We start from the raw sequence: 56,087 nt of genomic DNA, 5'->3' as shown, positions 1-56,087 counted from the left end.
CCGGCGGAGGTTCCGCGGCCCGGCGCGTCGCGCAGGCGACACGGCACGGTACGCCCGGCTCAGGGAAAACGCCAGACCCCCCTGGTGCGCGTACCACGGCGGGCCTATAACCGCCGCTCGGAACAGCACCCGGCCCCCAGAGCCGCTGCGCGGCTCACCCAGGAGACACGCCATGAACCGACTTCGCGCGCGTTCGACCCGTTGGATTCCTTTGCTGGCCCTGTGGCCGGTGCTGGCCCTGGCCGACGGCGTGGCCGTGCGCTACGACGCCACCACGGCCCCCTTTCCCAGCAACCGCTGGACGGTGCCTGACTTCGGCAACGCCACGCTGCGCCGGGTGAACCTGCCCAAGCCCGACTGCGCCGCGCGGCCCAGCGACTGCGCCGACATCGACGTCATCAACACGCTGGACGGCTTTTCCACCCAGCCGCGTTTCACGGTGCCGTTCACGGGCGACATCGACCCGACGTCGGTGGGCAGCGACAGCATCTACCTGGTCAACCTGGGCGACGTGCTCACCCTGCGCGGCTTTGGCCAGAAGGTGGGCATCAACCGCGTGGTGTGGGACCCGCCGAGCAAGACCCTGGCGTTCGAATCCGACGAGCTGCTGCAGGAGCGCTCGCGCTACCTGCTGGTGATCACCAATGGCGTGCGCGACGCCAGCGGCAAGAAGCTCAAGCCGGCCAGCTTCCTGGACGGGCGCGACCCGCAGCAGCGCGAGCTGCGCGACGCGCTGCCGATGGCGCGCGGCGGCGGCCGCAACGTGGTGGCGGCCTCGCTGTTCACCACGCAGTCGGCCACCGGCGACCTGCTCAAGATCCAGCGGCGCATCAAGGCCAGCACGCCCGCGCCCATGAATTTCATGGTGGGCAACGGCGGCAGCGTGCGCGCGCTGTTCCCGGTGGCGGGGCTGCAGGGCATCCAGTTCAACCGCCAGACCGGCACGGCACCGGCGTTCACGCCCAGCTTCCTGCCCACGCCCGCCCTGCAGGTGGTGCCGGGCGCGGTGGGCCAAGTGGCCTACGGCCGCTTCGACTCGCCCTCGTACCAGAACGCCGCCAAGGTGATCCCCGCGACCGATACGCTGACCGGCGCGCCGCGCCTGCTGGGCAGCGAGACGCTGACGGCCCAGTTCTTCCTGCCCGCGGGACCCAAGCCGGCCCTGGGCTGGCCGGTGGCGATCTTCGGTCACGGCTTCACCGACAGCATGTACGGCGCGCCCTGGACGGTGGCCTCGGTGCTGGCCTCGCAGGGCATTGCCACGGTGTCGATCAACGTGGTGGGCCACGGCGGCGGCGCGCTGGGCACGCTCAACGCGCTGCCCACCGCGGGCGCGCCGGTGCAGATCCCCGCTGGCGGGCGCGGCATCGACCAGGACGGCAACGGCAGCATCGACAGCACCGAGGGCGTGAACGCCGCCGCGCCGCAGACCATCGTCAGCAGCCGCGACGGCCTGCGCCAGACGGTGGTTGACCTGATGCAGCTGGTGCGCCAGATCGAGGTCGGCGTCGACGCCGACGGCGATGGCGCGCCGGATCTCGACCCCGGCCGCATCTACTACGCGGGGCAGTCCTTCGGCGGCATCTACGGCACCATCCTGCTGGGCGTGGAGCGCAACATCAAGGCCGGCGTGCCCAACGTGCCGGGCGGCTCCATCACCGAGATCGCGCGCCTGAGCCCCGCTTTTCGCATCCTCACCGGCCTGAGCCTGGCCACGCGCCAGCCGGTGCTGCTGAACCTGCCGCCCACGCCCGAGCGGCCGGTGCCGCTGAACTTCGACGAGAACATCCCGCTGCGCGACCAGCCGCCGCTGATCAACACCGTGCCGGGCGCCATGGCCATTGCCGAGCTGCTGGACCGCAACCAATGGGTGCAGCAGTCGGGCAACCCGGTGTCCTACGCCGAGCTGATCCGCCGCGACCCGCCGGCGGGCCACGCGGCCAAGCCGGTGATCCTGCAATTCGCCAAGGGCGACCAGACCGTGCCCAACCCCACCACCAGCGCCATCGTGCGCGCGGGCGGGCTCAAAGACCGCGTCACCTACTACCGCAACGACCTGGCCTTCGCCGGCAACCCAGGCATCCCGAAGAACCCGCACACCTTCCTCACCAACATCGGCGTCGCGGCGGCCGCGCCGCTGGCGGTGGCGGCGCAGACGCAGATCGCCGTCTTCTTCGCCAGCCATGGCGCGACGGTCATCGACCCCGACGCCGGCGGGCCGCTGTTCGAGGTGCCTATCCAGGGCGATCTGCCCGAGGGGCTGAACTTCATCCCCTGAACCGGCCGCGCCCGGGGCGGCGGTACAGTCGCTGCCCCATGCCCCACGCCGTCTCCCGCCTGCGCGCCACGCGCCTGGCCGCCAGTTCCAAGCCCTTCGTCGCGCGCGGCTCCGCGCCCGGGCGCTGCGAGCGCTGCCGGCTCTTGGCCCCTTACTGCATCTGCGACCTGCGCCCGCGCGTGGACACCCGCGCCGGCGTCTGCCTGCTCATGGGCGATATCGAGGCGCTCAAGCCCAGCAACACCGGCTGGCTGATCGCCGACCTGGTGGCACACACCTGGGCCTTCGCCTGGTCGCGCACGGTCATCGATCCCGCGCTCATCGCCCTGCTGAACGACCCTCAGTGGCAGCCCTGCGTGGTGTTCCCCGGCGAATTCGTGGACCCGGCGCGCGTGATCGCGGCGCCGCCGCCGGCCGGGCCCGCCACGGCCGGCGCGCCCGCGCGGCGCCCGCTGTTCGTGCTGCTCGACGGCACCTGGTCCGAGGCGCGCAAGATGTTCAACAAGAGCCGCTACCTCGACCCCTTCCCGGTGCTGAGCCTGCACCCCGACCACCCCTCGAACTACCGCCTGCGCCGCGCCGCGCGCGCCGACCACTTCTGCACCGCCGAGGTGGCGGCCCTGTGCCTGGCCCTGGCGGGCGAGGCGCGCGCGGCCGAGGCCCTGGCCGCCTGGCTGGACGTGTTCAGCGAGCACTACCTCAAAGGCAAGCAGAACCGGCCGGTGGACCGGGACGGACCGGCGCACCAGCGGCTCAGGGCGCTGGCCCCGGGCGCGGCCGGCTAGCCGCAGCGCACCAGCGCGTGGCCGCCGGGCGCGGCCACGCCGTCGAGCCGTTCCAGCACCTCGGCGGGCGGGCCCGGGTCCTTCGATCCGGCTTCGGCGCCCGCGCGCAGGCGGACCACGTCGCCCGCCCGCAGCCGCAGCGCCTCGGGGGCGGTGGCCACCCAGACCGGGGCGTACCAGTCGCCGCCGTCCAACACCTTGAGCTGGCAGCCCAGGCGCAGCACGCGGCCGGCGGCCAGGTCGCTGTCGCGCAGGGCGTCCAGGCGGCGCAGGCCGGCCTGGGCGAAGTCGAAGGCCCAGGCCGGCGCCGGCCCGCGCAGCTTCACGCGCCACTGGCCGGGTGGCGCGTCCGGCGCCAGGCAGGGCGCACCGGGCCGGGGGGCCAGGGCGGAGGCCGTGGCCTCGCCTTGAGCGCTGGCGCTGCCCGCATAGACGCCGTGCCAGCGCGGTGCTGTGCCGCCGCCCACGGCCGGCCAGGCCGCGCGCAAGCCGCGCACGTCCACCGCGCTGCCGCTGGCCAGGCGCAGGCCGGCCGGGGCGAGCACCGTCACCGTGAGCCAGCGCATGCCCAAGGCCTGCGCGGCGTCGGGCAGTCCGCACTCGCCTTCGAACAGCCGGCCTTGCTCGAGCTCGCGCCGGGTCACGCCGGCGCGCAGGGCCGCGTACAGCTCGGGGTGGCCGTCGCGGACGTCGTGGCGGTCCTTCACCACGTCCAGCACCTGGGCGCGGGTCAGGCCGCCGGCACGGGGCGCGGTCTCGCAGCCGGCGAGGGCGGCGCAGGCCGCCAGCAGGGCGGCGGCGCGCGCGGCCGGCGCGGCGAGGGGGTGGGCGGGCGGTCTCATGTCCGGTGGCGCATCCATCGGTGGCGTTCCAGGAAGGGGCGGTAGCGCTGCGCCACGGTCAGCGGCGCCTCCATCATGGGCAAGTGTCCCAAACGGTCCAGCACCTGGATGTCCGCATCGGGACGTTGCCAGCGCAGCGTGCGCGCGCCCGACACGTGGAACACGCGGTCGCGCCGCCCCCACAGCACCAGCAGCGGCGCCGGCACCCGCGCGAGGCGCCGCTCCAGCAGGTAGCGGTCGGCCAGGTGTTCCTGCCACAGGCGAAGGTTCGAGGGGGCGCGGCGGATCGCGTCCTCGCGCGCCGCGCGCAGGATGGGCCAGGGCAGCCAGGGCCGCTGCCCGAACAGGCGTTCCAGCAGCGCGTCGAACGCCGCCGCGTCGTGCGCGATCAGCGGGGCCTGTCCGGCGTCGATCAGCCGGTCGGTCTCGCTGGGGCGCGGCGAGCGCAGGCCGTGCGGCGCGCCGATGAACGCCAGCGAGGCGACGCGGCCGGGGTATTCCCCGGCCAGCAGGGCCCCCAGCGTGCCGCCCATGGAGTTGCCGGCCACGTGCGCGCGCTGCACGCCGATGGCGTCCAGGAAGGCGCGCAGCCGCTCCACCTGCTCGGCGTAGCCGTAGCGCTGGTCCTCGTGCCGCTCGCTGGCGCCGAAGCCGGGCAGGTCGGGCACGACCACGCGGTGGTGCGGGGTCAGCCGGCGCGCCAGGTCCACCCAATGGTCCTTCTCGGCGAAGATGCCATGCAGCAGCAGCACGGGCTCGCCACGGCCGCCCTCCAGATAATGCAGGCCGTGCCCCGCCACCCGGACCTCGCGCGCCGCAAGGCCCGCGAGCCGGCGGTTCAGATTCACCAGAGGAGACTTGAGCACATGCGACAGCCCGCTCTTCGCGGTGTGGACGACGCCGGCCTGCGCGGCCAGGTTCAGCGCCCAGTGGTGGGCGGTGCGGATCGACAACTCGTTCTCCTGTGGTGCGGTGGGATGAAGCCGCCACGGTACGGGCGGGCGGCGCGCCTGTCTTGGAGGTTTGGGCTGTGTTGAGCGGCAACGCGCTCACCCTGTGCGCCGACAAGGCGCTCTACCTGGGCGAGATTCCCGCCACCGGCTGGCACCGCCACGCCGCGCCGGTGCTGCTGCTGGGGCTGTCGGGGCGGTTTCGCCTGCTGCTGCCGAAGGGGCGCGAGGAAAGCTGCCACAGCGCCTTGATCGACGCCGGCGTGGAGCATGTGTTCGATCCGCGGGGCGAGCGCGTGGCGCTGATGTACCTGGAGCCCGACGCGCCCGAGGTGCGCCGCCTGCGGCCGGTGTTCGCGTCCCAGGGGCCGGTGATCGGCGAGCCGGTGCCGCGCGCGCGCAGCCGCTGGCACACCGAGCAGCGCCTGCACAGCTTCGACCTGCCCACGCTGCTGGGGCCGGGCGGCCTGCCGCCCCTGGCCAGCGTGGACCCCCGCGTGCTGAGCAGCCTGCGGCGCCTGCGCGAAGCGGGCGAGGGCGTGCCCGACCGCGAGGCGCTGGCGCGCGCGGCGCACCTGTCGGCCTCGCGCTTCAACCACCTGTTCAGCGAGGAGCTGGGCGTGAGCTTTCGCAGCTACCGCATCTGGACGCAGGTGCGCCGCGCCATGGCCGCCTACCGGCCCGACGGCAGCCTGACCGAGGCCGCGCTGGACGGCGCGTTCGCCGATTCGGCCCACTTCAGCCGCATGTTCCGCCACACCTTCGGCATGACCCCCTCCAGCGTGCTGCGGCCGCTGCGCGCGGTGAACGTGCTGGACTGAAGCGGCGGGCCTCAGGGCACGAAGCGGTAGCCGATGCCCGTTTCGGTGAGCAGGTGCCGGGGCATGGCCGGGTGCTGCTCGATCTTCTTGCGCAGGTTGGCCATGTGCACGCGCACGTAGTGGGTGTCCTCACGGTGGCCGGGGCCCCAGACGGCCTGCAGCAGCTGGGCGTGCGTGACCACGCGTTCGGGCTGGCTGGCCAGGTGGGTGAGCAGCTTGTATTCGATCGGCGTGAGGCGCAGCGGCTCGCCCGCGCGCTGCACCTGGTGGCGCGCCAGGTCGATCTCCACCTCGCCGAAGCGCAGCACCGATTCGCCGGCCGGCGTCTGCGCCCGGTGGCGGCGCAGCTGCGCACGCACGCGCGCCATCAGCTCGCCCGAACCGAAGGGCTTGACGAGGTAGTCGTCGGCGCCCGCGTCCAGCGCCTCGATCTTGCTGGCCTCTGCGCTGCGCGCCGAAAGCACGATCACCGGCACCGCCGACCACTGGCGCAGGTCGCGGATCAGGTCCACGCCGTCGCCGTCGGGCAGCCCCAGGTCCAGCACCACCAGGTCGGGGCGTCGCGTGCCGGCCTCGATCAGGCCGCGCTGCAGCGTGGCGGCCTCGTGCACCTCATGGCCCTCGGCCTGCAGCGTGAGCCGCACGAAGCGGCGGATGTCGTTCTCGTCCTCGACGATCAGGATCTGCGGGGCGTGGGTGCTCATGGTGAAACCTTGGCGCGGCGCGCTGCGGTGCGGGCGCCTTCGGGCGGCCGGGCGTTGCTCATGCAGGCGGATTGTCGGCCGGCGGCGGCGCGCCGCGCGGCAGCGTGATCTCGATGCGCGCGCCTTCCACGCGGCCTTCGCGGGTGCGGTTGCGGCCCTCGATGCGCCCGCCGTGCGCCTCCACGATGGCGCGGCCGATGGCCAGGCCCAGGCCGACGCCGGGCGTGGCGCTTTCGCGCGCGCCGCGCTCGAACTTCTCGAACACGCGCGCCTCCTGCCCGCGCGGCAGGCCGGGGCCGTGGTCGTCCACGCACAGGCGCACCGCCTCGGCGTCGGCCTCGGCCCACAGGCGGATGGCCGAGCCGGGCGGCGTGTACTTGGCGGCGTTCTCCAGCAGGTTCACCAGCACCCGCTCCATCAGCACGGCGTCGAACTGCAGCAGCGGCAGGTCGGCCGGCAGGTCGACCTGGATCGCGCGGCCGTGCAGCGCGTCGCCGCAGGCGGCCAGGGCGCTGCCCACCACCTCTTCCAGCGGTTGCCAGGCGCGTTGCAGCGGCACGGCGCCGGCCTGCAGGCGCGCCATGTCCAGCAGGTTGTTCACCAGCGCGGCCATGCGCCGCGCCGACTGGGCCATGGCCTCGGCCAGCTCGGCCTGCGCGGGCGACAGCGACGGCGGCGTCAGGCGCAGCGCCTCGCCCAGGCCCACCAGCGAGGCCAGCGGCGTGCGCAGGTCGTGCGAGATGGCGGCGAGCAGCGAGTTGCGCAGCCGCTCCGATTCGATCTGCACCGTGCTGTGCTGCGCCACCTCGATGTAGTGGATGCGCTCCAGCGAGATGGCCAGCAGCGAGGCGCAGGCCGCCAGCGCCCGCCGCTGTTCGGTGTCCAGGGCGCGCGCGCCGCCGGGGTCGAGCACCAGCGCGCCGCGCACGCGCATGGGCGCTTTCAGCGGCACCACCAGCGTGGCGCTGGCGGGCAGGGTGTCGGTGCCGCGGCCGGCGGGCTCGCCGCGCTCGAAAGCCCACTGCGCCACCGCCATGTCGACCGGCGCCTGCCCGCCGGGCAAGGGCTGCAGCCGGTCGTTCAGGTCGGCCGCGAGCAAGGTGCTGGGCATGCCGAATTCGGCCCGCACGAAGCGCGCGCCGATGTCGGCCACCTGTTCGGGCAGCAGCGCGGCGGACAGGTCGCGCGACATGTCGTGCAACGCGCGCACGCGCCGCTCGCGCCGGGTGGCGGCGTCGGCCTGCTGGCGCAGCACGGCGGTGAGCTGGCCGATGGCCAGCGCCACCACCAGCATCACGCCGAAGGTGACGAGGTACTGCACGTCGCTCACGGCGAGCGTGAAGCGCGGCGGCACGAAGTAGAAGTCGAACAGCGCCACGCCCAGGAAGGCCGCCAGCACCGCCGGCCCGCGGCCGTAGCGCAGCGCGATGGCCACCACGATGAGCAGGAAGATCATCACGATGTTGCTGAGCTCCAGCAACGGGATCAGCGGCGTGGCCAGCACGGCGGTGAGCGCGCAGGCCACGCCCGCGGCGAGGTAGCCGGGCCAGCGCGGGCCGCTCGGCGGTTCGGCCGCGGGGGCGGCGCCCTCGCGTTGGCGCGCGCCGGGCGGCTCGGCCACCTGCAGCAGCTCCAGGTCGCCGGCCACCGCCGCGATGCGCTCGGCCAGCGGGCGCGACCAGGGCCGGCGCCGGCGCGCGCGGCCCAGCACCAGCCGGCTGAGGTTGTGCTCGCGCGCGTGGCGCACCAGCGCACCCGCGGGGTCGCGGTCGCTGAAGCTGCTCACGCTTGCGCCCAGCGACTCGGCCAGGTCCAGCGCCTTCTGCGTGGCGGCGCTGGGCTCGCGCGAGAGCGCCTGCACGTGCACCGCGTGCCAGGGCAGGTCCAGCTGCGCGGCCATGCGCGCGGCGCAGCGCACCACCTTGTCGGCGGCCGGGCCCGGGCCCACGCAGGCCAGCAGCGATTCGCGGTTGGGCCACACCGGGCGCACCGCGCCGGCCTGGCGGAAGGCGCGCACCTCGTCGTCCACGCGGTCGGCGGTGCGGCGCAGGGCCAGCTCGCGCAGGGCCAGCAGGTTGCCCTTGCGGAAGAAGTGGGCGGCGGCGCGCTCGGCGCGCTGGTCGTCGCCACCGCCTTCCCGGGTCGGCAGGTACACCTTGCCGCTGTGCAGGCGCTCCAGCAGCTCGTCGGGCGGCAGGTCGACGACGACGACCTCGTCGGCCTCGTCGAACAGGCGGTCGGGCACGGTCTCCCACACGCGCACGCCGGTGATGCCGCTGACCACGTCGTTCAGGCTGTCGAGGTGCTGCACGTTCATCGTGGTCCACACGTCGGTGCCGGTGGCCAGCAGCTCCTCGGCGTCCTGCCAGCGCTTGGGGTGGCGCGAGCCGGGCGCATTGCTGTGCGCGAACTCGTCGAGCAGCACCAGGCCGCCGGGGTGCCGGGCGCCGAAGGCCAGCGCGGCGTCGAGGTCGAACTCGCGCAGCGTGTGGCCCTTGTGCGCCACCTCGCGCAGGGGCAGGCGCGGCAGGCCCTGGGTGAGGGCCTGGGTCTCGGGCCGGCCGTGGGTTTCCACCACGCCGATGGTCACCGGCGTGCCCTCGGCCTGGGCAGCGCGCGCGGCCGACAGCATGGCGTAGGTCTTGCCCACGCCGGCCGAGGCGCCGAAGAAGATCTTCAGGCGCCCCCGCCGCGCCCGGTCTTCGCCGGCCCGCACCTGCGCGAGCAGGATGTCGGGGTCGGGTCGCAGCGGTGCGTCGTTCATCGGGACCGCATCATCGCACCGGCGCCGCGGCGGCTTCGAGCGCCAGGTTGAGCTCGAGCACGTTCACGCGCGGCTCGCCCAGGCCGGGGATCAGCGGGCGCTGCGCCTGGCGTTCCACCAGCGCCGCCACGGCGCTCGGCGCCAGGCCACGGGCGCGGGCCACGCGGGGCGCCTGGTACAGCGCGGCCGCCAGGCTGATGTGCGGGTCCAGCCCGCTGCCCGAGGCCGTGACCAGGTCCACCGGCACGGGCGCGGTGTTGTCGGGATCGGCCGCGCGCAGCGCCGCGATGCGCTCGCGCACGGCGTCGTTCAGCGGCTCGCTCGTGGGCCCCAGGTTGGAGCCGCCCGAGGCCGCGGCGTTGTACGGCGCGGGCGCGGTGGCCGAGGGCCGGCCCCAGAAGTAGCGCGGCTCGGTGAAGGCCTGGCCGATGAGGGCCGAGCCCACGGGGCGGCCGCCGCGCTCGATCAGGCTGCCGTTGGCCTGGCGCGGGAACAGCGCCTGGGCCGCGCCCGTGACCAGCAGCGGGTAGAGCAGGCCGGTGACGCCGCTGAGCAGCAGAAACAGCAGCACGGCGGCGCGCAGGGTGGTGCCCAGGCCTTCGCCGGCCGGGGCCTTGTCGGTGGAGGGGGATTCGGTGTTCATTGGGAACTCCTGTGGGATCAGGCCAGGCCCAGGCCGGCGATCAGCAGGTCGATGGCCTTGATGCCGATGAAGGGAACCACCACGCCGCCCAGCCCGTAGACCGCCAGGTTGCGCCGCAGCAGCGAGGCCGCGCCCACGGCGCGGTAGGGTACGCCTTTGAGCGCCACCGGGATCAGCGCCACGATGACCAGGGCGTTGAACACCACCGCCGAGACGATGGCCGAGGTCGGGCTGGCCAGTTGCATCACGTTGAGCGCCTGCAGCTGCGGGTAGGTGGTGACGAAGGCGGCCGGCACGATGGCGAAGTACTTGGCCACGTCGTTGGCGATGCTGAAGGTGGTCAGCGCGCCGCGTGTCATCAGCAGGCGCTTGCCGGTCTCCACGATCTCGATCAGCTTGGTGGGGTTGCTGTCGAGGTCCACCATGTTGCCGGCCTCCTTGGCGGCCTGGGTGCCGGTGTTCATGGCCACGGCCACGTCGGCCTGGGCCAGCGCGGGCGCATCGTTGGTGCCGTCACCGGTCATGGCCACCAGGCGCCCACGCGCCTGGTGCTCGCGGATGAGCGCGAGCTTGGCCTCGGGCGTGGCCTCGGCAAGGAAGTCGTCCACGCCGGCCTCGGCCGCGATGGCCGCCGCCGTGAGGCGGTTGTCGCCGGTGACCATCACGGTCTGGATGCCCATGCGGCGCAGCTCGGCGAAGCGCTCCTTGAGGCCGCCCTTGACGATGTCCTTGAGCTCCACCACGCCGAGGGCGCGCGCGCCCTCGGCCACCACCAGGGGCGTGCTGCCGCGCCGCGCCACGTCGTCCACCAGGGCCTGCACCGGGGCGGACCAGGCGCCGCCGAGCGATTCCACGTGCCGGCGGATGGCGTCGGCCGCGCCCTTGCGGATCTGGCGGCCGTCGGCCAGGTCCACGCCGCTCATGCGCGTCTGCGCGCTGAATGACACGAAGTGGGCGCCCATCGATTGCAGCTCGCGTTCGCGCAGCCCGTGCCGCTGCTTGGCCAGCACCGCGATGCTGCGGCCCTCGGGCGTTTCGTCGGCCAGCGAGGCGAGCTGCGCGGCGTCGGCCAGCGCGCCTTCGCTCGCGCCCGGCGCGGGCAGGAAGGCCGCGGCCTGCCGGTTGCCCAGGGTGATGGTGCCGGTCTTGTCGAGCAGCAGCACGTCCACGTCGCCCGCGGCTTCCACCGCCCGGCCCGAGGTGGCGATCACATTGGCCTGCATGAGCCGGCTCATGCCCGCCACGCCGATGGCCGAGAGCAGGCCCGCGATGGTGGTCGGGATCAGGCAGACCAGCAGGGCCACCAGCACCACCAGGCCGACCGGCTGGCCGGCGCCGCCCGAGGCCTGCGCGCTGAAAGTGGAGAACGGCAGCAGCGTCACCACCACGCCCAGGAAGACCAGGGTCAGCGCCACCAGCAGGATCGTCAGCGCGATCTCGTTCGGCGTGCGCTGGCGCCGCGCGTTCTCCACCATGGCGATCATGCGGTCGACGAAGGTCTCGCCGGGGTTGGTGCTCACGCGCACCACCACCGCGTCGGACAGCACGCGCGTGCCGCCGGTGACGGCCGAGAAGTCGCCGCCCGACTCGCGGATCACCGGCGCCGATTCGCCGGTGATGGCGCTCTCGTCCACCGAGGCCACGCCGTCGGTCACCTCGCCGTCGGCGGGCACGGTGTCGCCGGCCTCGATCAGCACCACGTCGCCCTTGCGCAGCGAGTCGGCCTCGATCGGCAGCCAGCGCATGGCACTTCGCGGCGTGCCGGCCTTGAAAGCGCCGTCGAGTTTCTTCGCCCAGGTCTTGCGCTTGAGCCCGCGCAGGCTCGCGGCTTGCGCCTGGCTGCGGCCTTCGGCCAGCGCTTCGGCGAAGTTGGCGAACAGCACCGTGAACCACAGCCACAGCGCCACGGCCAGCGTGAAGCCCTCGGGCCGCGCGAACCACAGGGCGGTGGTGAAGGCGCTGCCCACGTAGACCACGAACATCACGGGGTTGCGGATCTGCGCGCGCGGGTCGAGCTTGCGCAGCGCGCCGATCAGGGCCGGCCGCCACAGGGCCGGATCGAACAGGGTCAATGTCTTGCGTGTCATGGCGGGCGCCTCACTTCGTCCAAAGCATCAGGTGCTCCACCACCGGCCCCAGGGCCAGCGCGGGCACGTAGTTGAGCAAGCCCACCAGCAGCACCGTGCCCACCAGCAGGCCGACGAACAGCGGCCCGTGCGTGGGCAGGCTGCCGGTGGTGGCCTCGGCGCGCGGCTTGGCGGCAAAGGAACCCGCCAGGGCCAGCACCGGCAGGATCACGCCGAAGCGGCCCAGCGCCATGGCGATGGCCAGCAGCACGTTGTAGAAGGGGGTGTTGGCCGACAGGCCCGCGAAGGCGCTGCCGTTGTTGTTGGCGGCCGAGCTCAGCGCGTACAGCACCTCGGTGAAGCCGTGCGGCCCCGCGTCCTGGATGCCGGCGCGCCCGGCCTCGCTCATCAGCGCCACGGCCGTGCCCAACAGCACCAGCAGCGGCGTGACCAGGATGGCCGCCGACACCATCTGCATCTCGAAGGGCTCGATCTTCTTGCCCAGGTAGGCCGGTGTGCGCCCGATCATCAGGCCGGCCACGAAGACCGCCAGCAGCGCGAACACCAGCATGCCGTACAGGCCCGAGCCCACGCCGCCGAACACCACCTCGCCCAGCTGCATCAGCGCCGTGGGCACCAGGCCGCCCAGCGGGGTGAAGCTGTCGTGCATGGCGTTCACCGCGCCGCAGCTGGCGGCGGTGGTGACCACCGCGAACAGCGAGCTGGCGGCGATGCCGAAGCGCACCTCCTTGCCCTCCATGTTGCCGCCCGACTGCAGCGCGCTGGCGGCCTGGTCGGCGCCGAGCGCGGCCAGGGCCGGGTTGCCCTGCTGCTCGAAGCGGGTGGCGGCGATCGCGGCGAGCACGAAGATCAGCGCCATGGCGCCGAGCACGGCCCAGCCCTGGCGCCGGTCGCCCACCACGCGGCCAAAGGTGAAGCACAGGCCCGCCGGGATGGCGAAGATCGCCAGCATTTGCAGCGCGTTGCTCCACTCGCTGGGGTTCTCGAACGGGTGGGCCGAGTTGGCGTTGAAAAAGCCGCCACCGTTGGTGCCCAGCATCTTGATGGCGAGCTGCGAGGCCGTGGGGCCCATGGCCAGCGTCTGCTCGCCCAGGCCCGGCTGCAGCGGCGTGAGCGTGAGATAGGGCGAGAGGTTCTGGATCACGCCCGTGGCCACGAAGGCCAGCGCCAGCGCGGTGGCGATCGGCAGCAGCACCCACAGGGTGGCGCGCGACAGGTCCACCCACACGTTGCCGACCGCGCGCGCCGAGTGCCGGGCGAAGCCCCGCATCAGCGCCATCGCCACCACCAGGCCCGTGGCCGCCGACAGGAAGTTCTGCACCGTCAGCGCGAGCATCTGGGTCAGGTAGCTCATGGTGGTCTCGCCGCCATAGCCCTGCCAGTTGGTGTTGGTGACGAAGCTGACGGCGGTGTTGAAGGCGGAATCCACCGCCACCGCGTCAAAGCCTTGCGGGTTCAGCGGCAGCGCGCCCTGCAGCCGCTGCAGCGCGAACACAGCGAGAAAGCCCAGCGCGTTGAACAGCAGCAGGCCGCGCGCGTAGGGCCACCAGCCGGTTTCGGCCTCGGGCCGGATGCCCAGCAGACGCCACAGCGGCGCCTCCAGGCGCTGGCCCAGGGTGAAGCGGCCCTCCATGACCGTGTGCATCCAGCGGCCCAGTGGCCAGGCCAGGGCGAGCAGGGCCGCGAGGAAGAGCGCGAGCAGGCTCCAGGCGGCGCTCATGAGAAATCCTCCGGTCGCGCGAGCACGGCGACGAGGTAGGCAAACAGCCCGGCCGCCAACAGGGCGGCGAGCGTCACGAAGTCCATGGGAACTCCCGAAGTGAAGACCTCGGTGAGCGTAGGCAGGGGCCCGTCAAGGCGGGCGAAAGACTTCGGGTGTGGGCGTCAAGAACGCATCAAGACGCCCGCCGGGCGCTCAGATCCAGCGCCGTGTGCGCGCGCGGTAGCGCTGGTAGTCCTCACCGAACTTGAGGGCCAGCGCGCGCTCTTCCGGCGCGATCTGGAAGCGCGTGACGTAGGCGGCGAAGAACAGCGGGCCCAGCCACATCGGCGCGGCGTCGAGCCGGATGGCGTAGGCCACCAGCAGCATCAGCAGGCTCAGGTACAGCGGGTTGCGAGAGACGCGGTAGACGCCGCCCGTGACCAGGCTCGTGGCCTTCGCCGGCTGCAGCGGGTTGAGGGTGGTGCGGGCCCACCAGAGCCCCGCCACCGCCGCCAGCGCCAGGGCGGCGCTGAGCTGAGACAGGCCCACGCCCAGCTGCATGCGCAGCACGCTCGGGTCGATGGCGACGCCGGCCGCGCGCGCCGACCACTTCATGGCCGCGCCCACCAGGGCGGCGATGACGGGGGCGGGGAGCTTGGTCTCCAGGCACTGCACGGGCGGCATTCTGCCCCTTCGGCGCGGCGGCGGGGGGCGATGGTCTAGTCCCGGAACAAAGGCGTCGCGGCGATTCACCCAAGCGCACCTCCTCCGCCTCTTGTCGCTGCATGACCGCCCTGAACACCCTCGACGACGCCGCCCGGCTGCTGGCGCGGGCGGGCGAGCGCCTGCAGGAGCACCTGCGTTTCGCCGCCATCGAGTCGCACCGCTGGTACGTGCTGTTCAAGGACGGTGGGGCCTATGAGCTGGAGTGGTCAGACGACTGGGGCTGGCTGGTCTTGACCGCCGAACTGGGTCACCCGCCGCCCGAGGGCGAGCGCATCGCCCTGAACCTGGCGCTGTCCTACAACGCCTTGTGGCGCCAGCTGGGCAAGCTGCGCATGGCGCGCGACGGCGAAGACGGTGAGCTGCTGCTGATCGGCGAAGTGGGCCCCGAGGACGCGGATGTCGAGGGGTTTTGCGCGGCGCTGATTCATTTTGAAAGCTTGCGGCGCCATTGGATGGAAACCTTCGAGCGGGTGGGCCGTGAACCGGCCCACCCGCCCAGCCTGCCCAGCCAATGGCTGGAGCGCATTTGATTTCTGGTCTGTTTTGAACCAAGGGTGATGATCCATGGGACTTAAATTTCCCGGCACGGTGAGCAAGAAGGACAAATTCCTGACGACGCAGGATGTTGGCCGTGTGGCCAAGTTCGCCAATGACTTGCAAACCAGCTCGGACCCACGGGCGGCCCCCTTCAAGAAGAAGGGAATCCAACTGCTCGAGCACAAGGGCGCCGTGTACATCGTGCCGGCCAAGCCCGGCAGCAAAAGTGCCGCGCGACGGCATGAGAAGGCCTTGCTCTATTTCGCCGACCACTTTGGCAGCCAGGCCAATCAACGCACATACGGCCACTATGGCAAGGACGGCAAGAACTGCAACGCCATACGAGCGCAGGAGCAGCTTCTGGCTCAGAGGAACAAGGGCAGTCTCACGCTGGATGGGTTGTGCGACGCCCTGACGCCGGTGTCGAACGCGCAGCGCTGCGCCAATGCCCGCCAGGTGTCTGAGGTCGTCGTGGAGGAGGCCCGGCGCCTGGGTCACGAGAGCCGCGCGGCCGCGCCAGACCTCGACGTGCGGGTGGCCGGTGACTGGTTCGCTTCGGAGAGGCAGAGCGAGGAGCGCAAGCTGACGGACGAGTGGATCGGTCTGTTCCAGGACCTTTGTAAGGAACCATCGACGCGTCCCACGAAAGAGCGCAGGTTCCTGGGCAAGCGGTTCGAAGAGACACATCGCTTTGTGTCCTGCGTCTGGAGAACGATGGGGGTCGAACCTCACCGGGACAACGACATCACGCTGGACACGCTGGGCCACCAACTGCTGGTGGCACCAGAGCAGCGCATTCTCGAGTTGAAGTCCACCATCGAATATCTGCACAAGATGGCATGCGCCAATGACCAGCAGGAAGTCCATCGGCAAAAGCAGCTGATTCTCTTCAGCGCGGAATTGATGCGCACCGTCCGGGAGGCCGTGAGGCAGCGCGCGCTGGTCGGCAACTGGCTGGCCAATGAGCTGGCGCCAAGCCTGCCTGGGAGGATGGGGCAATCGGCGGCGGCCGCGGGCGTGAATGCGGTGAAGCTGGCCGCTCGCGATATGGAGCCCGACAGCCCATTCATGTCGGCCTATGAATGGGCCGCGCAGAACCTGCGAACGGCGCTCAATGAGCGGACCGCCCGCCAGACGAAGGCGCAATACGACGCCGTGCTGCCTCAAGTGCTCGGCCTGGTGAGCAAGGATTTGACAACCGGAGACCTCGGGCCGGCCCTGCCGCGGGTCACCGCCGACGCATCGGGTAAGGCGGCTGCCGCCTGTGACCAAGCCCTAGATAGAGCCGATGTGGCGACGCAGCGCGTCGAGGCCTGGATGTGGTTGCCGGCGCAGGCCCCGAATGCAGATCTGGCGGAGCAACTGGGCAACGGCCTGCAAGACGCCTGGGCGAACTTCGCCGATGACCATGGCTTGTCGTCGGACTGTGTTTTCCGTGGGCTCTTCAATGACCTTCCCGATCAACTGAATCGGCTCTCGCAGAAGCTGGATGGTCTCCGCACCGCCTATGAGGCCACGCCAACGGCTTGGCTCAATGAGCAAATCGTGCTGTGCAGCGAAGAGACGATGCGGCAGGCCTCCGTTTATGTGGGCGGTGTGGCCGCGATCGGCCACTTCCTGGTGAATGCGGCGCTGGACCCGCGCTGGCCGCGGCAGTGGCGCAACGATTGCATGGCCTGTGGCACCGCCTTGGTACAGCTGGCGCAAACCTTGGTGGCGCCCGCCAGCCATCTCATGCAGATCTACAACGGGGCACGCAACGCTTTCCTGACTGGAAGGAAGGGCAGCACCAGGCTGCCTCCCGAACGCCAGTACCTGGGGGCCGCCAACCGACGACCCGCCAAGGCCCAGAAAGTCGAAGGCGATGCGCAGCAGCGGCCCACGCCCTTGGCGCGGCGCGCCTCCATGGCCAGCCTCAGCCGCCTCGAGGCTGAGGCTGACGCCCTGCTGCAGAAGCCGGACGCAAGCCCGGCGCTGCGGAGGCCGCGTGCGGATTCGGCGCCGTCCGGCGGTGGGCGCGCTCTGCCCAGAAAACCCCGGCCACAGGTCCGGGCCAAGCGCATGGACGACCTGGTGGAGTCTCTCAAGTCGGTGGCGTCGCCTGGCGATGCCACCGAGGCCGAGCACGCCTCGCAGACCAGGCAGGCTCGTGGGCGCGTGCGCCCGGACCTTCCACCACTCGATGGGAAGGTGGACTATGGCGGGCTGATCAACATGAGCGATGAGGAATTCGATCGCTTCATCAGCGAGCCCGAGACGCCGCCGGCGAGCGCGGACCACGGCTCGCAGCCCACGCCGGGCACCCCCAGGCCTTTGGAGGGCCGCGCCTTGGCAGACCGGCGCCGAAGGGGGGCGTCGGCACGCCCCGGGGCCTCCGGCGCGGCACCGGCGTTCGAGCTGCCCACGGCCCCGCTGAATTCCCGCCGTTACCGCAGCCCGACACCGGAGACCAGCAAGGCGGAACTGGACCGGTACCTGCTGGAGAGGGATAGGCCGCAAGATGGCGCACCCGTGCCGCGGTTGGGTGTCGATGGTGTGCTGCAGGACCCGACGACGAGGAAAGACGTGGAGACGCGGGTGTCCCAGTCCGTGCCGGTCGGCGCCGCCGTGGTGCCTCCTGTGGCCAAGAGCTTGGAGGACAGGGAGCAAGCGCTGGCGGCCGATCCTTTTGGCGAGTGGGATGAAGTGCTCAGGGATTTGGCCAATGCCGCACGGACGCCGAGCGACCTGAGCGACGCGGAGCGCAAGCTGCAGGCCAAGTGGGACAAGCAGGACGCTGATCTCAAGTTCCGCTTGGCTGCGCAGGACCGCGCCGCGGGCATCAAGCCGAAGAAAAAAGGCCTGTTCGGTCTTTGGTGAGATCCCGCGCTGGCCCCGGCCTCAGCGCCGCCCGGCCCCCAGCTTGCGGTAAATCGTCGCCCGGCTGATGCCCAGGGCCCGCGCGGCCTCCTGCACGTTGCCGCGCGCGTCGTCCACCGCCTTGCGGATGGCGGCGGTTTCCAGGTCTTTCAGCGGCACGGCCTGGGCCACGGCGGCGCTGCGCGCGGCGGGGCGGTCCAGCTGGGCCAGCACCTGCAGCCGCAGGCCCGACCACAGCGGCAGTTCCAGCGCGCCGCCGTGCGCGGCGGCGGTGTCGAACAGCGATTCGACCGGCGCCGCGAAATGCAGGCTGGCGTGCCCGGCCGGCGCGCCGGGTGCCACGCCCAGCATGTCGGCCGCGGGCCGGTTCAGGCCGGTGATGTGGCCGTCCGCGTCCAGGCCGATCAGGCCGTCGCTGTCGTCACCCAGCACGCGGCCCGGCCAGTTCAGGCGCAGCAGCAGGTGGTGCGGGCGCGCCAGCGTCAGCGCGTTCTCGATGCTGCGCGCCGACTGCGAGACCAGGTGCTTGAGCGCGGGCTGCTCGGCCACGTTCACGCCGGTCAGGTCCAGCATGCCCACGCACTGGCCGTCCGGGTCCCAGATGGGCGCGCCGGCGCAGCTGTAGACGCTGGTGGCGTCGAAGAAGTGCTCGCCCCGGTGCAGCCACACGGGCTGCAGGTCGGTCAGCGCCATGCCGATGGCGGTGGTGCCCACGGCGCGCTCCGACAGGTCCACGCCCACGCGCGCGATGCGGCCCACGCTGGGCTCGTGCCGGTCCACGGGGCCGTTGACGTCGATCACCACGCCCTGCGCGTCGGTGAGGATGGCGAAGTAGCGCGTGTGCGCCATGGCGCGCGCCAGCGAGCGGATGACGGGCGCGGCGGCCCGCAGCAGCGGCTGGCTGGCGTCCAGCGCGTGGCGCACCTGCGCGCTGCTCACGGGGTCGAAGGCGACCTCGCGCCGCGGCTCCAGGCCCAGCTGCAGGCAGCGCCGCCAGGAGCGCGCCACCCAGGGCGCCAGGCGCGGGCCGGCGTCGGGGTCGCGCGCGTCCAGCACGGCGCGGCGCGCCTGGGCGATCACGGCCAGGCGGTCGGCGGGGGAGGCGGCGGGGCCGGTGGGCATGGGGTGCATTGAATCAGCCCGCCGCGCGTCGATCAACCGTTGTCCATGCCGCAGCGCGGCAAAGCCTCGGCGGTGGGCAGCGCCACGGTCCAGCCGGTGGCCTGCGCCAGGCGGGGCAGGTCCTCGGGCGTGTCCAGGTCGCGGATGTGCGCCTCGTCCGATGTGTTCCACAACGCGACAGCCTCGGGCTGGCGCTGGCGCCAGGCGCGCAGGCCGCCGCTCTGGTTGCGCAGCAGGGCGCAGGCCAGGCCGTCGAGCACCGCCGGATGGCCGGGCTGGCCGTTCACCATCGGCACCAGGGCGTGGCGGCCGCGCTCGCGCTGGTCGAAGGCGTCCAGGGCCGCCTGGATCTGCGGCGCGCCCAGCAGCGGCTGGTCGCCCAGCAGCACCAGCAGCCGGCTGGGCATGGACGTGAGGCTGCGAAGGCCCACGCGCAGCGAATCGGCGGGCTCCTCGCCGGGCTCGGGGTTGCGCAGCAGCACGGGCCGGCGCTCGGGCGCCAGGGCGCTCACGTGCGCGGCGATGGGCTCGGCGTGGTGGCCCACGACCAGGCGCACGTCGTGCACGTCGGCCTCGGCCAGCGCGTCCAGCAGGCGCTGCAGCAGGGTCTGGCCGTTCACGCGGACCAGGCACTTGGGCACGCCGCCCAGCCGGCGGCCTGCGCCGGCCGCCAGCACCAGCGCGGTGGTGTCGCTCCAGGGCTTCATAGCGAAACCTCCGCGCCGCACGCCGCGGTGCGAGCGCCTTCGGGCGGGCGTGCGCCGCTCACGGGTCTTCGCGCATGAAGCAGACCATGGACGGGGCGTTCGGCGCCACGTCCAGCTGGTCCTTGGCCGGGCCCACGGCCAGGTCGCGCGGCAGCGGCACGCCGTTCTTCACGGCCAGCACCTCGGCCATCACGCTCACCGCGATCTCGGCCGGCGTCTTGCTGCCGATGTAGATGCCGATGGGCCCGCGCAGCCGGGCCAGGCTGTCCTCGGTCTGCTCGAAGTGCTCGATCAGGCGCGCGTGGCGCGCCATCTGGTTGCGCCGCGAGCCGATGGCGCCGATGTAGAAGGCCTCGGTCTCCAGGGCCTCCAGCAGCGCCAGGTCGTCCAGCTTGGGGTCGTGGGTGAGGGCGACGATGGCGGTGCGCCGGTCGGCGCGGAAGGCGCGAACCACGTCGTCGGGCATGTCGGTGGTGAGCGTCACGCCGGCCACCTGCCAGCCGCCGCGGTATTCCTCGCGCGGGTCGCAGACGGTGACGGAGAAGCCGCTGAACAGGGCCATGGTGGCCAGGTACTCGGTGAGCTGGCCAGCGCCGATCATGAGCAGGCGGTACTCGGGGCCGAAGGCGTTGTGCAGCCAGCCGCCGTGCTCGCGCAGGGCCTCGGGCTGCTCGATGTCGGTGAGTGTCACGCGGCCGCTGGCGATCTCGGTGCTGCGCTGGACCATGCGGCCCGCGCTCAGGCGCTGCACCAGATCGCCCAGCGTGGCCGCGTCGGGGTTGAACTCCAGCAGCAGCTCCAGGGTGCCGCCGCAGGGCAGGCCGAAGCGGTGGGCTTCGTCGGCGCTCACGCCGTACTTGGTTTTCTGGGGCGGGCCGTCGGCCAGGGCGTCGCGGAAGCGGTGGATCAGGTCGTCCTCGATGCAGCCGCCCGAGACCGAGCCGACCACGGCGCCGCCCTCGCACAGCGCCATGATGGAGCCCACCGGGCGCGGCGAACTGCCCCAGGTGCGGGTGACGGTGGCCAGCAGCGTGGCCTTGCCCGCACGCCGCCAGTCCAGCAGCGTGCGCAGCACGAAGAGATCGAGATTTTCCATGGCGGTCGGTTCACCCCCAGGCGGCGGTGAAGAAAACGATGAGGCCGATGACGAAGGTGATGGCGAAGGCCAGCGCCGGCCAGGCCCAGCCGGGCCAGGGGCCGGATGGGCCGGCGACCACCGCCGGCACCGGCGCGGCGGCGGCGCGGGCGGCCGCCGCCTCGGGGTGGCGGCGCAGCAATTCTTCCTCGAAGCGGCGGAAGAAGTCGTCGGCCATGGATTTGGCCGCACCGTCGATCAGGCGTTGGCCCAGCTGGGCGATCTTGCCGCCCACGGTGGACTTGACGGTGTAGGTGAGCTCGCTGCCGCCCGGCGCGGGGTCCAGCGTCACCGTGGACTCGCCCTTGCCGAAGCCGGCCACGCCGCCCTGGGCCTCGAAGCCGAGCTTGTAGCTGCGCGGCGGCACGATCTCGCTGAGCTGCACGCGGCCGGTGAACTTGGCCGACACCGGGCCGATCTTGATGCCCGCGCCCACGGCGTAGGCGTCGTCGCCCAGGGGCTCGAACTTGTCGCAGCCGGGCACGCAGGCCTTGAGCACGGCCGGGTCGTTGAGGGCGTCCCAGGCCTGCACCTGGTTGACGGGGAGGAGGCGGCTGCCTTGCATGTCCATGGTGGGTCTCCGGTGCGTGTGCGTGGGATTCAGCGGGTTTTCAACAGTTCGGCCAGGGCGCTCGCCAGCTGCTGCAGGTGTTCCAGGTTGTGCACGGCCAGCATGCCGTGCGCGTGGCGGTGCAGCACGCTGGCGCCCTGCGCCAGGGGCTGGTAGCCAGCGTAACGCAGCAGCGGGTTGAGCCAGAGAACCTGGCGGCAGTGGCGGCGCAGCCAGTGCAGCTCGGCGTCGAGCTGTTCGGGCGCGCCGGTGTCCAGCCCGTCGCTGATGAGCAGCACCACCGTGCGCCGCCCCACCAGGCAGCGCGCGTGCCGCTCGCGCAGCTCGGCCAGCGAGGCGCCCAGCCGCGTGCCACCCGCGAAATCGGCGATGGCCGCGTTGGCGAGCGCCAACATCGCGTCGGCGTCGGCCTGCCTCCAGGCGGCGCGCAGGTCGCTCAGGCGGGTGCCGAAGGCGAAGGCCGAACGCGGCACGCCGCGCGTGGCCTGGTGCAGGAAGGCCAGCAGCAGGCGCGCGTAGCGCTCCATGGAGCCCGACACGTCCACCAGCACCAGCAGCGGCAGCGGCTGGCGGCGCCGTTCGCGGCGCGGCGGGGCGAGCAGCTCGCCCTCGTGCCGGCGCGCCTGCTGCAGGGCGCGGCCCCAGTGGATGCGGTGGCCGCGCGGGCCGGGCCGCTGGCGCCGGCTCGGCAGCTCGGGCAGGGGCAGGGCGATGTCGCGCGCCAGGGTGTCGACGAGGCGGAACTCGCTGGCCGACAGGCCCGCGAAATCGGCGTGGCGCAGGCGCCGCAGGTCGCTGGCGGTCATGGCGGCGTCCAGGCGCAGCTCGGTCTCCTGGGGGGCGCGCTGCTTGGCGCTGGCGCCGGCCACGGTCAGCGCCTCTTGCGAACGCGCGCTGCGCGCGGGCGGTTGGGCCGACGGGGCCTTGGGCAGCATCTGCGACAGCAGCTGCTTTTCCAGCTCGGGGTTGCGGAAGAAGGCGGCGAAGAGTTCGCCGAAGACCTCGATGTCCTGCGGCCGGCTCACCAGCACGGCGGCCAGCGCGGCCTGCAGGTCGTCGCGCCGCTCCAGGCCCACCAGCTGCGTGGCGCTGATGGCGCCGGCGATGCGCGCGCTGTCCACCGGCACGCCGGCGCGGCGCAGGGCGCGGCCGAAGGCGGTGATCTGGTCCGGCAGCTTGCCGCTGCGTGCATCCCCGAGTTGCATACGGCGCTTGCGCTCAGGCCACGTCCGGTTCCAGCAGCTGGTCGATCATGGGCAGCAGGGCGGCCACGTCCTCGCGCTGCTTGAACAGGATGCCCGCCGTGTCCTGGATCACCTCCGGGTCCAGCACCAACGTGTCCAGCGCCACCAGGGCCTTGGCCCATTCCACGCTCTCGGCGATGCCGGGCGCGCGCTGGAAGGCGTTGGCGAACGGTTGCGCGCGCAGGCGCTCCACGAAGCGCGCGATCTGTTCGGTGAGCGCGGCGCTGGCCTGCGGCACCTGGCCGCGCACGATGGCGAGTTCGCGCTCGCGGTCCGGGTGGTCCAGCCATTGGTACAGGCAGCGGCGCTTCACCGCGTCGTTGAGGTCGCGCGTGCGGTTGCTGGTGAGCAGGGTGAGCGGCGGCGCCATGGCCGTGATGGTGCCCAGCTCGGGGATGCTCACCTGGTATTCGCCCAGGTACTCCAGCAGGAAGGCCTCGAAGGGTTCGTCGGCGCGGTCCACCTCGTCGATCAGCAGCACCGCGCCGGGCGGCGGCGTCTGCAGGGCCTGCAGCAGCGGGCGGCGGATCAGGTAGCGCTCCTGGTAGACCTCGCGCTCGATCTGCTCGGGCGTGGAGGTGTTCTGCGCCGCGCGCATGTGCAGCAGCTGCGCGGTGTGGTTCCACTCGTACAGGGCCTCGCGCTGCTCCATGCCGTCGTAGCACTGCAGGCGCAGCAGCGGGCGCTGCAGCACGCGCGCCAGGGCCTTGGCCAGCTCGGTCTTGCCGACGCCGGGCTCGCCCTCCAGCAGCAGCGGGCGCTGCAGGCGCATGGCCAGGAACACGGCCGTGGCCAGCGCGCGCGGGGCGTGGTAGCCCACGCCGCGCAGCGCGGCCAGCCAGCCGTCGATGTCGCGCGGTTCGGTGGAGGCGGCAGCGAGTTCGGGCATCAGCCGTTGGCCGCGGCCACCGCGCGCTGGGTCTGCACGCGGATCAGCTGCGCGCGGTACTCGGCGCTGGCGTGCAGGTCGGCATTGAGCTGGCTGGCGTCGATGGCCACGCCCTGCACGGCCTCGGGCGTGAAGCCCTTGCCGAGCGCCGCCTCCAGCCCGGCGTGGCGGAACACGCCGTTGCCCGCGCCGGTGATGGCCACGCGCGCGCCGCCGTCGGTGAGCGCCACGAACACGCCCACCAGTGCGAAGCGCGAGGCCGGCTGGCGGAACTTGGCGTAGGCCGCCTTCTTGGGGATGGGGAAGCGGATCGCGGTGATCAGCTCGCCGCTGTCCAGCGCGGTGCTGTACAGGCCCTGGAAGAAGTCGTCGGCCTTGATCTCGCGCTTGTCGGTGACGATGGTGGCGCCCAGCGCCAGCACCGCGCTGGGGTAGCAGGCGGCCGGGTCGTTGTTGGCCACCGAGCCGCCGATGGTGCCCATGGCGCGCACCTGGCGGTCGCCAATGCCGCCGGCCAGCGCGGCCAGGCCGGGAATGGACGATTTCACGTCGGCGCTGGTGGCCACCTCTTCGTGGCGCGTCATGGCGCCGATGACGAGGCTGTTGCCCTCGCGGCGGATGCCGCGCAGCTCGGCCACGCCACCGAGGTCCACCAGCGCGCCGGGCTGCGCCAGGCGCTGCTTGAGCGAGGCGATCAGCGTCTGGCCACCCGCCAGCGCCTGCGCGCCGCCGCCGGTGAGCCGCTTGGCATCGGCCAGGGTCTTGGGTTGTTCAAGGGTGAAGGCGTACATGGTCTTGTCTCCTTGAAGGGCTTATTGCTTGGCCGACTGGATGGCCTGCCACACGCGCGAAGGCGTGGCGGGCATGTCGATGTCCTTCACGCCCAGCGGCGCCAGGGCGTCGAGCACGGCGTTGATGACCGCCGGTGGCGAGCCGATGGCGCCGGCCTCGCCGCAGCCCTTGGTGCCCAGCGGGTTGGTGGTGCAGGGCGTGCAGACGTGGCCCAGGGTGAAGCTGGGCACGTCGTCGGCGCGCGGCATGGCGTAGTCCATGAAGGAGCCGGTGACCAGCTGGCCCGTCTCGCGGTCGTACACGCAGTGCTCCAGCAGCGCCTGGCCGATGCCCTGCACCAGGCCGCCGTGCACCTGGCCCTCCACGATCATGGGGTTGATGATGGTGCCGAAGTCGTCCACCGCGGTGAAGCGGTCCACGCGCGTCTCGCCGGTCTGCGGGTTCACCTCCACCTCGCAGATGTAGGTGCCGCCGGGGAAGGTGAAGTTGGTCGGGTCGTAGAAGGCCGTCTCGTTCAGGCCCGGCTCCAGCTTGTCCAGCGGGTAGTTGTGCGGCACATAGGCCGTGAGCGCTACCTGGCCGAAGGGGATCTTCTTGTCGGTGCCCTTCACGCTGAACTCGCCGTTGGCGAACTCGATGTCGGCGTCGCTCGCTTCCATCAGGTGCGCGGCGATCTTCTTGGCCTTGGCCTCGATCTTGTCCAGCGCGCGCATGATGGCCGCGCCGCCCACCGAGATGGAGCGCGAGCCGTAGGTGCCCATGCCGAAGGGCACGCGGCCGGTGTCGCCGTGCACGATGTCCACCTGCGAGGGATCGATGCCCAGGCGCGAGGCCACCACCTGCGCGAAGGTGGTCTCGTGCCCCTGGCCGTGGCTGTGCGAACCGGTGAACACCGTGACGCTGCCCGTGGGGTGCACGCGCACCTCGCCGCACTCGAACAGGCCGGCGCGCGCACCCAGGGCGCCCGCCAGGTTGGACGGCGCCAGGCCGCAGGCCTCGATGTAGCTGCTGTAGCCGATGCCGCGCAGCAGGCCCTTGGCCTTGCTGGCCTCGCGGCGCTTCGCGAAGCCGGCCACGTCGGCCAGTTCGGTGGCCTTGTTCATGCACGCGTGGAAATCGCCCGTGTCGTACTGCAGCGCCACCGGCGTCTGGTACGGGAACTGGGTGATGAAGTTGCGCCGGCGGATCTCGTCCTGGCTCAGGTTCATCTCCCAGGCGGCGCGGCTGACGATGCGCTCCAGCAGGTAGGTGGCCTCGGGCCGGCCGGCGCCGCGGTAGGCGTCCACCGGCGAGGTGTTGGTGAACCAGGCGTCCACTTCAACGTAGACCTGCGGCGTGGTGTACTGGCCCGCCAGCAGCGTGGCGTACAGGATGGTGGGCACCGCCGTGGAGAAGGTGGACAGGTAGGCGCCCAGGTTGGCGTCCGTGTGCACACGGAAACCCAGGAACTTGCCGTCCTTGTCCATGGCCATCTCGGCGTGCGTCACGTGGTCGCGGCCGTGCGCGTCGCACAGGAAGGCTTCGGCGCGCTCGCAGGTCCACTTGATGGCGGTGTTGAGCTTCTTCGCCGCCCAGGTCACGGCCACGTCTTCGGCGTAGAGGAAGATCTTGGCGCCGAAGCCGCCGCCCACGTCGGGCGCGATTACGCGCACCTTGTGCTCGGGCAGGCCCAGCACGAAGGCCGTCATCAGCAGCCGCTCCACGTGCGGGTTCTGGTTGGCCACGTAGAGCGTGTACTCGTCGTTGGCGCGGTTGTAGGCGCCAATGGCCGCGCGCGGCTCGATGGGGTTGGGCGCGAGGCGGTTGTTGACCAGGTCGATCTTGGTCACGTGCGCCGCGTTCGCGAAGGTGGCGTCCACCGCCGCCTTGTCGCCGATGGCCCACTTGTAGCAGTGGTTGTCGGGCGCCACCTCGTGCAGCGCCGTGCCTTTGGGCGCGTCGCGCACGTCCACCACGGCGGGCAGGGGCTCGTAGTCCACCTCCACCAGCTCGGCGGCGTTCTTGGCGTTCTCCACCGTGTCGGCCACCACGATGGCCACGTGGTCGCCCACGTAGCGCACCTTGCCCTGGGCCAGGAAGGGGTGCGGCGGCTCCTTCATGGGCTGGCCGTCGGTGCTGGTGATGAGCCAGCCGCAGGGCAGGCCGGCCACCTTGTCGTTGGCCACGTCCTGCCCGTCGAAGATGCCCACCACGCCCGGCGCGGCCAGCGCGGCGGTCTTGTTGATGGAGCGGATGGCGGCGTGCGCGTGCGGCGAGCGCACGAACACCGCGTGCTTCATGCCTTGCAGCTGGATGTCGTCGGTGTACTGGCCGGCGCCGGTGAGGAAGCGGTAGTCCTCCTTGCGGCGCAGCGGCTCACCGATGTGAGGGAGTTTGGCGAAATCGATGGCACCCATGGTCGTTCTCCTTGTGTGCGATCACTTCATGGCCGCAGCGCCTTGCTGCACGGCCTTGACGATGTTGTGGTACCCCGTGCAGCGGCACAGGTTGCCTTCCAGCTGCTCGCGGATCTGCGCCTCATTGGCGCCGGGGTGGCGCTGGCACAGGTCCACCGCGCTCATCACCATGCCCGGCGTGCAGAAGCCGCATTGCAGGCCGTGGCACTCCTTGAATGCGGCCTGCATGGGGTGCATGGTCCCGTCGGCGGCGGCCATGCCCTCGATGGTGGTCACCTCGCGCCCGGCCACCTGGGCCAGCAGCACATTGCACGACTTGATGGCCTTGCCGTCCAGGTGCACGGTGCAGGCCCCGCACTGGGCCGTGTCGCAGCCGACGTGCGTGCCGGTGAGGCGCAGGTGTTCACGAAGGGCGTGCACCAACAGCGTGTTGGGCGCCGCGTCCACGGTCACGGCGCGGCCGTTGACCTTGAGTTCTACGGGCATGGTTGTCTCCTGGGTTCGTGGGGAAGCCGGGGACAGTGGAGCACTCGGGGTCGGCAGGGGAGGGGTGGGTTAACCCTTGGAGGCGGGCGGCGTCAGGATTTGTTCTCAAATTGAGACGGCAAGCGGGGCGCGGCCATCCCCGGTAAAATTGGGGGTTATTCGAAAGAACCGCCGTGGCCGCGCCCATGGAAGGCTTTCATTCTTGAAACCACCGGTGGTGAAGATGAACAAGCCTTTCATTTCCCTGTGCCCCGAAATCACCCGGTCCCACGCGCTCACGCTCATGGACTGGCTGGAAGACGAAGAAGTCACGCGCTACCTCAGCGACTCGCGCCACGTCTCCCGCTTCATCGAACAGGTCATCGGCCGGGTCCAGCTGCCCGTGCTGACCCACCTGTTCAACCAGGGCGGCCGCTTCTTCATGGCCTGCGACGAGCGCGACGTGCCGGTGGGCTTTGTGCGCCTCGTCAAATCGGGTGCCGACTGCGAAATGGTGCTGGTCATCGGCCAGCGCGACAACTGGGGCCGCAAGCTTGGCGCCAGCGCCATCCACGAAGGCATGAAGCTCGCCTTCTTCGACATGCGGGCCGAGAAGCTCATTGCCAAGATCCACCCGGACAACGCCCGGTCGCTCAAGGCCTTTCTGAACAGCGGCTTTCTGCCGCACAGCGAAACGCCCGCGACGAAGTCGCTGGTGATGCACTCGGAGCACTACCTGCGGCTGCTGCGCGAGCGCCCCGCGCCCCACACCGCCAGCATCCACATCACCGAAATCGACAAGGCCCGGCTCCAGAGCCTGCTGGCCTTCGAACGCGGCGCGGACATTTTTGAGCTGGAGCACGAGATCGAGCGCGCCATCGTCGTCGACCCCCGGCAGGTGGCGGACGACGTGGTCACCATGAACTCCAAGGCCCTGCTGCAAGTGAACGACGAGGAGCGGGAAGTGGCGCTGGTGTACCCCGAAGACGCCGACGAAGGCGCCGGCAAGCTCTCGGTGTGCTCCGGCATCGGCACAGCCATCCTGGGCTACAAGGCGGGCGACGCCTTCAACTGGCGCATGCCTCACCGCACCTGCCACATCCGCATCGAGAAGGTGCTGTACCAGCCGGAGGCGGCGGGCGACTTTCATCTGTAGCGGGGGCGGCGGCGCGAGCGCCGCCGATGGGGCGGCGCGCGGTCGGTTAGGTGTCGCGCTGGGGCGTGCCCCGCGCACCCGAGGCCTTGCCCGGAACGGACAAGAGTTCTTCCAGCGTCAGGTGCAATGGAGCGGCCAGCCTCGCCAGCGTCTGCAGTGAGGGGTTGCGCGCCCGACGTTCGATGTGCGCGATGACGTACATGCTGACGCCGGATTGCTGGCCCAGCGTCTCCTGGGTCAGCTTCAGCGCTTGGCGCGCTGAAACGAGGTTCTGCGCGACCACCTCCTCAATCACGCTGGCTTCTTCATCTCTGGGGACTGGCTTCGCTGCGAACAGCGAGCCGGTCGTGACACCCAAGGCCGCAGCCAGTTGATCAACGGCGCTCAAGCTCAGTTTCGAGCTCCCCTTCTCCAAGTTGGCCACGAAGGTTCGGCTCAACTGCGCTTGCTCAGCCAACGCACGGATGCTCCAGTTGCCCTTGGCGCGGAGGGCGATGACGTTGGCGACCAAGATGCCGAACGGATCAACGGATGGAGGGGAGGGGTGGGTCACTCCAAAAGTGTTCGTCTGGCATTTACTGGGGTGGCATTCCTGAGGCAGAATTGAGGCCATCTCAGAGGAACATTTATGTTCATCCCCGCCAAGGGCTCGGCCCCCTTCCTCCATCCCTCTCGCGCCACGCGCAAGCAGAACCACTGGTCCGTGGTCACCCGGGCGTTGGAGGCACCGTGGTACTTGCTTGTGTACGACGTGACTTGCCAGTGGGGCCATAAGGTGTCGCAAACGTCCTTGGTGGCCTGTGACGAGGCGCTGGTGGACATGCTGGCCGAGATGGCGGCGGCCGACGTCCACGGACTGGCCTGCCTCGATCGGCGCCACGGGCCCGGGCCTTGCTGGGGCCTGCATTGGATCGATGCTGTGTGGAAGCCTGCACCCGAGGAGGCCCGCACGGTGGGACGTTTGTTGATTCGGTGCGACGCTGAGTCGGTGGTGCGCGATGCGTTTCTGCGGCCGGTGGGGGAGGTGGCGGGACGGCGGCTGTTGTATGAGCGGGCGGCCCGCGGGGGAATCGCTTGAGTGTGCGGACGGATGCTTAGCGCAGAGCTGGGTGAGGGCGTGTGCTCTTTGCTTGTGCGGCGGCGCAGCGTAGTTTTTGAAACTGGCGAGGGGCGGCTGGAGACTGGACGTAGTCACTCCATCTCTGAGACTGGCGGACCGCTTCGCAGCGATTGCGGAAGTTCGACGCGCGGGAACAAGGTCCGAACCACAATGGACAGCAGGCAATCACAGCTTTGCGGCGAGCGGTCTTTCGGCTCGTTCTCAGAGGCTGGTTCGCTCAGAGATCTCCAGGGTATCCTCCAAGCGCCAACCGCCCTAAACCGCCATCTACCTATGCTCTACGTCATCGCGAAAGCTCTCTGGGCCACCACCGACAAGTTGCGCGCCAATCTGAATGCCTGCGAATACAAGCACTTAGTCGGCGACCTCTCCGAGTCCAAGTCCATCGCGCCCGCGTTGGTATGACTGCGATGATCACCACCGTCGCACCATCCACCACCTTGAACGCGCTTTGGGATGAGTTCCTGGGCCGCTGGCCAGTGGAATCGCTACGCAGCATGAGCCTCGCGGATTACACCCAGGCCGGCAACAAGGACTGCTTTACCTACTGGCTGGAATCCCGCACTGAGAATCTGGGTTCGATCTGGGGCGGCTCAGCCTTCAAGTTCGGCGTGTATTCGCGCAAGGACCAAACCGATAAAACGGCGAGCAGCAACGCAAAGGCCTTCAGCACGAGCCACGGTTGGCTCACCAAGTACGGTGGCAGTGCCGAGGAAGCGTTTGAACGGGTGCGTGACATTGTGGCCTCAGTAGCCGAGGCGGCCCGGGCCGGCAATCTGGACGAGGTGGAAACGGTCGACTTGGGTGCGACAACCAAGTGGAAGATCGCCTTCCTCTACCAAGACCGCCAGAACCCTTGCGTGTTACCCATCTTCCTCCCAGCCGCGCTACAGGCGTTGCCGGGGGCGGTCCCTAAGAGCAACTGCGCCCAGTTACATCGAGCGTTGATGGCAGCCAAGCCTGAAGATGAGCCTCTGCTCACCTACGGACAACGGTTGTGGAGTACTGCTGAGCAGGTGCTGCACTCCAGATTGAGCAATGACGAGGTACTTGCCTATTTGCAAGCCTACCCAGGCTTGACGCCTATCAAGCCTCCGACTGAGAAGCACGCTGGTTTCCGTTGCGTTGACGGCCGTGAGCTTTGCTTGCTGCGCAGCCGAAAGACGCCGGTGATTTTTGTTCAGCCGGGTGACTGGACGGACTCCGTTCCCACCAATGCGACCAACTTCAAGCTCAAAACGCCGGACGACACGCGCAGCCATGGGCTCACTGCCAATGCGCCATCGCTTGCGGCACCCAACGAGGCTGCAGCCGTCACAGTGGGGACGTGGGAGTTCCTGATGAAACTTTTGGAGGCGTACACCGGCACGGCAGCTCCGCCGGCAAGAGCGAGTAAGGACAACGCCATGCAGCCTGCGGATGAGAAAAGCGGCCACCAGGTCCGTATAGCCGTCAGCCATGAGCCGTTGAACCAAATCCTATATGGCCCGCCGGGCACTGGGAAAACATACTCCACGATTAATGCGGCCCTCGCGGTGCTCGACGCGACCTTCCTGGCTCAGTACGGCATGGATCGAGCTGCGTTAAAGGCTCGGTTCGATGCCTTGGTGCAAGAACGCCGCATCCGTTTCGTGACCTTTCACCAGAGCTTCAGCTATGAAGACTTTGTGGAAGGCTTGCGTGCGACCACGAGTGAGGACACCGGGCAGGTCCGCTATGAGGTGGTGGACGGCGTGTTCAAGTCCTTGTGCGAGGCGGCGGCGGTCAAGGTCACTCGCCCGCAGGAGAAGGCCGTGCCGGCAGCGCCGATCGACATACGCGGACGGCGCATTTGGAAGATGTCCCTCGGCAACACCCTAGGCAGCGACGCCGCGATTTACGACGAGTGCATCGAAAAAGGTTATGCGCTGCTGGGCTATGGCGGTGCCGTTGACTTCACGGGCTGCACCTCGCGCAGCGACGTGCTTGCGCGCTGCACCGCGAACGGTCTTCAGGTGGAGAATCCGCAAACCGACTACACCGTGACCAGCGTGGCAGGTTTTGTCACCCGCATGAAGCCGGGCGACCTGATGGTGATCAGCGACGGGAACTTCAAGTTCCGAGCCATTGGCGAGGTGAGCGGGGAATACAAGTTCCAGCCCCACAGCGACTATCCAGACGGCTACGCGCAGATGCGCCCGATCAAGTGGTTGCGCGTTTACGAGCCATCGCTGCCACATGGCGAGCTGATGAACAGCCAGTTCAGCCAGATGACGCTGTATGAGCTGCGGTCGCCTTCCATTGATCTCGACAAGCTGCAGCGCTTGCTGGGCAGCCAACCAACGTCCGCCGTCGAGGCAGGCAATTTGCGCCTCGGACAGGTGGGCAGTTCGGACTACAAGATCACCCAAGTTACCGACGATCTGGTCGAGCTGTCCAAGCCTAACGGCAACAAGCTGCACTTCGCTCAGAGCATGTTGCGGGTGCTCGCGGATGGCGTCCGTAGCGGCGCCATGAGTGTGGAGGACATTCGCGACAAGCAAGCGATTCCGCGTCTACTCGGCAAGGGGCTGGAGCCCTATGTTGTGAACGGCTATGCCAACGTATTGGCACCGTTGATCGAGCAGATGCTCGGTGAAGCCGTACTCACAATCGCCGACCGCGAAGCGGTGGCCGCGAATGACGCCCGCGTGCTGATCATTGACGAAATCAACCGCGGCAATGTGTCGCGTATTTTCGGCGAGCTGATCACGCTGATTGAGCCGTCCAAGCGCGCAGGCGCCACTGAGGCCTTGGAAGTGGTGCTTCCATACTCTAAGAAGCCATTCAGCGTGCCGCAGAACGTCTACTTGATTGGCACAATGAATACGGCCGACCGCTCGCTCACCGGCATGGACGTGGCGCTGCGCCGCCGTTTCGTGTTCAAGGCTATGCCGCCGCAGGTTGACATACTGAAAGACGTGGAGGTCGAAGGCATCTTCGTCGACAAACTGTTGTCGGTTATCAACCTGCGCATCGAGGCACTGCTTGATCGGGACCATTGCCTGGGTCATGCCTACTTCATGCCGCTGCGGCAAGTGCCGACATTGGGCAAGCTGGCGGAGATCTTCAGTAATCAGGTGCTGCCGCTGCTGCAAGAGTATTTTTTCGACGATTGGCAGCGCATCCAATGGGTACTCAACGATCACCGCAAGCCGGAGATGTTCCAGTTCGTTAGCGCTCGGGGCGTTGATGTTGATGATCTGTTCGGCGCCGATGTCAATGTGGCTCACAGTCCTCAGGTTTGGTCGGTCAATAACGAGGCATTCTTTTATGTCGAAAGTTACCTGGGCGTGATTGACCACCGCGAGGCGCAGGACGAAGAATGAGGCCGGTGCCGCGCAACGTCAGCGTTCGCGAGCATGCGTGGCTCTGCACTGAATCAGTGACCGCGACGCTGGACTGCGCCCAGGTCAGCGAATCGGCGTTCGACTACTTGTGCCTCCTGAGCGAGGGCTTCTCACGAGGAGGCGTACGTCTGCTGCAGGTGGAAGGACAACGGCGGCTGAAGCTGGACAACTTCGTGGGCGTTATCCAGACGCCGTGCGGCACGGTGTTGGAGATCGTGCCCAAGCATCAAGCTGAGGACGGTAGCTTGGCCGAGGCGCGAGCGCTGCTGCGCAAGCTGTTGCTAGCCTTGCTGGATCTACCGACACGCGACGTCAGCGTGGCCTCGTTGCAACTGTTCGACGCGCCTTTGTCCGAATGGGTGATGGGACGCTTCCTGCAGGAGCTAGACACATTGGTCCGCCGCGGCCTGCGCTTCGAGTACCAGCGAGTGAACGAGGAACTTCCTTTCCTGCGCGGGCAGCTAAATCTCAATCAGCAACTGCGGCAGCCTCCCGGGCGCGACCATCGCTTTCATGTACGACATGAGGTCTACTTGCCTGATCGGCCCGAGAACCGATTGATGAAGCTGGCGTTGGATCGCGTGCGCCAGAGCACCCAGGATGCCAACCACTGGCGCCTTGCCCAAGAACTCAGCTTCCGACTGGCTGAAATTCCGTCCAGCCGTCAGGTATGGGCCGATTTCCGGGCCTGGGGGCAGGACCGCTTGCTAGCGCGCTACCGGCCTATCAAGCCGTGGTGCGAGTTGATCCTGAATCAGCACATGCCCTTGGCTGTCGCCGGTGACTACCAGGGCATCAGCCTGCTGTTCCCGATGGAAAAGCTCTTCGAGCGCTTCGTCGCACGCTGCCTGCGCACATCGCTGGCACCAGGTCTGGAAATGCGCACGCCGGCCCGCAGCGAGTCGCTTTGCGAGCACCAGCAGAAGCCGATCTTTCGTTTGGAGCCCGATATCTACATCGCAGATGGCACCCAGCGCTGGATTCTGGACACCAAGTGGAAGTTACTGGATAGGAGCAAGCGGGTGGACAAGTACGGCCTGAGCCAAGCGGACTTCTACCAACTATTTGCCTATGGGCAGAAGTACCTTGGCGGCGTTGGGCGTATGGCGTTGATCTATCCACGCACCGAGGCGTTCCATAGCCCACTCGACGCGTTCGACTTCGACGAACGGCTGCATTTGGAAGTACTTCCATTCGATCTGGATAACGAGCGCTTACTAGGTGTAGAGCGACTGGGATTTGCCCATCGTCCGCTGCGAATGGCTACATAGGCTGCGGCAGTTGGTGACGCACGCCCTGCACATTTTTTCCACCTAGCCCTCCTGCCAGCCCAACGCGGAGTTGCAGAACTCCACCCCGAACAGGAAGTGGCTGTGTGCCGCGGCGTGTACGGCGACATCGTCCGAATTTTGTACAGAGCCTGTCATCCTGCTTGAGTTACGCTCGGGCATCAACTCTCGGCGACAGCGGCCTCCTAGCTGGCGGTACGAATGTCGGACTCCAGTCTCGGGCAGACGGTGCTGGTGGACCAACTTCACGGCGTATGGAGTCAGTCGATAGCGACGAGCAATTCACGGCAGTTGCCACCGGGCTAAAACTCTGTGCGCTATCACGCTCGGCTCGGCCTGCAGGTATTCGCTACTTGTTGGGCGGGAGTAGTAGCCAGTATCCCAAGTTCTTTCGTGAAACTCGCTGCAGGCCTCGTTGTTCCGCATTGTCCCCCTTTAGCAGGCGCCGGATGTCATCCAGCACTTCAACAGAATCCGCGAAGCTTGAGTGGCCGCCGGGTCGATAGTTGACGGAAGAAACATCAATAGTTTCTACGCCGGGCACTAGGCATAGACCCTCACCAGAGTCTCCCGCCCGCGGGCCGGAATTGGCAAACTTCGCTATGCGCAGAGCGGCATCGTTCGAAGCAACATAGTTTGTAACCGAATGACGACTCCTTATGGCCGGGCTGATTTGAACCTCGAAGTCAAGGGCACGAATGTCGGGCGCTGCAAGAACTATCTGTTTGAACCTAGAAACTGGTGGTGATCCTAATCCCGAGTCGACAAGAAGATTGGGGACACGAATCTCATCGAGTGCGTAGGTAAGCACTTGAGCTCCCTTGCTATGAGCAATGATGTGAATGCGACCGATATCTTGTACTTTCGCAATTTCGTCTAAGAATTTTGCGAAGTACTTTCCGGCTGCCCACAGTCGATCACCGCTGCCGACATAGTTAAGCTTTTCGGGATCAGATGGCCAACTGAACATGACCGGCACCACCTGAAAATCGGAATCCGCCAAGTCGTATGCGACCTGCGCTGTGCGGAACGCCGCATCCTTGAAACTGTTAGAGAAGCCATGAATGTAGACAACGGCTGTTCTTCCCTTTGCGAGCGCAGCCGATAACCTCAAACGATCGCGGAAGTCTTCGGGGGTCAACTCCTCAACGGGTCCCGCGAAGGAGAAGTCGCTCATCGGGTTCGCTGCAGAAATCGGCGTGATGGCGAGAAAGCTGGCGACCGAACTAGACGTCACCTTCTCCAGAATGACGGAGAAAAAATCTGGCTCAGGGATAGTCGCCTTCCGGCGATTGGGTGGCACGTTCACAAGAACACGGCCAAGGGTGAGGCGATCAGCAGTGGTTGATTCGTCGGATGTGAAATAGGCATAGGGGCTGTTCCGGCCCGATTTCGCACGGGTAGTTCCATAAAAAACCGAGACGACGCCCTTTGGGGCTCGCGACTCCATGGGTTCTCCGCTCGAACTTCTGGTACCGACAACCTCAAGTTCCACGCGTCGACTCATGGCCCGTCCCTTAGCTGTCGCGTTGTCCGCAACTGGCATCGCCGCGCCCTCACCTTCGGCATAGATTCGATTGGCCTCGATTCCCTTGCTCACTAAGTAAGCCTTCACGGACTCGGCGCGCGATATCGACAGCTTCTGGTTGTAGGCATCAGAGCCAACAGAGTCAGCATGTCCAATAGCGATGATGAGTTCAATACTTACATCAGAAGTCTTGCGGACCAGTTCATCCAGTTTGGCCTTGGCGTCGGATCTCAAAACGGACTGGCCGCTGTCAAAGAAAGTATCGACTGAGAACGCGACTTTTTCTGAAGTTGCTGCCGGTGATAGAGGAAAAGCCTTGGCCAGTGGAGGCGGCACTGAAGGTGAAGGTGCCGGATGTGGAATGGGGGACACGACTTGCCCAACTGGCGGAGGATCTGACTGCGGCTTCATCTGAACGCTGGCGCAGCCACCCAGCAAAAGAGAGCCAAGTACCACGAGAATTCGAAGGTGCATGATCCCCCCCGATGGCTTGATGAACCAACTGCAGACCCAGCATAAGACTACCCGGAGTCCTTGGACGTGTCATCCTTAGCATGTCGGATGCTTGGCATGATCTCAATCGGGCGGAATCCGAAGTGCCATTTGCGGGCGTAGTGGGCTGATTCCTGTTCCGCTGTCAAGAACCTTGGCCATTCGATCTTTGTCTTTTGTGCAGCGAGCTCTTTGGAGACCTCGCTCGAAGTACGCCTCTGGCACAAGGGCTGACAGTTTCATTCAGGGACCGAATGTCTCCGTTCAGTCTTGAGCCGACCCAAAAGCCCAGACTTCGGCTTCGCAGCAGAAGCAACCGAAGAACATGACGAGGCCCTATTCACGAGCAGCTCACCATGCGCAAGGAACGCATCGTCCACCGACGACACCATGAGATGCAGCCTCGTCTTTGCTGACTCCACGAGAGACCCCATTCCCCATTGTCAGGACACCAGCTCAAGATACTCCTGTCGTGTCTGCGGCAGCACGCCTCCTACAACTTGCTCGTAGGACGTGTGGTGGCTGGCCAGCATGCGGGCCGATGCCACGGACTTCGAACGGCAATACCAGTGACAGGTGTGCTGCATCAGGAGCATCTCGGCCAGAATGGAAAAGGCGCGGTCCTTTGCGGAGGTGCCCTGTCGTTCGATCGCACGGCAGATGCCGCGGGCGTGTATGCGCAGCGCCTCGCGCATATCGAAGGACCTGTCGAGCGCGGGCGAGCGTGGCAACCAGATCGGGAACTTGCTCACGCGTGTGGCCGTAGGCTCGACGCCCGCAAAGTCCTCCGCCAGCTTGCAGACTTGCCGGCTCAGCACATCTTCGGTCCCGCGCAACACCTCCCAAACCTGCGCGCTGCGGGTGGAGTCTGATTCGCCCAGGGCGCGCAAGTAGCCCTGCGAAAGCGTCTCAATGTGCTTTTCGATGTCGCGGCCGTCCAGGTAGCGGGCCAAGATGGCTATGCGCCGTTGCTGCTGCCTGGCCTTGGTGATCCATAAAGCGACGAGCGTGATGGGAAGGAGAAGAAGGAAATCCACGGACCGATGGTACACAGGCCATCCCCAGATGGCCGCCCGCTATCCAACGGTTGATCACCGAGAACCATGTGGCGATAGCCGCAAAGCGTGCGCTGACGATCACGCCAGGTTGAGGTAGGCGACTGGCCGACGTGCCTGAAGCAGATTGGTCGTTTCCGCTGTCGCTTCATCTGAACTTCGGAGCTGCAACGGCTGCTTCAGACTGGGAGCGGTCGGCTGGAGTGACGCCTTGAGCTTGCGATCTGCGTTACTTTCCAGTCATTCGGATTCTGGCTTTCAACGTCGACCGCTTGCGCGCAACGATGCGATGGCTAGACTTCCGCGTTCGGCCAGGAGCGGACATTGCGCTTCTTGCTCAAACAGACGCTTCCCCAATGGAGCCCCGCATGAATGTGTACCCTATGGCAGATGCCTGCCCCGAAGGTGTCAAAGAGCGTGATGTGCGTGCCGTGGCAGCTTCTCGCGGGTTGGTCGGAGCAGCCAACAACACGAAGTGGAACGAACTCATTTCCTATTTTCGTGGCATGTCTGATTGGAGGCCGTCTTATCGTTCGAAGTCGGTAGAGGGCTGTGTTTCCGGCTGGGACGTTGAGTGGTTCTATCACCTGCCGTTCCCATTCAAAGGTGTGCAGTGGCTTGATATCGGGCTTCATCAGGATGGCGGTGCGCGTCCTGGCATGCTTCTCCCGCGTTCCGCCTATATCGATCACACAGATCGATTTGTCTCATTGCTCCGACAGATTGGTCTGGAGTTTGAAGTTCGCAAAGACGTGATGCGAATTTGGGGCTATTTGCCGAAATGCTACGAGGATTTTCCGCCTACATAGCTCAACGCCAGCCGTGGTAGGCCACGTCCACTTTTGACATGAGCGATGTCCACTACGGGCCCATCGCAGCATGAGCTAGCATGGCGGCCATCGGCCAGGAGCTGTCGTTCGCCGCCCTGCCCATTCCTGAACGTTTCCCAGTGTGAAGGATGCCCAAATTGACTACCGCTCTGCTTGTAATCGACGTCCAGCAAGGCCTTTGTGAAGGCGAGTACGCGGCATTCGAGGCGGCTCAAGTTATTGGACGAATCAATCAAGTGTCAGCGAAGGTCCGTGCCGCAGGAGGCATCGTGGTTTTCATTCAGCACGAGTCGAAATCAGGGCCTCTCGAGGTTGGGGCCGATACGTGGCAGCTGGCCCACGGCCTTCAGATAGCAGAAGCAGACATTCGCGTTCGAAAAACAACACCTGACTCGTTCCATCACACCGACCTGGAGCAGGTGCTGAGGGGGCACGCGGTCTCAGAAGTCGTGGCCTGCGGCCTGCATACCGAGTTCTGCGTCGACACCACTACTCGCAGAGCTCTTGCACTGGGGTTTCCTGTCATTCTGGTTGGTGACGGGCACACCAGCATGGGAAACCGGCACCTGTCCGCGCCGCAGGTGATTCAACACCACAACGAAACGCTCTCCAATATTCGCAGCTTTGGGCCCAGGGTTCGCATCGTCTCAGCCCAAGACCTAAGTGTCACGGCTGTGTAAGCGGTCGGGTAATCAGAGGTGCTTTCGGCCAGAAGCGGGCATCCGACAACACATGAAGGTATTGGGGAGCGACTCTTCTAAGTACAGGCCACCAGGGCTACTTGACTACCTCTGGGTTACCAGTGGCGTTTGCGTCATCGTGCTTGTGGTGGCGATTTGGGCGGGCTACCAGAACCGGTATGGCATTGCGAGTACGGCACTGGCTTTTGGATTGACGACGACCGCCATGTTGATTCGCCATTGGAGCCGCAGGGCACCGCTTCGCCGATGGGGCGCTGTCATCAATCACTCGGACAGACCCGTGGCGTATCACGTCTGCTGCGCGATGCTGGTGTCCTTCGGAATGATGGTGTGCGCTGGCTCAGTTATGACCTTGGTCCGATAGCCCAGGCGTGCCTTTCCCAATAGAGCTGACACTCGGCTTTGGGCCCAGCCCAGCCTGAGCTAGCATGGTGCTTTCGGCCAGAAGCGGAACTGCGGACCTCACATAAATCAAGCCTATGCCGTTCGACGTGGATGACCGCTTCATCGATGCGGCGGAATCTGACCTTCAGACACGATTCCCTTCGACCTACCGAGCGGCCATGCGGAAGCGAAATGGTGGCGCGGTATCTACGCCCGATGACGACTGGGAGATTCACCCTGTTGCGGATTCCTCGGACAGAAAGCGACTCGCTCGCACCCTTAGCAGCGTGGTCAGTGAAACGCTGGTAGCCAGAGATTGGCCGGGATTTCCGCAGGGCGCCGTTGCCATTGCAAACAATGGGGCGGGAGACCTATTGGTCTTCATGCCAAAGGGAGAAGACTTGGGCGCGGAGGTGTTCGCCTGGCGTCACGACAGCCAAGAACTGGACCAGATTGCTGCAGACTTTTCGGCCCTGAGCTAGCCCAAAAGAATCCGCACTGGGCCCGGGTCAGTCTCAGCTAGCATGTCGGTCATCGGCCAGAAGCTGTCACTCAACGTAGCTTGAATCGGATGAGTACTCAGACGTTCGACTTCGATGTATTTGCGGATTACCGCCAGTTCTACATCCAGGATGGACAGGTTTGCCCCGACGCCCCGACCGACTGGAGTGACGAAGACGTTCGGCGCCGTGCGAAGGTCGCGGAGAACGTAGTAGTGGTTTGTCCGCTCCGCAATACGACGGTTCCCGTCCAGTTGAAGGTGCAAGATGTGGCTCCGCAGATGGGCGTTGAGTATATCGACCATGCGGTCCAATGCTCGTTGCACCTGCCTTCTGGAGTTCTGCAAGTGCATGAATGCACAGGCGGCGAAGTCCTTCGTCATGAAGTCTCACCTGGGCACTATGGTGTGCTCGTGGAGTTCAGCGGCCTGGCATCAATCTCCGGCAACGGCATGGATGGCGAGGATACGTATCGCATCACTGTCTGGCCAGACGAGCCGAGACCTCTCACGGTGCTCAGGTGCTGGAATACTGGCTGAGCCAGGGTATGAACAGCGCTCGTTATTGCTTCAGCTAGCATGACAGTCATCGGCCAGAAGCGGACGGACCTCTCAATGCTCAAACTCATCGCGATATTGGTGCTATCAGGCAATCTTCAGGTCGCTGTTGAGCAATCCAACGGCTACGCGGAAGCAACTTTCAGCAACTCCGAAGCTGGGGCACAGGAACTTATCGAGTTTGCGGAACGGACTTTAGGAGATACGCCTGATGGCGTCCGCATCGTGGTTGGATGGCTCGATGATGCGGACAACGATGAGTACATCATCGCTGCCCTCGCAGAGCTCGACATCAAACACGGACTGGTAGTGCCAGACGATGTCAACAAGGCGGCGTTGGAGTTGCAACTTCCCCAGCCGAATGCTCGCGCTGTGGCGGTAGCCGACGAGAAACGATTTGGCTTCCTCTACCGGAAGAAGCGGTAGGAATCGAAGTCCGCTCTGGGCCCTGAGCGGATTTCCAAGCACGACGGCAAATTGTCTGCGGACAACAACTGCGTGGGGAACCAGATCCGGCCTATTGCCGTGGGCAGAGGGAACTGGCTGTTCGCAGGGAGCCTGCGTGCTGGTCAACGCGCCGCGGCCGTCATGAGCTTGATCCAATCAGCGAAACCCAATGGGCACGATCCGTATGCCTATCTGAAGGACGTGTTCCTACGCCTGCCGACGCAGCCGTATCGCCGCATCGACGAACTGCTCCCGCATCACTGGCAGCAGAGCTGACGGCCTGCTTGTGCTGGCCGCCGCACGCTGCGGCCAGCGTCAAGATGTGTTGGCCGCGTGCTTACGTCAGTACTGGCACCGTCGTCAACGGACGCGCGAAGCTTTCGGTCTTATCCTTGTCTCTAGCGATACGCTTGGCGGGGCCATCCCAATGATGGCCAAGCACGCGGCGGTAGAGATCGTGGCTGCCAGCCCGTCTTGCCGGCTTACCGCCCGCGACGTGCGGCGCGTCAACGGCGCTGCCGCGGTTGCGGCAGGTGTTTACCTTGCCAGGACCGCAAGGGCTCCCGGCGTTAGGGAGCCCGTCGAGAAGGGTGACCCGCTAACCGCCGTCGGCACGCCGTCCGCATCGAGGGCGTACACGCCGATCCTCTTGCTCGATTGGAGCGACACCAGCAAGTACTGGCCGCCCGGCTCGGCTGCAACCGCCTGCGGCGAGAAGCCGAGGGCGAAAGGAGAGCCTGGCAGTGGCGTCAGCTGTCCACTCGTCTGATCGACGCTGTACGCTGAGAGGCTGTTCGAGTTCTCGTTGGTCACATAGAGAAACTTTCCGCTCACGTCGCTTGCCGCGAAGGACGCCTGCGCTCCGCCCGTGCCGAACGGCGACCCCGCCACCATCGTCAGCGTCCCGGTCGCGTCGTCGATTGTCATCGCGGCCACAGAGGTCGTGTACGTTGGCACGAACAGAAATCGACCGCGCGGATCCATGCTCAACGAACGCGCATAGGTGCTGAGGTCGTAGACCGGGAACGGGCTGCCCGGAACGGGCGTTAGGGAACCCGTGTTCGCGTCGATGCTGTAGCCATACACGGAACGGTTATTGAAAGCAGCCGCGTAGAGGTACTTGCCATTTGGCGTGATGGTGACATCGAGGGGTTGACCTCCGGTCGCCGTGGACGATCCGGGCAAGGTGAGCGCACCGCTGCCCTGGCTTATGGCGTAGCCCTCGATCGTGTTGCCGCTTTGTGTGGCCGTATAAAGGAACTTACCGCTCGGCGCGATGGCCAGCACCCTTGGGGCGAGACCCGCGACGGCGAATGGAGCACCGGCAACGCCGCTCAGGACGCCGGTTCCTGTGTCTACGCTGTACGCACTGAGCGTGTTTGGCGTGCGATTGGCGGTATAGAGAAACAAGCCATCGGGCGTCAGGCCCGCGCCATACGAGCTGGCCCCGTTGTTCACCGTGCCAATGAGCGAGAGGGCGCCGGCATTGTCGAAGGAGAAGGCGGCCAGCTCATTGCCTCCCGTGTCCGTGGCATACACGAATCGGGTGGTGAGATTGACGCATTTCACCGTCACACCGAATGAAGCGTCGCCGTCGACCGTCCCCGAGCCTTGGATGACCGTGCAGGTCTGTCGAGGTGCGAGCGGTTGCTTGGCGACGGTGACGGCAAAAGTGCTACCGACGGCGACCTGGGCCGTGAACTGGTAGCTGCCGCTCAAGGAGATGCTCAGCGTCTCCGAGCCATCGCGCTGCAGAACAAGACCCGTACCGGCCAAACCCACGACGGTCACCGGGATGGTTCGGTACTCCGGGGTTTCGGAGGAGGAAGTTGAACCGCTGCCGCCGCATGCCGCGACAGCCAGGGAACAGAAAACCGCCGCCGCCGCCGCCTTTCTCATCGTCATCATCGATTCGCTTTCTACGATCTGGGTATCCGAATGCGCATCGATCCAGCACCGCAACCTGCGTGAAGCCGGAATGAGACGTCGAGCTGCCGGACCGCGGGCGATTATGCCGACATCCAACGCGCCCCAAATGCATACTTCACGCACTTCGCATTAAACGCAACTTTCGCGCACATGTGGGCGTTCGGTTCGAAGGGCCTCTTGGCCTACAGGTGTACCCGATGTGTTGGTTAATCAGGGAGGAAATGCACAAATGCCCAGAAGGCGGAAATCCAGCTTTTTTGATGACCTTGTGGACCTGGTGGCGCTGATGCCCTGGTGGGTGGGCGTGGCGCTCGCCCCTGTGGGCTATCTGCTGCTCCATGTCCTGGCGCGACTTCGAAGTCCTCGTGGGTGAGGGCTTTCGCCAGCGCGGCTATGCGGTGCAGAAGTCGGGCGGCGGCGGAGCCGATGGCGGCGTCGATCTGGTGTTGCGCAAGGACGGCGAAACCTTCCTGGTGCAGTGCAAGCAATGGAAGGCCTTGAAGGTCGGCGTGACGGTGGTGCGCGAGTTGTATGGCGTGATGGCCGCGCGCGGCGCGGCGGGCGGCTTCGTCGTCAGCTCGGGGCGGTTCACCGACGAGGCCCAGGCTTTCGCGCAGGGCCGCAACATCCAGTTGCTCACGGGCCCCGCCTTGCTGCAGCTCATTCGCAGCGGCCGGCCCACCGCAGGGGCCTCCACGGCGCTTGTGCGCACGGCCTCGGCGCCTAGCGCCGCGCAAGCCACGGCATCACCAGCGGCTGCGGGGGCGGCATCGGCCGCCGCAGTGCCCACCTGCCCGGTGTGCAGCCAAGCCATGGTGCGCCGGGTGGCCAAGCGCGAACCGGTGTTCGTGGAGAAAGCCGGCCAGATCGACACCGTGATCCTCTCGGCCGAACAGTACCTGGCTCTGCAAACCCGACACGAGAAGTCCACGCGCGCCGCGCGCAAGAAGGCATTCGACGCCGAGTTTGGCGACTGGATCGCCGCCCAGAACGCCCGCCTCGAAACGCACGGCATTCCAGGTGCAGATTTGCGCCCTTGGTGAACAGCCGAGCCTTGGTGTCGGCGATGGATACCGTGCTGTCGGGCGTTTAGTTGGCGCGGGTCCGCCAGTAAATCGAACGTCGGTGAAGAGCCCTCGCCGCGCTCCTTGACCGAGCCTTCACGCAGCCACCCCGAACAGCGCCCCCACGCCCGCGGTCAGGCCCATGGCCAGGGCGCCCCAGAAGCTCACGCGCGCGGTCGACACGAGCAGCGGCGAGCCGCCGGCCTGCGCCGCGATCAGGCCCAGGGCCGCCAGGAAGAACAGCGAGGTGCCTGCTACCCCCCACATGAGCGCCGTCGCCGGCAGCAGCAGCACCACCAGCAAGGGCAGGGCCGCACCAGCCGCAAAGGTGGCGGCCGAGGCGAGCGCGGCCTGCACGGGTTTGGCGGCCAGCGTGTCCGATATGCCCAGCTCGTCGCGGGCGTGCGCTTCCAGTGCGTTCTTTTGCATGAGCTGCGTGGCCACTTGCGAGGCCAGCGGCTGGTCGAGCCCGCGCTTCACGTAGATGGCGGTGAGCTCCGCGTGCTCCTGCTGGGGGTTGTCGGCCAGCTCGGCCTTCTCGCGGGCCAGGTCGGCGTTTTCGGTGTCGGCCTGCGAACTCACCGACACGTATTCCCCCGCCGCCATGGACATGGCCCCGGCCACCAGGCTCGCCACGCCCGCCACCAGAATGGCCTGCGTGCCGGCCCCGGTGGCCGCCACGCCCAGTACCAGGCTGGCCGTGGAGACGATGCCGTCGTTGGCGCCCAGCACGGCGGCGCGCAGCCAGCCGGTGCGGTGGGTTCGGTGTCTTTCGCTGTGTCTCATGGGTGTGGCGGCTGGGCCGGTTGATTGAGCGGAGGGGCGGGCGGGCGCAGTGTGACACGGCAGGTGCCTTGGGTGGTGCGCCGCGGCGGCCGGTATTGACCTGCCTCAAGCCTGGCCCGCCGCGCGCGCGTTAAGGTGTGGCCGTCCCACACCACCGCACCCGCCCCCGACCATGAGCGATACCGTCAGCGTCACCATCACCCGCCAGCAGAACTACCAGTTCCTCGTCGATTTTGGCGACGCCATGCCCACGCTCAACGCGGACCTGCCCGCGCCGCTGGGCCAGGGGGAAGGCCCTTCGCCCGAGCACCTGCTGCTGGCGGCCGTGGCCAACTGCTTGAGCGCCAGCCTGGTGTTCTCGCTGCAGAAGTACAAGCAGGACCCCGGCACGGTTCGCGCCACGGCCACGGCCACCATCGGCCGCAACGAAGACAAGCGCCTGCGGGTCACGGGTGTGGACGTGGCGCTGAGCCTGGGCAAGCCCGCCGCCAAGCTGGAGCACCTGGACCGCGTGCTCGCGCAGTTCGAGGCCTTCTGCACCGTCACGCAGAGCGTGCGCACCGGCATGGACGTGCGCCTGACGGTGAGCGACGCCACGGGCCAGCGCTTGGGGGCTTGAGCGACCCGCGCAGGATCGTTCTTTGATCCTTGGCCACCCAGTGGGTCCCCACCACCCGGCCAAGCAAAGGATCTCCGTGTACCTGCGTGCCCGTCCATGCCCACCATTCACTTGGAACAAGCCACTGCTCATGGGGGCAGGTTCCCGGGCTTTGCCCGGTGGGCGGCCACCCGTGCAGGTGCCAGCGCTGCATCAGCACGCCCAGCGCTGGCACACCATGCCGTACTGGGACCCCTGGACCGGGGCACCTTCGCAGGAGCTGATGGACGTTGCCGAACACTGGCACAAGGGCGGACGCACCGTCCCTCCCATCGACGACGAGCAGCTCCGCCAGCTGGCCCCCAACGCGCTCGTGGTCGAGGTGGGCCCGGGCCTGGGGCGCGACCTAAATGCCTTGTCGGACGCCGTGCCCCTCGGCCAGGTCGTGGTCATCGAGCAATGCCCGAGGGTGCTGAGTCGCCTGAGCCAGTGGTTCGCCGCGCGCAGGAACTTGCGCTTCATCCAGGGCATGGGCTTGGACGAAGCCATGCCTTTCTCGGGGCGGGTGGCCTACCTGCGCCTGGTGCGCGTGGCGCCCTACCTCAGCGAGGCCGAGTTGGGTCGCTTCCTCGCGCAAGCCGAGTCGCTGCTGGATCAGCGGGGGCGCGTGTTCGTGACCGTGTGCCACCCTGGCACCGATGCGCAGGCGGATAGGGCCGCGGGACAAGGGTTCGGCCACCACACGGTGGCGGCGGTGCTGCGCATCGCCCACTGGTATTCCCGCTTGAGGCTCGAACGCCTGGAACTGGCCGTGCATGACTCGCGCAGCCGCGTGCCACTGCAGTCCGCCGTGCTGGACCTGGGCCACCAGGTGCCCGAAGCCCTCGACGACACCGTGTTCGCGCTCGTCGAGCCGCACCGCGATCGCGCCGTCGAGATCGAGATGCGCCTGTGGTTCGTCACGCGGGAAGCGCCGCCGCCGGCGCTGTGAGCCGCAGCGCGCTGTCGAGGCGCCGATAGAAAGTTCCTGACAGGCTCCTTGGAGCGGCCCATCAGAAAAACCCAGGCACCCTGGGCGCCACGGGCCAACGCCTGGGCGCCCCGGCGGCGCCTGGCGCTTGGGCTGGTGTTCAGCGCTGCCCAAGGCGGGTCATGAACATTGAATCACTGCCCCCCATCAGTGGCGTGAAACCTGTCCGTCGGGTCCTGAGAATTCGCGACCTTTTGACTTGAACGGGCGGGAATGCGGCATCGCATGGGCTGCGAACCCGTCGCCGCGCCATGCGTTGCGCCATGGAAAGGAGCTTCCCGATGTGGGAGATGACAGTGGACTACGTCTTCTCGAATGAGGCCAATGAAGCGCTCACCCGGCGCCTATTGGAGATTCGGACCAATCCTTACACGAGCTATGCACGTTTTCAGTCCGACGTTCTGCGGCTGTTGGCCGACACCGGCGCCATACCAGAGGACTTCCGCAACCTTTGTCGCGCCAAAAGAGGCGTCAATCCGTTGGACGACCCGTACGTGCTTCTCAAAAACTGCCCGGTCGACCCCGAGCTGCCGATGCTCGACCTTGACAACCCGGTCGTCGACAAGCGAAACCGCAAGACCACCTACGTTGCCGAAGCCTTCTTGGTGCTCTATGCCGAACTGATGGGGCAGCAACCGATCGGCTACATCAACGTGAACGACGGCGATGTCTTTCAGGACATCCACCCGATGCGCTCGCTGATGGCCACGCAGTCCCAGAAGGCGGCCAAGTCCATCTTCTTCCACAAAGACCTGGCGAACCACTTTGTCCGCCCCGACTGGGTGAACATTCTCGGGCTGCGGGCCTCTGCGCAGAACGAGATCCATACCTCGTTCGTGCGCAACCGCGACCTGCTGGCGTACCTCGACGAGCGCGTCCTGAAGGGCCTGCGCGAGGAAAAGTTTCACACGCCCTACGACGATCTGACCCTGTCGTCGCCGAACAAGAGGCTGGGCCCGGCGCCCGTCCACCCCATCTTGGGCGGGGCGACCGACCACGACATTCGCTTCTTTGAGAACAGAACGGTCGGCCTCGACAGGGCCTCCCAGGAACTGGTGGACGAAGTCGTGCGTGCCCTGCATGCGCTGAAGAAGCGCCTGCTGATCCTCAAGGGCGACTTCGTCGGATCGGCGAACAACGAGTGCATTCACAACAAGGAAGTCGTGCGCATCGGCGACGAAGGCGCGGTCATGAACCGCTGGCTGATGAAGACGGTGAACGTCCGGTCGCTGGACATGCACAAGGTGCACATGCTGCCGGCCCAAGTCCGCATCGTGAACGGTTGATGGCGCACGGCGCGGCAAGCGTCCGGCCCAAAGCGACCGGGCGAACCTATTGAGAAACGGGACATTCGATGACACCTCCGGATTGCTTTCGGCTTGACCGCTGTGTCCAGCCTGCCCAGTGGATGCGAACCTGCGTGGAATGCGACGGCCGGACCCTGTCCTATGGGGAGCTGATCGCCCTGGTGGATGCGCGCGCGCGGGAGTTGGCGTTCCTGGTGCGCGACGGCGACGTCGTCGCCATTCGCTGCGAAAAATCCGAGCGGTATGTGGTCGATCTCCTGGCGGTCCTGGCGCTGGGCGCCGTGGCCATGCCGATCGACCCCCGCCTTCCCGAGGCCCGCGTCCAGACGATGATGGACACCGTGCCGCCACAGGCCGTCATCACGGACGACGGCCAGCGCGCGACGGGGCGGCCCAGTGCGATTCCTGGTCATCCGAACCACGGGGAAAGGCCCGGCTATGTCATGTTCACCTCGGGCAGCACCGGCCAGCCCAAGGCGATCCTCGGTTCGGTGTCGGCACTGGTGCATTTCGTCCGTTGGCAAGGTGCGGAATTCGGCGTGTCGGCCAGCGACCGCGTCTCGTTCCTCACGCCAGTGGGGTTCGACGTGTCGCTGCGCGACATCTTCCTGCCGTTGCTGCACGGCGGGGTGCTGGTCATTCCCTCGGACCGGCACCTCGCGACGCCGCGCGCCACGGCGCACTGGCTGGCCGGCGAGAGGGTCACGGTCGTCCACGCGGTGCCGTCGGTTGCCAAACTCTGGGCCCGCGCAATGGGCGATGCCGTTCCCCCGCTGCGGCTGGTCTTCCTGGCGGGCGAGAAGCTCTATCCCGCCACCGTGGCCGAGCTGCGCGCGGCGTTCGCGGGAACCACCGAGTACGTGAACCTCTACGGCCCCTCGGAAACCACGCTGGCCAAGTTCTTCTTTCGGGTGGGACGGGTCGATGCCGGTGACCCCGAACCGATCCCGGTCGGCCGACCGCTGCCGGGCACGTCGTTCGGGTTCGGCGGCGCCGGCCCGGGGCGCGAGGTGGTGATCACCACGCGCCACGCCACGTTGGGCTACATCAATGCCCCAGCGGCCGAGAACGCGCGGTTCGCGCGCAACGGCGACGGGACCGTGTCCTACCGCACCGGGGACCTGGGCGAGGTGTCGGCCGCGGGCGATCTGGTGATCGTCGGACGGGCCGACGACGAGGTGAAGATCAATGGGGTCCGGGTTCACCCCAACGAGGTCACTCAGGCGCTGCAGGGCTATCCGGGTGCGCAGGACATCTGCGTCTTCGCCACCACGCCGCACGGCGGGTCCGAGCCACGGCTGGCGGCGGTCTGGATCGCCGGGCCGGCAGGCCAGGCACTGCCCCACAACGCTCCCCGCGACCATGCCCTCCGCCATCTGCCGCAGGCCATCGTTCCGACCATCTGGCGCAAGGTGGCGCAGTTTCCCAGGAACGCCAACGGCAAGATCGATCGGGCGCGCCTGGTGGATCTTCTGGTGCCAGCCGACGAAGGGCGCGAGGCTGCCGCCACCGACACCGAAGCCTGGGTATGCCGCACGGTCGGTGCGATCCTGGCCTGCGAAGTCCCCTGCGCGACGGCCGACCTGTTCGGGCTGGGCGCCACCTCCATCCACGTCGCCTTTCTGATCGGCAAGATCGAGGACGAGTGGGGCAAGTCGCTGGCCTTTGCGGACGTCTTCGCCCTGGCCAGCCTGGCCGAGATCGCCGCGCTGATCGAGCGTTCGCCCGCGCGCGCGCACGTCGCGATTCCGGACCTTTCCCGGGCTGAGACCTACGTCTTGTCGCCGCAGCAGCGCCGCTGGTGGAACATCTACATGCCCGAGGGCAACCGTTCCTGGGCGACGATGGTGCGCGTGCTGAAGTTCGACCATGCGGTCGATGCCAGACGACTCGAACGCGGGCTGCTTGATCTGTCGCGTCACCAGGATTCGATGCGGCTGAGCTTCGTGCCGTGCAACGGTGGCGTCGTGCTGAAGGAAACGCCGGTGATGGACGCCACCTCGCTCGACATCGAGGTGCAGGATCTCTCGGACCAGCCAGCCGAGACCGCCGCCCGACTGCTGAACGCCCTGCGACTGGACCTGGCCAACGCCGAGATCCCCACGGACACCTGGCCGCTGTTTCGCGCCAGTGTCGCGAACCTGCCGGGTGGCCGGTCGGCGGTGGTGTTCGCCATGCACCACATGATCGGCGACGGCTTTTCGATGAACCTCGTCGAGACCCAGTTGCGCAGCTTCCTCGAAGCGGGCCGGGCCATTCCCGTCCCGTCGCGGTTCAACTACCTCGCCTATGCCGACTGGGCCGCTCGGGAGGAACCCATGCGCTTCGGGCCAGGGTCGGAGGCGCAGGCCTATTGGGCGCGGGTGTTCGCGACGCCTTACCGCAAGCACGTATTCGCTGAGAAGTGGACCGGGCCGGGCCACGACCGAGGCCAGGGCTATTGCGTCCAGGTGCCCGATGCCACCCGCGCGGCGGTCAAGGCCTACGCGCGCGCGCACCGGGTGACCGAGTTCAGCCTCTACCTGAGCGCCAAGTTCCAGGCCCTCCACCGCCTGCTGGACCAGCCAGACCTCGTCATCGGCACGCCCGCCGCCGGGCGCGAGATCCAGGGCACCGAGGAACTCGTGGGCAACTTTATTTCGCTGGTCTGCGTGCGCAGCCACCGCGACGCTGGCCAGAGCGCGCTGGACCACGTGCGCCGGACCATGCAGGACGTCGCCTGCGCGATGACGCACCAAAGCTACCAGTACGACCGGCTGGTGGCCGACCTCGGATTGCCGTTCGAGCAATCGCGGTTTCCGCTGACCACGATCTTCATCAGCCACCTCAACTTCTGCGGCGCGGGCCGCAGCCCGCCCGACCCGAGCGAGTGGGGGTTCTCGGACCTCGGCTTCGCCGTGAAGTTCGACAAGATGTCTTACGTCCGCGAGCACGACGGCGCCACCAGCCTGCTGATCCAGTACCGCAACAACCTGTTCGATCGCGCCGACATCGAGACCTTCGCCTCGGCCTGGATCGGCGCGCTGGATGCTGTCGTCCGCACCGAAAGCCCCGACCAAAGCGCGGCGGTCCCCGAGGCCGTGGTGTGATGGCCGTTCCTTTCCTGGGCGAAGGCTTCGCCCTGGGTGCGTCGGTGTGCTGGGCCATCGGTCCCCTGGTGGCCTACAAGGGCGTCGAGGCGCTCGGCACGTTCCGGTTTTCGATGTACCGGTTCTTCACGGCGGCCCTGGCGCTGTTTCTCATTGCGTTCGCGCTCGGGGATGTCCCTCTCGGCAACACGCGCGCGATGGCCTATCTGGCGGCTTCGGGCGTGATCGGCGTGGCCCTGGGCGAGGCGGCCCTGTTCCAGGCGGTGTTCCTGCTGGGGCCGCGCCGGTCTTCGGTCATTTTCGCGCTGCACGCGCCGCTGACCGCCGTTCTGGGCAGCGTCCTGTTCCGCGAAGCGGTGATGCCCCTGACCTTGCTTGGCGTGACGCTGGCTTTCGCGGGGGTCTACGCGGCGGTCATCTTCCGCGCGCCGACCGAGAAAGCCGGCGGTGTCTATCACAAGCCCGAGCGGGCCCGTCTGGGGTTCTTGTTGGTCGCCGTGGCGCTCGCCTGTCAGGTCGCCGGTGCCTTGCTGGCCAAGGAAGTGGTCGACGGGGTGGCGCCGTTCTTTGCCTCTTTCCTGCGAACCTTCGCTGCCACCATCGCCTTCCTTCCCGTGTTCTTGGTCTTGCGGGGGGCGCCGCGCGCCAAGGGCAGCGCCCACCTGCCCATCGTCCTGGTGAGCGCGCTGGTCAGCACGATCGGCGGCATGACCTTGCTGCTGGCCGCACTGGCCAGCACGGGGATCGTGCGCGCCGTGATCTTGTCGTCGATGTCGCCGGTGATGTACATCCTCCTGATGTCTGTGCTTCGCGGGGAGAGTTTCCCGGTTCAGGCCTGGATCGGCAGCATCGTGGCGGTGGTGGGCGCCGCCCTTGCGATTCTGGCTTGAGGGGGAAGCCCCATACCCGCTTCACGCGCTGGGCCGCTCGGCCAATGCCTCGGCGAACAAGGCCTTGAGGGCCTCGTCGAAGCGGTCGAGCACGGTGGGTGTGGTCATGGGCAGTCCTCAGCGTGCCTGCATCAGCGCGTACATGCCGATGGCACCGGCGAGCAGGCCCAGCACGAAGATCCACAGGGCCTGGCCGGGGTTGACTGCGCTGGGCGCTGCCGGCGTGTCCAGGGGCTGCGTGGCCTCCCAGCGCGCAATGGCCTCGCGCCCAGCCTCGTACTGCTCGTCGTCGATCACCAGCCGCACCAGGCCCGCGGCCGGCAGCTCGCCCACGGCGCCTTGCAGGTGCTCACCCAGCACCTGCGCATGCAGGCCTTCCTGCTTCAGGTAGTCCGCCAGCATGTGGGCTTCGACGGCGTTGGCGGCTTGGTAGAGCGTCTTCATGCCGCGCATTCTGGCAGCGCACCACATCCCCCATTTGTCCACTCCCCGTCGCCCGAGACGTCCGAAACCGCGCATGCTCGCGGGGCCTGCCCCAACCCCCAACCCATCCGGACGGAGAACCCCATGAACGACAAAGACCTGCTCGTCGGCCCCGTGCTGTCCTTTCGGGGCAGCGCGGGGGGCATCTGGAAAGTCACCGCGCTCATCGGCCTGAAAGAGGCTGCGCCCATTCCGGCCATGGAGGTGGAGGGCAAGCCTTGCCCCAGGCCGCGCGAGCTGCTGCTCACGCCAGGCGAGCGCTACCTGCGCTACGACCTGTCGTGCAAGCTGCTCAAGAACGAGCGTTTGGTGGGCTACGGCATCGCCGGCGGGCCGAGCTGGGCGATGACCGTGCCGGCCAAGGACGAGGCGCCGCGAATGGCCTACGTGTCGTGCAACGGCTTCTCGGACCCGGCGGTGATGCGCAAGCTGGTGCGCACCTCCAACGCCGTGTGGGAAGACCTGCTGTTCAGCCACGACAAGTCTTTGCGCGTGCCGCTGCCCTCGGGCGAGCCCAAGCTGCTGGACAAGGAACAGCTGTACCACGAGCGCCGCATCCACGACAAGCAGTTGCAGCGCTTCCACCTCATGCTCATGGGCGGCGACCAGATCTACTTCGATTCCATCTGGGAAGAGATCGATGCGCTGCGCCAGTGGGTGGCGCTGCCGCGCGCGGACCAACTGAGTTTTCCGGTGACGGCCGCGCTGGAGCGCAAGATCGAGGCGTATTACTTTGGCCTGTACCGCCAGCGCTGGCTGCCGAAGGACAGAAACGCCTGGTCGTCGACATTGCCTTCACTGGATGCCGCAACGGCCATGTCGCGCATCCCCACCATCATGATGTGGGACGACCACGACATCTTCGACGGCTGGGGGTCCTACAGCGGCGAGATGCAGCACAGCCCGCTGTTCCAGGCCCTGTTCCGCCACGCGCGGCGCGCCTTCTGGGTGTTCCAGATGCAGCACGCGCTGGACGAGTTGCCCGAGCTGCAAGACGCGACACCGCAGGGTTTCTCGACGCAAGACCCGATGTACCGGCCCATCGGCTGGACAAAAGCCTTGGCGAAGGACCCGCTGGCCCTGCCGCTGCTCGATGCCCAGCCGGGCTTCTCCTCGGTGTACCCGATCGGCCCGCTGGCCATCGTGGCGGCCGACCTGCGCACCGAGCGCTCGCGCCACCAGGTGATGGGCACCGACACCTGGCGCCAGGTCAAGGCCTGGCTGAACGCGCTGCCGGGCAGCGACAGCCCGGCGAAGACCAAGCCCTGCCGGCACCTGCTGTTCATGTCCTCGGTGCCGGTGGTGCACCCCAAGCTCTCGCTGGCCGAGCTGCTGCTCGACAAGTTCGGCGCCGACCACGTGACCGACAGCAACGCCGACGACCTGAAGGACCACTGGTCGCACGACGACCACGAGGGCGAGCGCAAGCGCCTGCTGGAGGTGTTCTCGGCCCTGGCCAAGGACAAGAAGATCCGTGTGTCGCTGGTCTCGGGCGACGTGCACGTGGCGGCCTGGGGCACGGCCTACCGCAAGGACCTGCCGGCCTCCGAGACCTGGTCGCAGATGCACCAGTTCACCTCGTCGGCGGTGGTGCACCCCTCGCTCATGGGCGTGATGGAGCGCCTGTTCCTGTCGTGGCTGAATTCGAGCGCCAAGCACCCGCAGGCCATCGACGTGATGTACGTGGCCGAGATGATGCTGTTCCCCGGCCACGACAAGCACGTGATGGCGGCGCGCAACTGGCTCGCGCTGGAGCTGGACGAGGGCACGCCCGAGGGCTGCAAGCTGTGGGCGACCTGGCGCTGCGAGACCGAGACCAGCTTCTCGAACCACCTGCTGGCGGTGGCGCCGGTGCAGTGAGGCGGGCGGGCCGCCTCGGTTGGCTTTCTCAGTTGGCTTTCTTTTCGGCGGGGGAGTTGTCCATCAGCGCCTTGAGCGTGCGCTTGGACACCTGGGCCTGATAGTCCGCCCACTCGCTGGCGTCCAACGCCTGCTTGACCGCCACCGTGACCGAGTCGCCCAGGTCGTCGCAGAACTTGAAGGCGCGCTCCATGCCGGCGGGGCTCATGTTCGGCGCGCGAAAGGCTTGCTGGATCACCGGGATGTCGGCCGGCGCGATGCCCATGCCCGTCAAGCCGGCGGTGTCCAGCGCGTGCCGGCGCGCGGACAGGTCGCGCATCCAGCCGAAGACCGTGCCGGCCCGCGCGCTGTCGGTGGACTTGAAGTACGCCTGGCTGAGGGTCTTGGTGGTGCGGTTGAAGAGCATGTCGCAGGCGCCGCCGATCTGCTGCAGGCTCTGCAGGCCCTTGAGCTCGGCCGGCAGGTCCGGCGGCTGGAAGTCGAGCTTGCCCGCGTTGCCTTGGGCTTGGGCCCCGGCGGTGAAACACAGCGCGAGCAGGGCGGCGGCGAGGATCGGGGCGGGCTTCATGCGAGGGCTCGGGGACGGTTGGTCGGGCCCCCGACGGTACACTGCCCCGGCCCTTGGAACGGGTGACGTTTTTCATGAACCTGTACGAAGTCATCCGCTGGGGCAACGACGCCGACGACCCCTTCACCGGCGGCCCCAATGGGCCGGACACGGGCTTCCTGGTGCGCGCGGGCTCGGTGGAGCAGGCGGCGGCTCTCGCGGACGAAGCCCTGCGCCGCGCCCGGCCCACGCGGGTCGGCGCCTGGGCCGGCGCGGTCCACCTGCTGGGCCAGGAGCACAGCACCGAAGCCGACGCCCGCATCCTGCGCGGCCCCTACGTGCAGCACGCCTACCGCCACGGCTGGCGGCAGTGGTGCCGGGACGAGGAGGGCGGGGCCTGGGTGGAGCGGGAGTGAGGGCCGTTGCCTGGTGCGCGCCAGCGGGTGGGCCCGCCAGGGGCGGGCGCCACAGGCGTGGTGCCGGCGTGGGCGACGCATCAAGGCCCTGTTGAGGCGCGTCTGCGGGGCCCGCACCGCCGCCGGTTGTCACAAGGCGCGGAGGTGGTGCGTCTTATGGGGGACTGGCCGAGTCCTGGCCGTCAAAGCCCACCCATAGGAAGGATCGATCCTCATGAATCGCGCGAACTGGTTTGCTGTATCTCCCGAAGGCGCCAAGGCCATCGGCGCCTTGCATCACTATGTCGTGAACGACACGAAGCTGCCCAGCACGCTCATCCATCTGGTATTCCTGCGTGTGTCGCAGATCAACGGCTGTGCCCACTGCATCGACATTCACACCCGCGACCTGATCAAAGAAGGCGTGTCCGTCGACAAGGCCGTGCTGGTGCCGGTCTGGCACGAGGCCGAGTACCTGTTCACTGAGCAAGAGCGTGCCGCGCTGGCCTGGTCGGAAGAAGTGACGCGCGTGAGCGAAACGCATGCCTCCGACGAGGCGTACGCCGCGGCGCTGGCCGTGTTCGGCGAGAAGGATCTGGTGGACCTCACCCTGACCATTGCCGCCATGAACGCGATCAACCGGCTCGGCGTCAGTTTCCGACTCAAGCCTCGCGCAAGGATCTGAAAGGACCTGTCGGCAGAGGATGCCCATGGGCGGGCGTTTCAACACCCGAAAGAAGGCGAGCGCCTCAGACCCCGCCGAAATCCCGCCGCAGCGTGGGCAGGCCCACCCCCGCCGCATCGAAGCCGCCGTCCACCGCCAGCACCTGGCCGGTGACGTAGCTGGCTTCCGGCGAGCAGAGGAAGCCGATGCCGTTGGCGATTTCCTCTTCCGAACCGTAGCGCGCCAGCGGCACCGCCGCATGGTAGTCGGCGCGGATCTCCGCCGTGTGCACCTGCCGGGCCATGGCCGTTTCCACCGGACCGGGCGCGATGGCGTTGCAGCGGATGCCCAGGCCCGCGAGCTCCACCGCCTGCTGCTTGGTCAGGTGGATGAGCGCGGCCTTGCTGGTGCCATAGGCCACGCGCAGCGTGCTCGCGCGCAGGCCCGAGATGGAGGCGATGTTGACGATGGCGCCGCCCTGGCGGCGCATCACCGGCACCACGGCCTGGCTGCAGAGGTAGGCGCCGTCGAGGTTGGTGGCCATCACGTAGCGCCACTCCTCGAAGCTGGTCTGCACCAGCGGCTTGAAGACGGCCACGCCCGCGTTGTTCACCAGCGCATCGATGCGCTGCCAGGTGGTGTCCACGGTCGCGACCACGTCGGCCACCTGCGCCGGGTGGGACACGTCGGCGGGCAGGGCCAGCGAGCGGCCCGGCGCTTCCCATTCGAGTTGCTCACGCGCCGCGTTCAGCGCGGGCGCGTCCTTGTCGACGATGACCACGCGCCACTGGCGCGCCAGGAACCAGCGCGCGCTGGCCAGGCCGATGCCACGCGCGGCGCCCGTGACGATGGCGACCTTGTGTTCCTGTACGTCCTGCGGCATGGCGTGGGCGTTCCTTCGTTCGGGATCAGTTGCGGCTCTGGTCGACCAGCTTGTTCTTGGCGATCCAGGGCATCATGGCGCGCAGCTGGGCACCCACCACCTCGATGCTGTGCTCG

49 protein-coding genes and 2 pseudogenes are annotated in these 56,087 nt (G+C 67.7%); 24 read left to right on the top strand and 27 right to left on the bottom strand.

Going from position 1 to position 56,087, the window contains the following annotated elements; all coding sequences use genetic code 11:
- Window positions 1–172 precede the first annotated feature (172 nt).
- Window positions 173–2,278, top strand: coding sequence for an Ig-like domain-containing domain (locus tag DY262_RS18425; protein WP_116960543.1), 2,106 nt, complete (start codon window positions 173–175; stop codon window positions 2,276–2,278).
- Between the two features lie 38 nt (window positions 2,279–2,316).
- Entirely contained in the window at window positions 2,317–3,063 is a 747-nt protein-coding gene (locus tag DY262_RS18420; RefSeq protein ID WP_116960542.1) for a tRNA-uridine aminocarboxypropyltransferase, read from the top strand.
- Here DY262_RS18420 and DY262_RS18415 read toward each other — a convergent pair.
- Window positions 3,060–3,905, bottom strand: coding sequence for a hypothetical protein (locus tag DY262_RS18415; protein WP_147326272.1), 846 nt, complete (start codon window positions 3,903–3,905; stop codon window positions 3,060–3,062). The genes DY262_RS18420 and DY262_RS18415 overlap by 4 nt on opposite strands.
- Window positions 3,902–4,858, bottom strand: a complete 957-nt coding sequence (locus DY262_RS18410; RefSeq protein ID WP_116960540.1) for an alpha/beta fold hydrolase — start codon at window positions 4,856–4,858, stop codon at window positions 3,902–3,904. The genes DY262_RS18415 and DY262_RS18410 overlap by 4 nt, the downstream gene beginning before the upstream one ends.
- Window positions 4,859–4,935: 77 nt before the next feature.
- On the opposite strand from DY262_RS18410, the gene DY262_RS18405 reads away from it, so the two are divergent.
- The gene (locus DY262_RS18405; RefSeq protein WP_116960539.1) at window positions 4,936–5,676 is read left to right on the top strand and encodes an AraC family transcriptional regulator; all 741 of its coding nucleotides are present in this window, start codon (window positions 4,936–4,938) and stop codon (window positions 5,674–5,676) included.
- An 11-nt stretch (window positions 5,677–5,687) separates the two neighbouring features.
- Here DY262_RS18405 and kdpE read toward each other — a convergent pair whose 3' ends face one another.
- From kdpE to DY262_RS18370, 7 genes are all read right to left on the bottom strand, one after another.
- Window positions 5,688–6,380 carry a two-component system response regulator KdpE gene (gene kdpE / locus DY262_RS18400; RefSeq protein WP_070400546.1) on the bottom strand — a complete coding sequence of 231 codons (693 nt, stop codon included), beginning with the start codon at window positions 6,378–6,380 and terminating at the stop codon, window positions 5,688–5,690.
- A gap of 58 nt (window positions 6,381–6,438) precedes the next feature.
- Entirely contained in the window at window positions 6,439–9,144 is a 2,706-nt protein-coding gene (locus DY262_RS18395; RefSeq protein WP_116960538.1) for a DUF4118 domain-containing protein, read from the bottom strand.
- Window positions 9,145–9,154: 10 nt separating this feature from the next.
- Entirely contained in the window at window positions 9,155–9,787 is a 633-nt protein-coding gene (gene kdpC / locus DY262_RS18390; protein WP_116960537.1) for a potassium-transporting ATPase subunit KdpC, read from the bottom strand.
- Between the two features lie 17 nt (window positions 9,788–9,804).
- A complete protein-coding gene (gene kdpB, locus DY262_RS18385; RefSeq protein ID WP_116960536.1) occupies window positions 9,805–11,874 on the bottom strand; it encodes a potassium-transporting ATPase subunit KdpB in 2,070 nt (689 codons plus the stop codon).
- A gap of 10 nt (window positions 11,875–11,884) precedes the next feature.
- Window positions 11,885–13,594: a potassium-transporting ATPase subunit KdpA gene (gene kdpA, locus DY262_RS18380; RefSeq protein WP_116960535.1), complete on the bottom strand. Its 1,710-nt coding sequence runs from the start codon at window positions 13,592–13,594 to the stop codon at window positions 11,885–11,887.
- Window positions 13,591–13,680, bottom strand: coding sequence for a K(+)-transporting ATPase subunit F (gene kdpF, locus DY262_RS18375; RefSeq protein ID WP_116960534.1), 90 nt, complete (start codon window positions 13,678–13,680; stop codon window positions 13,591–13,593). Before kdpF ends, kdpA begins: the two co-directional genes overlap by 4 nt.
- Window positions 13,681–13,789: 109 nt before the next feature.
- Window positions 13,790–14,260 (bottom strand): methyltransferase family protein, encoded by a 471-nt coding sequence (locus tag DY262_RS18370; RefSeq protein ID WP_116960533.1) that lies wholly within the window; start codon window positions 14,258–14,260, stop codon window positions 13,790–13,792.
- Window positions 14,261–14,361: 101 nt separating this feature from the next.
- On the opposite strand from DY262_RS18370, the gene DY262_RS18365 reads away from it, so the two are divergent.
- The gene (locus DY262_RS18365; RefSeq protein WP_116960532.1) at window positions 14,362–14,832 is read left to right on the top strand and encodes a CesT family type III secretion system chaperone; all 471 of its coding nucleotides are present in this window, start codon (window positions 14,362–14,364) and stop codon (window positions 14,830–14,832) included.
- 58 nt (window positions 14,833–14,890) lie between these two features.
- The gene (locus tag DY262_RS18360; protein WP_147326271.1) at window positions 14,891–17,698 is read left to right on the top strand and encodes a hypothetical protein; all 2,808 of its coding nucleotides are present in this window, start codon (window positions 14,891–14,893) and stop codon (window positions 17,696–17,698) included.
- Between the two features lie 21 nt (window positions 17,699–17,719).
- On the opposite strand, the gene DY262_RS18355 is transcribed toward DY262_RS18360, so the two are convergent.
- Genes DY262_RS18355 through DY262_RS18315 form a run of 9 tightly spaced genes read right to left on the bottom strand, consistent with a single transcriptional unit; the run spans window position 17,720 to window position 27,040 of the window.
- Window positions 17,720–18,829 carry a helix-turn-helix domain-containing protein gene (locus DY262_RS18355; protein ID WP_116960530.1) on the bottom strand — a complete coding sequence of 370 codons (1,110 nt, stop codon included), beginning with the start codon at window positions 18,827–18,829 and terminating at the stop codon, window positions 17,720–17,722.
- Window positions 18,830–18,852: 23 nt separating this feature from the next.
- Window positions 18,853–19,527 carry a nucleotidyltransferase family protein gene (locus tag DY262_RS18350; protein WP_116960529.1) on the bottom strand — a complete coding sequence of 225 codons (675 nt, stop codon included), beginning with the start codon at window positions 19,525–19,527 and terminating at the stop codon, window positions 18,853–18,855.
- Window positions 19,528–19,585: 58 nt separating this feature from the next.
- Window positions 19,586–20,623: an XdhC family protein gene (locus DY262_RS18345; protein ID WP_116960528.1), complete on the bottom strand. Its 1,038-nt coding sequence runs from the start codon at window positions 20,621–20,623 to the stop codon at window positions 19,586–19,588.
- 10 nt (window positions 20,624–20,633) lie between these two features.
- Entirely contained in the window at window positions 20,634–21,233 is a 600-nt protein-coding gene (locus DY262_RS18340) for an SRPBCC family protein (RefSeq protein ID WP_116960527.1), read from the bottom strand.
- A gap of 29 nt (window positions 21,234–21,262) precedes the next feature.
- Window positions 21,263–22,438: a vWA domain-containing protein gene (locus DY262_RS18335; protein ID WP_116960526.1), complete on the bottom strand. Its 1,176-nt coding sequence runs from the start codon at window positions 22,436–22,438 to the stop codon at window positions 21,263–21,265.
- A 13-nt stretch (window positions 22,439–22,451) separates the two neighbouring features.
- Window positions 22,452–23,366 (bottom strand): AAA family ATPase, encoded by a 915-nt coding sequence (locus DY262_RS18330; protein WP_116960525.1) that lies wholly within the window; start codon window positions 23,364–23,366, stop codon window positions 22,452–22,454.
- Entirely contained in the window at window positions 23,366–24,157 is a 792-nt protein-coding gene (locus tag DY262_RS18325; protein ID WP_116960524.1) for an FAD binding domain-containing protein, read from the bottom strand. Before DY262_RS18325 ends, DY262_RS18330 begins: the two co-directional genes overlap by 1 nt.
- Before the next feature lie 21 nt (window positions 24,158–24,178).
- Entirely contained in the window at window positions 24,179–26,554 is a 2,376-nt protein-coding gene (locus DY262_RS18320; RefSeq protein WP_116960523.1) for a xanthine dehydrogenase family protein molybdopterin-binding subunit, read from the bottom strand.
- Between the two features lie 21 nt (window positions 26,555–26,575).
- Window positions 26,576–27,040, bottom strand: a complete 465-nt coding sequence (locus DY262_RS18315) for a (2Fe-2S)-binding protein (RefSeq protein ID WP_116960522.1) — start codon at window positions 27,038–27,040, stop codon at window positions 26,576–26,578.
- Between the two features lie 223 nt (window positions 27,041–27,263).
- On the opposite strand from DY262_RS18315, the gene DY262_RS18310 reads away from it, so the two are divergent.
- A complete protein-coding gene (locus DY262_RS18310) occupies window positions 27,264–28,175 on the top strand; it encodes a bifunctional GNAT family N-acetyltransferase/nucleoside diphosphate kinase regulator (RefSeq protein ID WP_116960660.1) in 912 nt (303 codons plus the stop codon).
- Window positions 28,176–28,221: 46 nt separating this feature from the next.
- Here the strand turns inward: DY262_RS18310 and DY262_RS18305 are convergent, their stop codons facing one another.
- Window positions 28,222–28,728, bottom strand: a complete 507-nt coding sequence (locus DY262_RS18305) for a helix-turn-helix domain-containing protein (protein ID WP_245981092.1) — start codon at window positions 28,726–28,728, stop codon at window positions 28,222–28,224.
- 75 nt (window positions 28,729–28,803) lie between these two features.
- Between DY262_RS18305 and DY262_RS18300 the strand changes: the two genes are divergently transcribed.
- From DY262_RS18300 to DY262_RS18290, 4 genes are all read left to right on the top strand, one after another.
- On the top strand, window positions 28,804–29,253 hold the full coding sequence (locus DY262_RS18300) for a hypothetical protein (protein WP_116960520.1): 450 nt from the start codon (window positions 28,804–28,806) through the stop codon (window positions 29,251–29,253).
- Between the two features lie 315 nt (window positions 29,254–29,568).
- A complete protein-coding gene (locus tag DY262_RS22160; RefSeq protein ID WP_281272933.1) occupies window positions 29,569–29,700 on the top strand; it encodes a hypothetical protein in 132 nt (43 codons plus the stop codon).
- A gap of 5 nt (window positions 29,701–29,705) precedes the next feature.
- Window positions 29,706–32,642 carry an AAA family ATPase gene (locus DY262_RS18295; protein ID WP_245981089.1) on the top strand — a complete coding sequence of 979 codons (2,937 nt, stop codon included), beginning with the start codon at window positions 29,706–29,708 and terminating at the stop codon, window positions 32,640–32,642.
- A gap of 5 nt (window positions 32,643–32,647) precedes the next feature.
- A complete protein-coding gene (locus tag DY262_RS18290; RefSeq protein ID WP_116960658.1) occupies window positions 32,648–33,934 on the top strand; it encodes an McrC family protein in 1,287 nt (428 codons plus the stop codon).
- A 367-nt stretch (window positions 33,935–34,301) separates the two neighbouring features.
- Here the strand turns inward: DY262_RS18290 and DY262_RS22155 are convergent, their stop codons facing one another.
- Window positions 34,302–35,954, bottom strand: a complete 1,653-nt coding sequence (locus tag DY262_RS22155) for an alpha/beta hydrolase (RefSeq protein WP_181936566.1) — start codon at window positions 35,952–35,954, stop codon at window positions 34,302–34,304.
- 461 nt (window positions 35,955–36,415) lie between these two features.
- A complete protein-coding gene (locus tag DY262_RS18280) occupies window positions 36,416–37,009 on the bottom strand; it encodes a hypothetical protein (protein ID WP_116960657.1) in 594 nt (197 codons plus the stop codon).
- A gap of 386 nt (window positions 37,010–37,395) precedes the next feature.
- On the opposite strand from DY262_RS18280, the gene DY262_RS18275 reads away from it, so the two are divergent.
- The 3 genes from DY262_RS18275 to DY262_RS18265 all read left to right on the top strand — a co-directional run bounded on the left by DY262_RS18275 (window position 37,396) and on the right by DY262_RS18265 (window position 39,424).
- Window positions 37,396–37,836, top strand: coding sequence for a DUF6678 family protein (locus DY262_RS18275; protein ID WP_181936565.1), 441 nt, complete (start codon window positions 37,396–37,398; stop codon window positions 37,834–37,836).
- A 158-nt stretch (window positions 37,837–37,994) separates the two neighbouring features.
- Complete coding sequence (locus tag DY262_RS18270; RefSeq protein ID WP_116960655.1) at window positions 37,995–38,537, top strand: cysteine hydrolase family protein; 543 nt, start codon at window positions 37,995–37,997, stop codon at window positions 38,535–38,537.
- A 500-nt stretch (window positions 38,538–39,037) separates the two neighbouring features.
- Window positions 39,038–39,424 (top strand): SMI1/KNR4 family protein, encoded by a 387-nt coding sequence (locus DY262_RS18265; RefSeq protein ID WP_116960519.1) that lies wholly within the window; start codon window positions 39,038–39,040, stop codon window positions 39,422–39,424.
- Here the strand turns inward: DY262_RS18265 and DY262_RS18260 are convergent.
- A complete protein-coding gene (locus DY262_RS18260) occupies window positions 39,421–39,825 on the bottom strand; it encodes a hypothetical protein (protein ID WP_116960518.1) in 405 nt (134 codons plus the stop codon). The two genes, DY262_RS18265 and DY262_RS18260, sit on opposite strands and share 4 nt — an antisense overlap.
- Window positions 39,826–40,056: 231 nt before the next feature.
- On the opposite strand from DY262_RS18260, the gene DY262_RS21665 reads away from it, so the two are divergent.
- On the top strand, window positions 40,057–40,425 hold the full coding sequence (locus tag DY262_RS21665; RefSeq protein WP_147326243.1) for a hypothetical protein: 369 nt from the start codon (window positions 40,057–40,059) through the stop codon (window positions 40,423–40,425).
- A gap of 42 nt (window positions 40,426–40,467) precedes the next feature.
- Window positions 40,468–40,722 (top strand): annotated as a pseudogene (locus tag DY262_RS18255) (transposase domain-containing protein); the annotation flags it as partial.
- A 261-nt stretch (window positions 40,723–40,983) separates the two neighbouring features.
- On the opposite strand, the gene DY262_RS18250 reads toward DY262_RS18255, so the two are convergent.
- On the bottom strand, window positions 40,984–42,354 hold the full coding sequence (locus DY262_RS18250; RefSeq protein WP_116960517.1) for a lactonase family protein: 1,371 nt from the start codon (window positions 42,352–42,354) through the stop codon (window positions 40,984–40,986).
- A 250-nt stretch (window positions 42,355–42,604) separates the two neighbouring features.
- Between DY262_RS18250 and DY262_RS18245 the strand changes: the two are divergent.
- A pseudogene (locus tag DY262_RS18245) lies at window positions 42,605–43,211 on the top strand (restriction endonuclease); the annotation flags it as partial.
- A 324-nt stretch (window positions 43,212–43,535) separates the two neighbouring features.
- Here the strand turns inward: DY262_RS18245 and DY262_RS18240 are convergent.
- A complete protein-coding gene (locus DY262_RS18240) occupies window positions 43,536–44,225 on the bottom strand; it encodes a VIT1/CCC1 transporter family protein (protein WP_116960516.1) in 690 nt (229 codons plus the stop codon).
- A 172-nt stretch (window positions 44,226–44,397) separates the two neighbouring features.
- Between DY262_RS18240 and DY262_RS18235 the strand changes: the two genes are divergently transcribed.
- The 5 genes from DY262_RS18235 (at window position 44,398) to DY262_RS18215 (ending at window position 51,139) form a co-directional block, all read left to right on the top strand.
- On the top strand, window positions 44,398–44,844 hold the full coding sequence (locus DY262_RS18235; protein ID WP_116960515.1) for an OsmC family protein: 447 nt from the start codon (window positions 44,398–44,400) through the stop codon (window positions 44,842–44,844).
- Between the two features lie 262 nt (window positions 44,845–45,106).
- Complete coding sequence (locus DY262_RS18230) at window positions 45,107–45,814, top strand: class I SAM-dependent methyltransferase (RefSeq protein ID WP_116960514.1); 708 nt, start codon at window positions 45,107–45,109, stop codon at window positions 45,812–45,814.
- A 335-nt stretch (window positions 45,815–46,149) separates the two neighbouring features.
- Window positions 46,150–47,139: a hypothetical protein gene (locus tag DY262_RS18225; protein WP_147326270.1), complete on the top strand. Its 990-nt coding sequence runs from the start codon at window positions 46,150–46,152 to the stop codon at window positions 47,137–47,139.
- 68 nt (window positions 47,140–47,207) lie between these two features.
- Window positions 47,208–50,249 (top strand): amino acid adenylation domain-containing protein, encoded by a 3,042-nt coding sequence (locus DY262_RS18220; RefSeq protein WP_116960512.1) that lies wholly within the window; start codon window positions 47,208–47,210, stop codon window positions 50,247–50,249.
- Window positions 50,249–51,139, top strand: a complete 891-nt coding sequence (locus DY262_RS18215) for a DMT family transporter (protein ID WP_116960511.1) — start codon at window positions 50,249–50,251, stop codon at window positions 51,137–51,139. The genes DY262_RS18220 and DY262_RS18215 overlap by 1 nt, the downstream gene beginning before the upstream one ends.
- 117 nt (window positions 51,140–51,256) lie before the next feature.
- Here DY262_RS18215 and DY262_RS18210 read toward each other — a convergent pair whose 3' ends face one another.
- Window positions 51,257–51,583, bottom strand: coding sequence for a putative signal transducing protein (locus tag DY262_RS18210; protein WP_181936564.1), 327 nt, complete (start codon window positions 51,581–51,583; stop codon window positions 51,257–51,259).
- Window positions 51,584–51,706: 123 nt separating this feature from the next.
- Here DY262_RS18210 and DY262_RS18205 point away from each other — a divergent pair, with 123 nt between their 5' ends.
- Window positions 51,707–53,482, top strand: a complete 1,776-nt coding sequence (locus DY262_RS18205) for an alkaline phosphatase D family protein (protein ID WP_116960509.1) — start codon at window positions 51,707–51,709, stop codon at window positions 53,480–53,482.
- Between the two features lie 28 nt (window positions 53,483–53,510).
- On the opposite strand, the gene DY262_RS18200 is transcribed toward DY262_RS18205, so the two are convergent.
- Complete coding sequence (locus DY262_RS18200; protein WP_116960508.1) at window positions 53,511–54,050, bottom strand: hypothetical protein; 540 nt, start codon at window positions 54,048–54,050, stop codon at window positions 53,511–53,513.
- Between the two features lie 74 nt (window positions 54,051–54,124).
- Between DY262_RS18200 and DY262_RS18195 the strand changes: the two genes are divergently transcribed.
- Together DY262_RS18195 and DY262_RS18190 are read left to right on the top strand one after the other, a co-directional pair.
- The gene (locus DY262_RS18195) at window positions 54,125–54,445 is read left to right on the top strand and encodes a hypothetical protein (RefSeq protein ID WP_116960507.1); all 321 of its coding nucleotides are present in this window, start codon (window positions 54,125–54,127) and stop codon (window positions 54,443–54,445) included.
- A 214-nt stretch (window positions 54,446–54,659) separates the two neighbouring features.
- Window positions 54,660–55,109, top strand: a complete 450-nt coding sequence (locus DY262_RS18190) for a carboxymuconolactone decarboxylase family protein (protein ID WP_116960506.1) — start codon at window positions 54,660–54,662, stop codon at window positions 55,107–55,109.
- A gap of 64 nt (window positions 55,110–55,173) precedes the next feature.
- On the opposite strand, the gene DY262_RS18185 is transcribed toward DY262_RS18190, so the two are convergent.
- Window positions 55,174–55,971 carry an SDR family NAD(P)-dependent oxidoreductase gene (locus DY262_RS18185; protein WP_116960505.1) on the bottom strand — a complete coding sequence of 266 codons (798 nt, stop codon included), beginning with the start codon at window positions 55,969–55,971 and terminating at the stop codon, window positions 55,174–55,176.
- Window positions 55,972–56,087 lie beyond the last annotated feature (116 nt).

The organism is Hydrogenophaga borbori, assembly GCF_003417535.1.
GTDB classification, from domain to species: domain Bacteria; phylum Pseudomonadota; class Gammaproteobacteria; order Burkholderiales; family Burkholderiaceae_C; genus Hydrogenophaga; species Hydrogenophaga borbori.
This window is presented reverse-complemented; position numbering and strand designations above follow the sequence as displayed.

Coding starts and splice junctions, on each gene's coding strand:
- DY262_RS18425 (WP_116960543.1), top strand. CDS start 173: ATGAACCGACTTCGCGCGCGTTCGACCCGTTGGATTCCTTTGCTGGCC.
- DY262_RS18420 (WP_116960542.1), top strand. CDS start 2,317: ATGCCCCACGCCGTCTCCCGCCTGCGCGCCACGCGCCTGGCCGCCAGT.
- DY262_RS18415 (WP_147326272.1), bottom strand. CDS start 3,905: ATGAGACCGCCCGCCCACCCCCTCGCCGCGCCGGCCGCGCGCGCCGCC.
- kdpE (WP_070400546.1), bottom strand. CDS start 6,380: ATGAGCACCCACGCCCCGCAGATCCTGATCGTCGAGGACGAGAACGAC.
- DY262_RS18395 (WP_116960538.1), bottom strand. CDS start 9,144: ATGAACGACGCACCGCTGCGACCCGACCCCGACATCCTGCTCGCGCAG.
- kdpC (WP_116960537.1), bottom strand. CDS start 9,787: ATGAACACCGAATCCCCCTCCACCGACAAGGCCCCGGCCGGCGAAGGC.
- kdpB (WP_116960536.1), bottom strand. CDS start 11,874: ATGACACGCAAGACATTGACCCTGTTCGATCCGGCCCTGTGGCGGCCG.
- kdpA (WP_116960535.1), bottom strand. CDS start 13,594: ATGAGCGCCGCCTGGAGCCTGCTCGCGCTCTTCCTCGCGGCCCTGCTC.
- kdpF (WP_116960534.1), bottom strand. CDS start 13,680: ATGGACTTCGTGACGCTCGCCGCCCTGTTGGCGGCCGGGCTGTTTGCC.
- DY262_RS18370 (WP_116960533.1), bottom strand. CDS start 14,260: ATGCCGCCCGTGCAGTGCCTGGAGACCAAGCTCCCCGCCCCCGTCATC.
- DY262_RS18365 (WP_116960532.1), top strand. CDS start 14,362: ATGACCGCCCTGAACACCCTCGACGACGCCGCCCGGCTGCTGGCGCGG.
- DY262_RS18355 (WP_116960530.1), bottom strand. CDS start 18,829: ATGCACCCCATGCCCACCGGCCCCGCCGCCTCCCCCGCCGACCGCCTG.
- DY262_RS18350 (WP_116960529.1), bottom strand. CDS start 19,527: ATGAAGCCCTGGAGCGACACCACCGCGCTGGTGCTGGCGGCCGGCGCA.
- DY262_RS18345 (WP_116960528.1), bottom strand. CDS start 20,623: ATGGAAAATCTCGATCTCTTCGTGCTGCGCACGCTGCTGGACTGGCGG.
- DY262_RS18340 (WP_116960527.1), bottom strand. CDS start 21,233: ATGGACATGCAAGGCAGCCGCCTCCTCCCCGTCAACCAGGTGCAGGCC.
- DY262_RS18335 (WP_116960526.1), bottom strand. CDS start 22,438: ATGCAACTCGGGGATGCACGCAGCGGCAAGCTGCCGGACCAGATCACC.
- DY262_RS18330 (WP_116960525.1), bottom strand. CDS start 23,366: ATGCCCGAACTCGCTGCCGCCTCCACCGAACCGCGCGACATCGACGGC.
- DY262_RS18325 (WP_116960524.1), bottom strand. CDS start 24,157: ATGTACGCCTTCACCCTTGAACAACCCAAGACCCTGGCCGATGCCAAG.
- DY262_RS18320 (WP_116960523.1), bottom strand. CDS start 26,554: ATGGGTGCCATCGATTTCGCCAAACTCCCTCACATCGGTGAGCCGCTG.
- DY262_RS18315 (WP_116960522.1), bottom strand. CDS start 27,040: ATGCCCGTAGAACTCAAGGTCAACGGCCGCGCCGTGACCGTGGACGCG.
- DY262_RS18310 (WP_116960660.1), top strand. CDS start 27,264: ATGAACAAGCCTTTCATTTCCCTGTGCCCCGAAATCACCCGGTCCCAC.
- DY262_RS18300 (WP_116960520.1), top strand. CDS start 28,804: ATGTTCATCCCCGCCAAGGGCTCGGCCCCCTTCCTCCATCCCTCTCGC.
- DY262_RS22160 (WP_281272933.1), top strand. CDS start 29,569: ATGCTCTACGTCATCGCGAAAGCTCTCTGGGCCACCACCGACAAGTTG.
- DY262_RS18295 (WP_245981089.1), top strand. CDS start 29,706: ATGATCACCACCGTCGCACCATCCACCACCTTGAACGCGCTTTGGGAT.
- DY262_RS22155 (WP_181936566.1), bottom strand. CDS start 35,954: ATGCACCTTCGAATTCTCGTGGTACTTGGCTCTCTTTTGCTGGGTGGC.
- DY262_RS18275 (WP_181936565.1), top strand. CDS start 37,396: ATGAATGTGTACCCTATGGCAGATGCCTGCCCCGAAGGTGTCAAAGAG.
- DY262_RS18265 (WP_116960519.1), top strand. CDS start 39,038: ATGCCGTTCGACGTGGATGACCGCTTCATCGATGCGGCGGAATCTGAC.
- DY262_RS18260 (WP_116960518.1), bottom strand. CDS start 39,825: ATGACGAAGGACTTCGCCGCCTGTGCATTCATGCACTTGCAGAACTCC.
- DY262_RS21665 (WP_147326243.1), top strand. CDS start 40,057: ATGCTCAAACTCATCGCGATATTGGTGCTATCAGGCAATCTTCAGGTC.
- DY262_RS18250 (WP_116960517.1), bottom strand. CDS start 42,354: ATGATGACGATGAGAAAGGCGGCGGCGGCGGCGGTTTTCTGTTCCCTG.
- DY262_RS18240 (WP_116960516.1), bottom strand. CDS start 44,225: ATGAGACACAGCGAAAGACACCGAACCCACCGCACCGGCTGGCTGCGC.
- DY262_RS18235 (WP_116960515.1), top strand. CDS start 44,398: ATGAGCGATACCGTCAGCGTCACCATCACCCGCCAGCAGAACTACCAG.
- DY262_RS18230 (WP_116960514.1), top strand. CDS start 45,107: ATGGACGTTGCCGAACACTGGCACAAGGGCGGACGCACCGTCCCTCCC.
- DY262_RS18220 (WP_116960512.1), top strand. CDS start 47,208: ATGACACCTCCGGATTGCTTTCGGCTTGACCGCTGTGTCCAGCCTGCC.
- DY262_RS18215 (WP_116960511.1), top strand. CDS start 50,249: ATGGCCGTTCCTTTCCTGGGCGAAGGCTTCGCCCTGGGTGCGTCGGTG.
- DY262_RS18210 (WP_181936564.1), bottom strand. CDS start 51,583: ATGAAGACGCTCTACCAAGCCGCCAACGCCGTCGAAGCCCACATGCTG.
- DY262_RS18205 (WP_116960509.1), top strand. CDS start 51,707: ATGAACGACAAAGACCTGCTCGTCGGCCCCGTGCTGTCCTTTCGGGGC.
- DY262_RS18200 (WP_116960508.1), bottom strand. CDS start 54,050: ATGAAGCCCGCCCCGATCCTCGCCGCCGCCCTGCTCGCGCTGTGTTTC.
- DY262_RS18195 (WP_116960507.1), top strand. CDS start 54,125: ATGAACCTGTACGAAGTCATCCGCTGGGGCAACGACGCCGACGACCCC.
- DY262_RS18190 (WP_116960506.1), top strand. CDS start 54,660: ATGAATCGCGCGAACTGGTTTGCTGTATCTCCCGAAGGCGCCAAGGCC.
- DY262_RS18185 (WP_116960505.1), bottom strand. CDS start 55,971: ATGCCGCAGGACGTACAGGAACACAAGGTCGCCATCGTCACGGGCGCC.